This window comes from Oceanisphaera ostreae (assembly GCF_042676125.1).
GTDB lineage: Bacteria > Pseudomonadota > Gammaproteobacteria > Enterobacterales > Aeromonadaceae > Oceanimonas > Oceanimonas ostreae.
The window spans coordinates 1-52,735 of record NZ_JBHTJS010000033.1; the positions used below are offsets into that span (position 1 = coordinate 1).

A 52,735-nucleotide genomic window follows, 5' to 3' on the forward strand; every position below is an offset into this window, starting at 1 on the left:
GGTATTCTGACGCCGTATAAGGATCGGTCAACCGATCGCCAAAATTTCTTAACTGATCGGTGTTAGGCTTGCGCCGGCATTTTTTAACTCAGTTAATCTAAACGCGGTTTAGCGCTTTAGATCGGCTGCGTTTTCAGTCAGATATTTAGCTACACCTTCGGTAGAAGCTTCCATACCTTTTTTGCCTTTTTCCCACTGTGCAGGACATACTTCGCCGTGCTCTTCGTGGTACTGCAGCGCGTCAACCATGCGCAGCATTTCGTCGATGTTACGACCCAGTGGCAGATCGTTTACTACCTGGTGACGTACCTGACCGTTGTTGTCGATCAAGAAAGAACCACGGAAAGCCACACCGGCTTCTGGGTGCTCAACATCGTATGCTTTGCAGATTTCGTGCTTAATGTCAGCTACCAGTGGGTATTTAACCTGGCCAATGCCGCCGTTTTCAACGCTGGTGTTGCGCCATGCGTTGTGGCTGAACTGAGAGTCGATTGACACGCCGATTACTTCTACGCCGCGCTTCTGGAACTCTTCAAAACGATCGTCAAAGGCGATCAGTTCAGAAGGACATACGAAGGTGAAGTCCAATGGGTAGAAGAACAGCACTGCTGCTTTGCCCTTGGTGAACTCTTTTAGGTTGAAGTTTTCAACGATTTCGCCATTGCCCAGTACAGCTGCAGCAGTAAAGTCAGGGGCCTGACGGCCTACCAATACGCTCATGTCTATCTCCTTGGTGATTACACTATATAGGTTTACAAGAAACCACATCGTTCAACCTAATAGTATATGGGCGAGCAATGTGAAACCCAAGGGGCAGCGTGTTATATCAATTCACTTGCTCAAAATAACTACAACTTAACGCAGTAAAGCATGAAAGATTACAACGCCAGACTCCTTATGCCTCATCGAACACGGCTTTGCCTCCCTGCTTGAATTGGCAAAAAAGCTCGACATTCTGCGCTAAACTCGCAGAATACCCACCCTCATCTCTCTTTAATTACAAAATCGTAAGGATACATAATGAATCCTGTTGTTATCGCCGTCTGCCTGATGCTGGTACTGAGTTTACTGCGTATTAACGTGGTGATTGCCATTACCCTCAGCGCCATCGTCGGTGGCATGGTGGGCGGCTTATCACTCACAGAGGCGGCCAATATTTTTGCCGGAGGCTTGAGCGGTGGCGCCACTATCGCACTAAGTTATGCCATGCTGGGGGCCTTTGCCGTGGCTATTGCTCGCTCTGGCATTACCGACTTATTGGCCTTTAAAATCATTAAAGCGCTGGGCCAAAATGCCAGTGCCGGACGCATGGTATGGATTAAGTCCTTGCTGTTGACGAGCATTTTTTTAGTTGCCGTGTCATCGCAAAACTTGGTACCCGTGCACATTGCCTTTATTCCTATTTTGATCCCGCCACTATTACACGTCATGGCCAAGCTTAAGCTTGACCGCCGCGCCGTGGCCTGTGTGCTGACCTTTGGTCTGACTGCTACCTACATGATGCTACCGGTCGGCTTTGGCGGTATCTTTTTGCACACGGTCTTATTGGCGAACATGCTAGAGAATGGCGTTGAAGTAACGCGTTCTATGCTACCGATTGCCATGGGTATTCCGGTGTTTGGTATGTTTTTAGGCTTATTGGTGGCGCTGTTTTTCACCTACCGCAAACCACGCCTGTACGATGAAAGCAAAATTGTCGCGGTAGAGCCCGAGCATATACAAATTCATGTGCCGCATCTTTTCGTAGCGATAATCGCGATTTTATGTGCATTGAGCTTACAGCTATATAGCAACTCCATCATTTTAGGTGCCATGGTCGGCTTTATTATTTTCACTTTTGGTGGTGTTATCAAGTTTAAAGAAAGCCAAGATGCCTTCACCCAAGGGGTGAAAATGATGTCGTTGATTGGCTTTATTATGATTGCCGCCGCCGGTTTTGCCGCCGTTATCAAGGCCACCGATGGTATTGGCTCGCTAGTGCAAGCTGTTGAAATGAGCATGGGTGACAATAAACCACTGGCGGCATTGATGATGCTGATCGTGGGCTTATTAATCACCATGGGCATTGGCTCGTCGTTTTCGACCATTCCTATTATTGCACCTATTTATGCACCTTTATGTCTTGCGCTGGGTTTTTCACCCTTGGCGGCACTGGCTATTATTGGTACTGCCGGCGCCTTGGGTGATGCGGGCTCTCCGGCTTCAGATTCAACCCTTGGCCCCACCTCGGGCCTAAATGCCGATGGTCAGCATGATCATATTTGGGATTCGGTGGTACCGACCTTTATTCATTACAACCTGCCATTAATTGGCTTTGGTTGGTTAGCAGCCATGATATTGTGACGAAAGCCTAACCCCTTCGGGGAGCTATACGCTATAAGCAAAAAATAAACAGCCGCCACCCGCCTTGGGTTGGCGGCTGTTTTATTAGTAATAACATAGCGCCCTGCGCCCAGCATTAGGCGTCCAGCTAAACCAAAACACCGTTCTTTGTTTTCCTTGGTGCTGGGCGCCGGGCGCTATGTTTAGTCCTTCACCCTTAATACCAATTCCATTAAACAATCGATCTATTTGATTGTCATATCAGCTCCGAACAAAGGGCCCGCTCCACCGACCCGCTGCAAGCACATCCTTGTGACGCTCAGCACATGACCTCCCTGTCATGTGATGGTCGGTGGAGCAGATACCCTTTGTCCTCCTTGATGATGCAGAGTCGCCTGTTGGCAGTGTATACGGGCAACTCGGTGTACTAGGAGAGGTAACAGAGATGGCCTCCCACGACCGTGAAATGACAGGGACGTCATTTCCCGAGCCCCCATGGATGGGTTTATGGCGTGTCGTGGGAGGCGGCTGTGTTACCTCTGGCGCTCCGACCCGGCACCTGACCAAATACTTAATGTGATTGGTATTAAAAAGACAAAAAAACTTTCTCGCCACGGAACCCACGGAAAAATTAAGATTTAAATCAAAGTGAAAATTTCTTAGTTGAAACCTTATAAATCTGGCTTTTCGCTTTGGATCTGCTCTTCGTCCGTGGATTCCGTGGCAAAAATGATCTTAGGGTTTTGATACTGTCTCGTCCCCTTCACTCTTTACGCGTCACCCTTAACAATGCTCCGCTCTTCGAACCTCATAATTTAAAAAAATCATAAGATCTAATTGCGAGTTTTCCCCCTTAGAGGCACACTGCGGCCTTGAATTTGAGTTGTTAAAATATGGATGGTTTGGCCCCTTGGTGGAAGCAATGCTTCACCGCTGAAGACTCACTTGATGATAGCCTTCAGGTGCCTTAACGACTCGTCCCCTTTTATCACGTTAAGGAACTGAATATGACCATGGTTAGTGTCGCCGCCACCCAAATGGCCTGCAGCTGGAATAGAGAAGAAAACATCAATCGTGCCGAAAAACTGGTACGTGAAGCCGCCGAAAAAGGCGCGCAAATTATCTTAATTCAAGAGCTGTTTGAAGCACCCTACTTTTGTATTGACCAAAGCCCCGATCATTTTGCATTGGCGCAAGAAGTCGACAACAGCCCGCTTATTCGCCATTTTCAGGCGTTAGCCAAAGAATTGGCCGTAGTGCTGCCGTTAAGCTTTTTTGAGCGTGCGGGTACGGCTTTTTATAACTCGCTGGTCGTCATCGATGCCGATGGCAGCGTGCTCGATTTATATCGTAAAACTCACATTCCTAACGGCCCGGGTTATCAAGAAAAGCAGTTTTTCACCCCAGGCGATACTGGCTATAAAGTATGGCAAACCCGTTATGCCAAAATTGGCGTGGCTATTTGCTGGGATCAATGGTTTCCCGAAACCGCACGCAGCCTAGCACTCTTGGGAGCAGAGCTGATGTTCTTCCCCACCGCCATTGGTAGCGAGCCCCAAGATGCAACCATAGACAGCCAGCCACACTGGACGCGTACCCAGCAAGGTCATGCGGCAGCCAACCTAGTTCCTGTTATTGCGTCTAACCGCATTGGTACCGAACAAAGCAAATACATTGATGGGCTAGAGACTACGTTCTACGGCTCTTCATTTATTACCGACGAGTTTGGTGAGCTGGTACAGCAGGCCGATAAGACGACCGAAGGCGTTTTGGTGCACAGCTTCGACTTAGCAAAAATCGCCATCACCAGAGCCAGCTGGGGGCTATTCCGTGATCGTCGTCCCGCCATGTATAGCACACTGCAAACCTCTGACGGCAAACAACAAGGTGGCTGCTAATGGACGCTCTTAAAGGTTTTTATATGCCCGGCGAATGGGCACCTCAAGACGCGGTGTGGATGATTTGGCCACACCGCCCCGATAACTGGCGCGAATTTGGTAAGCCGGCGCAGGCCACCTTTGCCAACATTGCCGAGGCCATTGCCGTAGCAACCCCCGTGTATATGGCAGTGCCCGAGCAAGAAATGGCTCATGCTAAAGCGATAATGCCGTCTTCGGTCAACCTCGTGGCCATAGACAGTGACGATGCTTGGGCGCGTGATACCGGCCCCACCATGGTTATTAATAATAACGGCGAGCGTGCGGGCATTAGCTGGATATTCAACGCATGGGGCGGCCACGAAGAAGGTCTCTATTACTCTTGGGAAAAAGATCAAGCGATGGCGGGTGCCATGCTCGAGCACCACGCATTCCCCAAGTTTAAAGCCCCTATCGTGTTAGAAGGCGGCTCAATTCATGTGGACGGTGAAGGCACCCTGCTTACCACCGCAGAGTGTTTACTCAATCGCAACCGTAACCCAGATTATACTCAACAAGACATTGAGCAGCAGCTTAAGGACTATTTGGGTGTGACGCATTTCATTTGGCTGCCGCTAGGCGTGTACTTAGATGAAACTGATGGCCACATCGACAACATAGCTTGTTTTGCTCGCCCAGGTGAGGTGATCTTGCATTGGACCGACGATAAAAACGATCCTCAATATGCGCGATCTCAAGCCGCCTTTAAAGTATTAAGCCAAGCACGCGATGCCAAAGGTCGACAGTTGAAAGTTTGGAAGTTGCCACAACCGAATCCTCTGTATATCAGCAAGCAAGAAGCAGCCGGCGTTAAGGCAGGTTCGGGCGTACCACGCCTTGCCGGTGATCGCATGGCCGGCTCGTATGTCAATTTTTTGATTACTAATAATCGATTGATCTTCCCATTACTCGACCCTAAAACCGATGGCCAGGCACAGCAGATATTAGAAACTATCTTCCCTGAACTAGACGTTGTGGGTGTCGAAACGCGAGAAGTATTACTGGGCGGCGGTAACATACATTGCATTACCCAGCAAATACCTGCAACACAGCCGTAAGCTGTACGCTATAAGCCATACGTTAAAGATAAAAAATAACACCGGATCAATAGACCCGGTGTTTTATTTCTTACCGCGTACGGCGTACGGCTTAAAGCGCCCCCAGCCCAGCCAATAAAAAACCCGAGCCTGTAAACAGACTCGGGGTTTTATTTTATTTCACTGACAGCTTAAAGCTTACGGCTTACCGCTCATTACTTAGGTCTAACACTGCCTTTAAGGCCAGTTAACTGCTGCAATGCGCTTAACTGTTGCTCTAAACGGGCTTTATTGTCGGGCCCAATCCATACTCGGTTGATCTCGCCCTGACGCGGAACCGCTGGCGTAGTTTGCGCCCGGTATCCTGCCGCTTGCAGCTTTTTCACTAACGCATTCACGTTGTCTGCATTGCGAAACGCCCCTAGCTGTACGATGTGATCGCCCGACTGGGGTGCCACCGGCTTAATGATTGGCGCTGGCGTGATTACGGGCTTGGCCTTCACCTCTGGCTGAGGTGCAGGTGCAGCCACAACAGCTTGAGCAACAGGCTTAGGCGTGGGTGCCACAGGAGGCGCTTCTTTCGCTTCCTCTATGGTCCAGGTGTCGGGTGCAGCCACAGGTGCACCTTCGCCGTTATCCACCTTAGCCGTTTGCACAGGCGCCACTACCACCGGCCGCACCGGATCAAGCTCGGGACGCAGCGGTATGGTCACCGACTCATCCGGTGCTCGCTGTTGTTTTCCGTCTAATAAATCAGGCAGAAAGATAACGCCCAGCGCCACCAAAATAACGGTACCTACTAATCGTTGCTGAAACTGTGTCGCCAAAGCTTTCTCCCACTTACTGCCGATGATGTTGCCAGCCATATGACCCGTTATGGCGTTCGTTATGCTTTGCTTGCCTGCGCGTGACTTGCTAATACGTCGGCAACGGTAAAAAAAGAACCAAATGCAATGATCACATCGTGCGGTTTGGCATTAGCGTGTGCCGCTGCCAACGCATCCGCCACCGAACTAAAACACGCCCCTTCCTGCCACTGAGATAACTCGTTGGCACTCGCACCTCTTGGCCCATTTAAACTGGCTAAATACCAGTCATCCACAAGGCCATGTAAGGGCGCCAAGCTGGCTGCTATGTCTTTGTCTTTTAACATGCCCACCACCGCTAAGCAGCGGCCTGGGCCTTTAATACTTGGTAAACGGCTCGCCAAATAAGTTGCAGACTCTGGGTTATGCGCTACATCCACCCACAGTTGAGACGTTAATTGCTGCAAACGTCCGATAAGCTGTGCCTGCATTAACCCTGCTTTAATGGCGTTACTATCGGGCATAAATGGCGATAGCGCCAGTGTAGCCACTGCCGTTGCTGCATTCATTACCGGCAATAATGGTAACGGCAGCGTATCCAGCTCTACGCCAAAGCCGCTGAAGGACCACTGTTCTTGGCTCTCTTGTACCTGCCAAAAATAGTCACGCCCCGTGCAATATAAAGGGGTGCCTAATTGCTTGGCATGCGCTAGTAAGCTGGCGGGCGGCTCCGCGTCACCACACACCGCAGGCTTAGCGCCCCGAAAAATACCGGCTTTCTCAAAGCCCACACTTTCACGATCTGAACCCAACCAGTCGGTATGATCCAATGCGATGGTAGTCACTACGGTTTGATCTGATGCCACCACGTTTGTGGCATCTAATCGCCCTCCCAACCCCACTTCAAGCAGCACCACTTGGGGTGCGGCCGCGCGAAATAACCACAGCGCCGCCAGCGTCGTGAACTCAAAGTAGGTTAACGCCACCTCGGGGCTGTTTGCCTGCATTCGGGCCGCGTCAACCGCCGCAAACGCGGCACAAAAATCGGCCGCGGCAGGACTGTCATCATTAACGCGTACCCGCTCGCGATAATCCACTAAATGAGGGGATGAATACACCCCCACACTATGGCCACCCGCACGCAACATTGACTCCATCAGTGCACAGGTGGTGCCCTTGCCGTTGGTGCCGCCCACGGTAATAACATAACTGGGCAAACTCAGCAGCCCCAGTCGCTCTGCAACCAGATTCATGCGAGATAGGCCAAGCTCAATATGCGCCATATTGAGCCCTTCTAGCACCGGTAACCAATCAGCTAAAGTGCGCAGCTTAGGAGCAATGTCGCGGCTCATTACTGCTGGGCCGGCTCTTGGTTCATCGTCTTACCATCGGCAGGCTCTACGTGCAGCGGCTTAGCGTTGGCTGGCTCTTGGTTCATCAACTTGCCGATTAAACCGGCTATCTTGTCGCGCATTTCACGGCGGTCGATGATCATATCAATAGCACCGTGCTCCAGCAAAAACTCACTACGCTGAAAACCATCAGGCAGCTTTTCGCGTACGGTTTGCTCAATAACGCGAGGGCCGGCAAAACCAATTAAGGCTTTTGGCTCACCCACGTTGATGTCACCTAACATCGCCAAGCTGGCCGATACGCCACCCATGGTCGGGTCGGTTAATACCGAAATATACGGCAAGCCTGCTTCTGATAAGCGGTTAAGTGCAGCACTGGTTTTGGCCATTTGCATCAGCGAAAATAACGCTTCTTGCATACGCGCACCGCCAGAGGCAGAAAAACATACCAAGGCACGGTTTTCTTCTATACAAGCGTTAACCGCTTCAATAAAGCGCGCACCCACTACCGAGGCCATAGAACCGCCCATAAAAGAGAATTCAAAGGCACAAACGGCCACGGGAATACCTTTTAGGGTACCAGTCATAGACACCATGGCGTCTTTTTCGTTGCTGGCTTTTTGTGCCGCGCTAATGCGGTCTTTATATTTTTTAGAATCTCTGAATTTAAGCACATCTTGTGGCTCTAATTCCGCACCCAGTTCAACGCGGTTATCCGCATCCAGAAACTTGTCTAAGCGCAGGCGGGCACCAATGCGCATGTGGTGATCGCACTTAGGGCACACGTCTAAATTGCGGTCCAACTCGGCACGGTATAATACCTGCTCGCAACTGGCACACTTGCTCCACACTCCCTCTGGGATACTGTGACGACGAACACCAATGTTCTTATTCTTGGGAAGAATTTTCTCTAACCAACTCATGGAGATCCTTAGCGTAATTGCATCGTTATTGCAGCTTATTTGCTGCGGGTTTCGCAAATATATTGCTTCGAAAACAGACCGGCTGCCAAAAAACTCTCTAAAGAGAGTTTTTTGATAATATGGCAAGCATTAAACCATATATCAGCCTGTTCGTTGATAAAAATTATGGGTTAACCACCCCATCTTCAACCGCGTAAGTTGTCGGGTAACCACAAAGGACCGGGTATGGTGGTTGGCAGTCCAAATGATTCAGGGTAATCCACGGTCACTAAATACAGACCACCGGCCTTGGCAGTAGGGCCTGCTACTCTGCGGTCTCGCGCGGCCAGCACCTCTTTCACCCATCCTACACTCGCCTCGCCCAACCCCACTTTAATAAGAGTACCGGCAATATTGCGCACCATATGATGCACAAAGGCATTCGCTTTAATATCCAGCACCACATAGTGCCCATAGCGCTGCACATTTAAGTGCAATATGTTGCGTTGAGGGCTGTGCGATTGACATTGCATGGCACGAAACGAGGTAAAGTCATGATCGCCCAGCAAGCACTGTCCAGCCTCGTGCATTTTTTGTGCATCAAGTTCGCCCACATAATGGCTCACACCACTGGCATTAATGGCAGGCCGCATACTGTGGTTAAAAATAATGTAACGATAGCGGCGTGCGGTCGCGCTAAAGCGGGCATGAAAATCGTCACTGGTATATTTTACCCAGCGTATGGCGATATCACTGGGCAAATTGGCATTCATGCCCAGTGTCCACGCACCGGGCTGGCGAATAGCCTCGGTATCAAAATGCACCACCTGACCGGTACCGTGCACACCGGCGTCGGTACGTCCGGCACATTGCACCGTAGTGGGATGATTGGCGATTTGTGATACGGCTTTTTCTATCTCAGCTTGCACACTGGGGACTTCTCGTTGTCGTTGCCAGCCAAAATATTGGCTGCCGTCATACTCGATGCCAAGAGCAATGCGCATAAATTTATTCCACGGGGTAAAAAGGACGGCAATTATACTCGTTAGCGAGCTAAATTGAAGAACTGGCCTCATTATGAAGCCAGTTATAATGCCATATAGAGGCTAATGGTTACGTTAGCCGCGTTTATCGAGCCGCTGCAATAGCTTCTGCGCATCACGCTGCTGCGCTTCATTACCACGCTCAATGGCTTCGTTTAGCAGATCGCGGGCGCTATCAACATCATCAATTTCAATGTAGGCACGCGCTAAATCTAGCTGGGCACCAATGCCACCTTCATCGGCATCAATATCAACGCCATCACCTTGGCCAATCACATCCGCATAGTCATCCAGTTCAAGATCTAACTTGCGCTCTCTTTCTGAGACTGAGCCGTCGGCAGCTTCCGCTTCAGCCATTAGCTGGTCAACAGACACATAGTCTTCTTTAGCTAAAGGGATGTCGGCAGGTGCGCTATCCTCTGGCTCGTCGGCAAAAGTATCATCGCCAAGCGGGCTATCAGCAAAGACACTGTTTGCTAATGTTTCAGCAGTATTGTCGTCGGTCGTGACAAAAGTATCATCCGGTTCGTCTATTGAATTAGTGTCTTCTAGTGGGCTAGCGTCTTCAGGCAAAGCCTGCTCGCTGGCCGTATCCGCGAATACATCATCAAGATCGTCATTAGATACGCGATCCCCATCGCTTTCGGTGAGCGGTGTTTCATCCTCAAACAAGGCATCGTCATCAAAATCTATTGGGACTGGCTGCTCCGCCGTTTCTTGTTGGCGCACATTTTCTTGTTCTTCTTGCAGCTGTTGCTCTTCTAAAAAACGCGTAAAAGCATCTTCGTCCACGTCTTGCTCAAGCTGAATATCTTTAAGCTCATCGTCGAGCATAGGATCGGTATCGTCTGCTGCGCCAAACAAGTCTTCAAAATCGTCGCGCTCATCTTCTAGCATAGCGCTGGTTTCTGATAACTCTTGTTCTTGCTCAGCCAAATCGCGCCGCTCTCGATTGCGCCACCACAAGGTAAACAGTGCCAACAACAATAACGCAGGTAAAATCAGGATCAGTGCCAAATTCAAAGGATTGTTAAGCAGCTCACTTAACCAACCTTGCGGCTTCGTTTTTTCTTCCCCCGCCTGAATATCTTCAACTGCAAACCCTGTTGTGCTGCGAGAGGTTTTTAAATCTTCGACTTCAGCCGTTAACTGCGTCAATCGCTGGCGCATAGCCTGATTGTTATCCGCTAATGCCGTTAACTGTTCGTTAGACATCGCGACTTGTTCACGCAACTCATCCATCAGTTGTAACTGTAAGCGAGTGAGAGCGCTATCTTCTACCTGACTTGGGCTAGGCGCACTCATTGGTCTTTCAACCGATGCGGGTGCCGCTTTAGGCTCACTGAGGCCATAGGCCAGCGGCGTCTCTGGTTGAGTCTGACTGATCGTTCCCGGTGGCTGAGCCGCCATGGGGGCTGAGGGCGCTGCAACCGGTGTTGTTTTTTCAGCCACTTGAGCCTGAGGAGCAGGCTTTGCTACTTGAGGAGCAGGAGATGCAGGTACGGCTGGCACTGCAGGCTTGGTCACTTGCGCAATTTGTGTGGTTTTTTCGGCTGAGGGTGCCGTGGCTGCCCGAGTCACTCGACGGCTACCTTGGCGGCTTAAACGGCTAAATTCTATTTGCGCTTCGCCTGCCGAGCGTTGGGTTGCCTGAGTGTCAGTTGGCAGTCGCAACTGAGCACCGCGCTGCAGATAATTAATATTGCCACGTACAAACGCTTGAGCGTTAAGGTGGTATAGCGCCACCATAGTTTGTTGCACTGTAATGGGCGCTCGCGTATTACGTGCCGCTATGGCCCATAAGGTATCGGTGCTACGAATAGGCCCATAGCGCCCTGCGCTAATGGCAGACGGTGCAGCTGCAGTATTTGCTGAAGCGGTAGCCGGCTGTGCAGTCGGTTGATTACCCGCCGCACTATCTGCAGGAGGCTGAGCGCTATTAAGGCGCGTTGCATCAGCCGATTCAGGACCCCGGAGCTCAATATAAAATTCGCCCTGAGCCGCCGCTGTAGCCGAGTAGCCTAGCCATAAAGCCAAGCCAGCACCAAGATAGGGTCTGAGTTGTTTCATCACGTTGTTAGTATCCTTGCCTTGACGCTGTACCTGAGTGTTTAATGCCAAAACGCGCCACCACCCATATTTATATAAACAGTGTATGAAAAAAACGGTGCCGATGGGAACTTATCTATCGGCCACGGGCATTTATATTTTAAACCCCAAGCCGTGTGCGGTACTAGCAGCATTAATAAGCTGTAACGAGCCAAGCTCTCGCCGCTGAGGATAATATTTACGTAACCTGTCAAAAAATCCCGGCTGACCTAATGCTAACCGAAAAGCCGCATCATCGTGTTCAATGTTGTACACCAGCTGCACCAAGCGGGCGATCAATGCTTGCTCAAGCTCGCTGTGCAGATGAACAGCGCCAATGGGTGGCAGCGGTAATAGCTGCTCTGGGGTTAACGACACCTGACGGCCATTAAGCTCGCATAATGCACGATACAAGGCAAAGGTCCCTCTGGCCTTACCCTCGAGGCTATAACCGGCAATATGCGGCGTGGCCAGCAGTGTATGAGGCACTAACGGTGCAAGTAACGCTGGCTCATGTTCCCAAACATCCATCACTAGAGTCAAAGGATCAGTACCCTGTTGGCGCTGTAATAGCGCGGCGTTATCCCACACATCGCCACGACAAGCGTTAATCAGTACCTGTGCACCATTAAGCCCATCAATAATCGACTGATCAAGCAAATGCCACGTTGGGTGTGGTCCTTCGTGGGTCAGTGGTACATGAAAGCTCACGATGTCGGCGGTTAATGCGTGCGCCAATTCGACAAAAGCTGTCGGGTCGTGCTCGCCCTTAAATGGGTCGCATAGCAGCACTGTCATGCCCAGCGCTCGCGCTCGTTGGGCAACCTCGGAACCAGTATTACCCACGCCGACTACCGCTAGGGTTTTGTCTTTAAGTTGCCAATTTTTATGTTCTCCCACCTTTAATAAGGCGGCTAATACATAATCACCCACTGCCACCTTATTGCAGCCAGGTGCGCTGGCAAAGCCAATACCACGGCGCGCTAATAAGTCGGTATCTATGTGGTCGCAGCCAATGGTTGCAGTACCCACAAAGCGTAAGCGGGATGCCTCAGCTAATAAGTCTTCGTTTACCTGAGTGATGGATCGCACCAGCAATACATCCACATCGCGTAATTGTTCTGGGGTCATATTTCGGCCCGCACAGGTCACTATTTCTGCCCAGTCACCAAATAATTCTTGTACATAAGGCATATTTTCATCGGCTAGCAACTTCATCGACAACCTCCTGAAATAACGCGCTATTATACTCCTTGTTGGCGTAAGCTTCAGCTATCATTCGCCCCTTGTTTTGCTAATATCCTCGCATCTTTTGTTATCGGTTTTTTTTGGCGCTCTCTCTATGACATTACGATTATTATTCACAGTGCTGGCATTACTGGTGTTGCCTGTTGCGATTGCCAGCCTAGGTTATCAATGGCAATGGCATTGGTTTCCGTTACTCGATTTAGACGAGACCCCGGCCCTATTGGCTTATGGCCTAACATTAACCATCGGTAAGTTCGGTATCGCGCTCACATTAATTCTATTAAGTGCGCTGGCGTTATTTCGCTGGCGCCGCCGCCCGGGGCAGCTACTGGTGTTTTTCTTTTGCTTAATGGCCGCCCTAGGCAGTGCCTTTGTCACTAAAAGTGTAGCCAAAGAGTATTTTAAAGAGCCCCGCCCGTTTGTACTGTGGCTGGCAGATAAGGGGCGCTTAGCCGACAGCGAACGTTTTTATGCGCAACTACCCACTATACGCGAACGCTGGGTGGCCAAAGGCGTCAGTGATATGTCGGAACAACAAGTGCCCAGTTGGTTAAAGCTGCATTGGCAAGACGAGGTGAGTTATTCTTTTCCGTCTGGCCATTCTATTGCGGCCATGACCATTGCGAGTTTTTATTGTTTGTTGCTGCTATATCGGCGTCGATCACGCTGGTTGATTGGTGGTTTAGCGGTATGGGCGGTCGCGGTGTGTTATTCCCGATTGCTGTTAGGTTTGCACTGGCCGGTCGACATTTTGGCCAGCAGTGTGTTGGGCATCACCTTCGGTACGCTAGGAGCCTGGGCGTTTATCTATTGGGATGAGCGGAAAATGCACAGCCCTAAGTCGTAAGGAAGGCTGGAAGAAATTTAGTGAAGAGGGATGAGCTAAACATACTAAACATAGCGCCGAGCGCCCGGGGCCCAGCGCCAAGAAAAACAAAGAACGGTGTTTTGGTTTAGCTGGGTGGTGGGCGCCGGGCGCTTTCTTTTACTTACCGAAGTAGCGTACAAATTGGGCGGGATCGCGCTCGGGTAACTTGCGCACTTCTACCTGAGCGGTGCCCAGGTACAAGAAGCCGACGATTTGATCGGTATCGCTCAGCCCCAACGCCTGATGCACATTACGGTCGAAGGCAAACCAGCCGGTGCGCCAGATGCCATTAAAGCCCAGCGCTAGGGCTGCCATCTGCATGGCCATTAACGCACAACCGGCAGAGATTTCCTGCTCCAGCTGCGGCACCTTGTCGTGCGGTTTAACCTTGGCCACCACGGTAATGATCATCGGCGCGCGCAAGGGCGCATTACGGGCTATTTCCAAGCGCTCGGGCGCATCGCCTTTTGCCTGTGCCACCTCGGCCAGAATATCGCCCAGCGCATGACGCTGTTCGCCTTCAAATACAATAAATTCCCATGGCGTTAACGCTCCATGATCGGGTGCACGCAGTCCTGCTTTAAAAATAGTGTCTAGCTGTTCACCTGCCGGTGCCGGCTCAATCAAACGTGGGTTAGAGTGGCGATTTAATAATAGTTCCAGTGCATCCATGTGTAACACCCTTAATCTATAAGCAAAATTAATTTCGGGAGATACCATAGCAGCGTCAAGCGCCGAGCGCCAAAAAACGTTAAGAGTGAAGGGGCGGAACGTCAGAGGTAACACAGCCGCCTCTCATTAAGCACCGAGTGGTCAGCTAACCCCACCCTCAGGCGGCTCCGTGGCATAGGGGCGGATAAAGGGTTCTACTCCACCGACCATCACATAACAGGGCCAAAAAGTGCTCCTGCCGTTGTCGACAAGCCACACATGCTATGCGGTATTACTTATCACTATTTCTCCGTGGGTTCCGTGTTGTTCCGTGTTGTTCCGTGTTGTTCCGTGTTGTTCCGTGTTGTTCCGTGGCAAAAAAGGGTTAGGTCGAGGCTTAGGTTGATTATGTAGACCTCTTCACCCTTCACTCTTTCCCCCTCACATCACTTAGATAGAAAGCGCCAGTTCCATGCCTTGGCGAATGGCGCGTTTAGCATCTAACTCGGCGGCCACATCGGCCCCGCCAATTAAATGCACTTTAGCGCCCAGCTCCGTTAGTGCCGCTTGCAAGTCTCGGTTAGGTTGCTGTCCGGCACAAATAATCACGTTATCGACGGCTAAGCACAGCGTCTTGCCATCATGCTCTATGTGCAACCCTTGCTCATCAATACGCTGATAACTCACGCCGCCCCACATATGCACGCCATGCTGTCGTAAGCTAGCTCGGTGGATCCAGCCGGTGGTTTTTCCTAAGCCCTTGCCGGGTTTATCGGCTTTACGCTGTAATAGCCAGACTTGCCGGGTGGCAACTATCGGCTTAGGCGCCATTAACGCGCCCGCAGAGCGATAGTCTTGATCAACCCCCCACTCGGCCAGCCATTGTTCGGTATTTTGATGCCCGCTGGCCACTAAAAACTCGGCCACATCAAAACCAATTCCCCCCGCGCCAATAATGGCAACCTTCTCCCCCACCGTGGCATGACGTGCCAGCACATCAAGGTAACTCAGCACTTTAGGGTGATGAATGCCCTCAATGTTAGGCGTGCGCGGCACAATTCCGCTGGCCAAAACGACCTCGTCGAATGCGTGCAACAGTTCCGCAGTAGCCTCAGTATTTAGCCGCACTTCTACTCCAGATTGCCTTAGGCGGTGGTGAAAATAGCGCACGGTTTCATAAAACTCTTCTTTACCAGGTATTTGCTTGGCGTAATTAAATTGGCCGCCAATGTCACCCGCTTTCTCAAACAGCACCACTTTATGGCCCCGTTCAGCCGCTTGGCAGGCAAAGCTTAATCCGGCCATGCCTGCCCCCACCACCGCTAATTGCTTAGGGTTAGTGCTGGCGGTAATAATGAGCTCGGTTTCGTAACAGGCTCTGGGGTTAACCAAACAAGACGCGCGTTGGCGCTTAAATACATGGTCCAAACACGCCTGATTACAAGCAATACAGGTATTGATAAGCTCCGCTTGCCCGGCCGCAGCTTTATTAACAAAGTCGGCATCGGCCAAAAAGGGCCGCGCCATACACACTAAATCTGCTTGTTCTGAGGCTAATATGTGCTCTGCAACCTCAGGGGTATTAATACGATTAGTGGCCACCACCGGCACCGATAGTGCGTGGCGAACTTTTTCGGTTACCCAACTAAAGGCGGCTCGGGGCACGCTTGTGGCAATGGTGGGTACTCGCGCCTCATGCCAGCCAATACCGGTATTAATAATGGTCACGCCGGCGCGCTCGAGTGCTTGGCCCAAGGCAATGACTTCTGCAAGCGTCGAGCCTTGCTCGACTAAGTCCAGCATCGACAACCGAAAAATAATGATAAAACGCTCCCCCACGGCAGCTCGCACAGCTTGCACTATGGCTAAGGCAAAACGTTGACGGCGCTCACTACAGCCACCCCATTCATCGTCTCTATGATTGGTACGGGCACAAATAAATTGATTAATGAGGTAGCCTTCGGAGCCCATAATCTCTACGCCGTCGTAATCGGCTTGCTGGGCCAATTTGGCTGTATGGGCAAAATCGTTAATGCAGTTGCGAATTTGGCGTGGGCTCATGGCGCTGGGTTTAAAAGGATTAATAGGCGCTGATTTAGCCGACGGAGCCTGAGAAAAAGGATGGTAGGCATAACGGCCAGCATGCAAAATTTGCAGCGCAATTTTACCGCCAGCCTCATGCACCGCGTGGGTCAAGAGTCGATGTCGCGGCACCTGCCAAAAAAAACTCAACTGAGCGGCCATGGGTAATAAGCGACCACGAAAATTAGGCGCTATGCCTCCAGTAATAATCAGGCCCACACCACCACGCGCCCGCTCAGCATAAAAAGCAGCCAGCTTGGCAAAGCCACCTTTTTCTTCTTCTAATCCGGTGTGCATCGACCCCATGATCACGCGATTTTTTAGGGTGGTAAAGCCCAAGTCTAAAGGGGCCAGTAAGTGGGGATAAGGGCTCATAATAGGTTCGCCTAAGCTGTAGGTTTGACCACTTCAAGCTAGTACATCGACATGCAACTTTCAAACGTTTGTTTAATTAATCTACTAGCGCCCGACGCCAAGCACCAAGAGCTCAGCCAAAGATAGGGAATAAATAACTGTACGCTTTACGCCATACGTTGTGAGCAAAAAAAGGGTTTGTCTTTCACTTATGACATACAGCGTAAGGCGTAAGGCCACCCGAAGGGGGTCACGGCTTTGTTTTAGCGTGGCATTGTGCAGTCGCAGCCTTCATAATAGATTGATTCAATAATCATTTCGTTTAAGGCAAAACTATGTGGTCTGCGATCAAGTGGTTCTTTCGTACTCTAGCCCGAGTGCTAAACGCCATTCGCCTGTTAATATCCGCTTTCTTCTTAATAGCTATTATCACCTTTGCGGTGTTGATATTCAGCGGTGAGGACGATACAGGCGTGCTGCCAGCCAAAGCCGCGCTCACTCTCGCCATAGCGGGCCCTATATTGGAGCAAGAAGCACCAGCCAGCCCAAGACGTTTCGCAGAAAAATGGGTTGCCGGTGATACTACCCCGCCATCCATGACGTTAAGCCAAATTAAAGACGCGCTTAATCATGCTCGTAACGATGACCGCATTGGCGCATTGGTACTGCAATTACAAAACATGAGCGAGTCGAGCATTACCAAACTCGATGAAGTGGGTAGTGCTATTGAGCACTTTAAAACCTCTGGCAAGCCGGTGTATGCCATTGGTGATTACTACAGCCAAGGGCAATATTACTTAGCAGCCCATGCCGATGAAATTATGCTTAACCCCGCCGGTGGTGTCACCATTCAAGGGCTGGGAGTCTATCGCCTGCATTATAAGTCGGCCTTCGAGCGTTTTAATATTACGCCCCATGTATTTAGAGTCGGCACTTATAAATCGTTTGTCGAGCCCTATTTACGCGACGACATGTCAGCTGAAAGCCGTGAAGATACGCAATTGTGGTTAGGCCAACTGTGGCAGCACTATCAAGACAACGTCGCCACATTAAGAGACATTCCGGCCGATCATATTAGCCCCACCAAAGAACAACTACTCAGTCGTTTTAGTGCGGCTGGCGGTGATCCGGCGCGCTACGCCCTAGAACAAGGTTTGGTAGACCGCCTTGCCAGTCGTAACGACATGCTGCAAACCGTTGCCGAGCACGTGGGCTGGAATAGCCAAACCAATCAGTACATGAGCTTGGATATTCCAACCTACCTCCGTCACGCCAACACCCCCTCTAATTCGGCTCCTGCGGTAGGCTTAATTACCGCAAGTGGCGCTATTATGTCGGCCGCCACCGCCACGCCCAACAGTATTAATGACGAGCATGTGAGCCAACTTGTCGATGAGGCCAGACTAGATTCCGACATTCAAGCGTTAGTACTGCGCGTAGACAGCCCCGGCGGCAGTGCGTTTGCGGCCGAACAAATTCGTAGTGCTTTATTGCGATTTAAAGAAAGTGGCAAGCCATTGGTGATCTCCATGGGCAGCACCGCCGCTTCGGGTGGGTATTGGATAGCCGCCGACGCCGATAAGATTTATGCCGCTCCCACGACACTGACCGGCTCTATTGGTGTGTTTGGTTTATTTTTGACCTTTGAAGACGCTCTTAAAAAATTAGGTCTCAACACCGATGGTGTGGGCACCACCGATTTTGTGGGGGCGGGGTTAACCACCGGCTTACCCGAGCATGCAAAGCAAATTATTCAAATGAGTGTTGAGCATACTTACGACCAGTTTGTGCGCATTGTCGCCGAAGGCCGTAACATGGAACCAAGCCAAGTTGAGCAAGTAGCACAAGGCCATGTTTGGACCGGTAAAATGGCCAAAGAGCTTGGGTTAGTTGATGCCTTGGGCAACTTAGATGATGCACTAGCGGGCGCCGCAGAATTAGCTAATTTAGGCGAATTTAGCGTTAAGCCAGTGACTCTACCCATGTCGGCTAAAGACAAACTGTTCGCTCTGTTTATGGCGGACTCTAACGTGCTCTCGAGTTGGTTAATGACGGCTTTACCGCACGCATTACGCCCCGCCGGCGAGCAACTGCAGCAAGAAGCCGCCGCGCTAAGTCAGTTTAATGACCTGCAAGGCCGATATGTATTATGCGTCCCCTGTCAGGGATTCTAAGCGTCATGTGCAAAGGGTGAAGAGTGTCGTCCTCTTCACCCTTTAACAGTTTTTATAGCTCTTCTTCCGTGTATTTTGTGGAGAAGCTGTCTTGAGGTAAACGTTTATGGCGAAAAAGAAAATATACATCGCCTATACCGGCGGTACTATTGGCATGCACAAATCCGCCAGAGGCTATGTGCCCTTGGCGGGCTTTATGACGGAGCGCCTGGCCAATACGCCAGAGTTTCACTGTGCCGAGATGCCCAGCTATCATATTCATGAATATGAACCGCTAATTGACTCGGCAGACATGACGCCTGCCGATTGGCAGCGCATTGCCGACGATATTCAGGCCAATTACCAACATTATGACGGCTTTGTGGTATTGCACGGCACCGACACCATGGCATTTACCGCCTCAGCCCTGTCGTTTATGCTGGAAGATCTAGACAAGCCGGTTATTATCACCGGCTCACAAATTCCATTGGCAGAGCTGCGATCCGACGGCCGACCCAATTTGATGAATGCCTTATATGTGGCCGCTCATTACCCGATTAACGAAGTCGGCCTGTTTTTTAATAATCGCCTGTATAGAGGCAATCGCGCCAGCAAAGAGCACGCCGACGGTTTTGAGGCTTTCGATTCCCCCAACTTTCCGCCGCTGCTTAATGCAGGGATCCATATCAGTCTAGAAGCAGGAAAGCTCGGCAAGCCCAGTAGTAAACCGCTCATCGTCAGCCCCATTACTCCCCAGCCCATCGGCGTAGTGACCCTGTATCCGGGTATTAGCGCCGATGTAATAGCCAACCTCCTGCAACAGCCGGTAAAAGCATTGATATTGCTGTCTTATGGGGTGGGAAATGCGCCACAAAACCCGGCGATGTTAACGCTGTTGTCTGACGCATCAGCACGGGGAGTGATCATCATTAACCTCACCCAGTGCCAGCGCGGCAGCGTCAATATGGAAGGTTATGCTCCGGGCAAGGCACTGGCGGCGGCCGGCGTGATTTCCGGCTACGACATGACCACAGAAGCGGCATTAACTAAACTACATTATTTGTTGAGTAAAGATCTCAGCCCCTCACAAGTGCGCGAGAAAATGGGTAAAAACCTGCGCGGAGAGTTAACTAGTTCACAGCCGTAAACTAGTGCTTTTTCGCAACGAAATCCGCGGAACCCACGGAAAAATAGAGATTAAATCTGAAAAATAATATTATTGATAAAACCTAAAGACCAAACTATCTTACTCTGCAGAGCCTGCTGCTAAAGCATCGGGCTCTAGGTCTGTGCTTTAGCTAAACGTTTCGCCTAGCCAAAGGGTTTAGTCTTACCAATAAAATCCCTTTCGCCCTTATCTCAGCTTAATTGTTCCGTGGGTTCCGTGGATTCCGTTGCAGATCTAGGTTAGCCCTCTTGGATTCTAGTGCTGGGCGCTGCACTTAACAGCTGACATTGATTAAGTAGCTCGGCCACGTTGGTGACATTGAGCTTGTTCATGGCCGAGGCTCTATGCACCTCTACGGTGCGCACAGCCACACATAATTGCTCGGCAATGGCCTTATTAGTCAGTCCATCGGCAACCCGGTTCACGACTTCTCGCTCGCGGTTAGAAAGCAAGGTGAAGAGTTGGCGCACCTTTGCCTGTTCGGTCAGCTGCTTTACCCGCACTCGAGCCTGATCCAGCGCGCTGGCGAGGCGCTTGGCATCCACCGGTTTTTCTAAAAAATCCACCGCACCCTGCTTCATGGCCACCACCGCTTGGGGTACATCGCCATGACCGGTCAGCAAGATCACCGCAATAACGCATTGGCGTTTTAACAATGCCTGCTGCACCGCCAGACCATCAAGCTTGGGCATGGCTAAGTCCAGCAACAAAATCGCGGGAGTTTGCTCATCCAGCTCGGCCAAAAATTGCTCGGGATCCGACCAGCCTTGGCTGGCATGCCCCATGGCGTTCAGCAAAAAACGATTAGCAGCCACTACCTGTTGATCGTCATCTAAAATATAAATCCGCATTAACTTTCCTCAGGTAAAAACAAGATGGCACGGGTACCATTTTTGGTATTTTCCAATGTTAACCGACCATTCAGTCGCAGTGCCAACCGATGGCTAACCAAGAGCCCAATGCCCATGCCATGATAATGCGTCGCGGGTAAGTTTTGCTGCAAAGAAGCAATAATACTGGGGTCGACCCCACCCGCATCATCTTCGATAGTGAGCTGCCAACCGCCGTTTACGGGATTGGCCTTCACCATTATATAACCGCCAATTTGGCCTGCAGTGGCCGCCAATCGCCCATGGGCGTTCAGTGCATTGCCCAGCAGGTTATTCAAAATTTGCTCTATCGCTGGGCGTACCGTTAACAGGGTGCCATTATGACACTCGCTAGATAAGGTGACCGAAAGCGCGTCGGCTCGAGACTGCATTCGTTCCACCAACTCTCGACACAGGCAGGCAAAGTCCACGGGCTCGGCACTGGGCAGCGGTTGAGTGGCCCATTGGCGAAATCGGCGAATAATGGCGGCACCGCGCTCGGTTTCCGCCACTATGTGACCGAAGGCCTCTTGCTGTTGTGCGGTCTGGCTAACCAGCTCTCCAGCCTGAGCATAAGCCTGAATGGCCGACAGCGGCTGATTGAGCTCATGAGCCAGCCCGGTGGCCATTTCACCCATAAGAATACGCTGGCGAGCTTGCGCCAACTCCTGCTCTTTATCTTGCATCAGGGTATGCAGTTTATCCCGCTCTAGCGTACGCCTGAGCAGTAGTAGCGTGACCCGGTAGTGATGCAGTAACAAGGCCAGCGCGATGATCATCAAGGCCGCCAAAAAAGGCCAATAGCGGATAATCACCTGGCGCAACAACTGCAAAGGTAATACCGGGGCCACAGTGGGCCCCAATTGCCAGTCTCTTAATAGCTGTTCAACATCATCCAACCGAATAGGGGCGCCCCATAATGGCTTCTGCTGGTATTCAAGAGCCAGCAAAGCACGGCTGATGCTGCGCAGCAGCTTTTCGTCCGTTACCCCCACTGCGGCAAAGCTCCACCCCGGATACAAAGGCGTAGATCGCACACAGTGCGTATCATCTTGCATCATTAAAGCACGAAAATTTGCTAACTCTATCAGCCCTTCTTGCTGCATGTCTTCAAGCAGGCAAGTTGGCAGCATGGCGGCGGTTAAGGCGCCATCGCGCAATAAATATGCGAGGGCATCTACCGGATAACCACTAAATCGTAAGTCGAGATCTTCCGGTAACACACCTTGACGACGTAATTGCTCGGCAACCAGCAAATAGCCGCCAAAAGCGTGATCGTGCACCGCCCCCACCGACTGGCCACGTAACTGACTGGGCTCAACAATGAGGCTATTGGCACGCACCCACAAGGTACCTGCCACACTGGCGCGCGCTTGGCCGTAATAAGGGTCGAGGTAAGATGCCAACCAATTGAGTTTCTGGCTTTGGCTCAACATGAAATGCGCCGGATTGGTCACCACAAAGTCCAGCTGGCCGGCACTTAACTCCTGATCAAGTTGCTCTTGGGTTAGGTAACGTCCCACAAAATGCTGCTCTGGCGTGGCGTTATTTAGCCCAGCAAGCGTCGCCGACCATTCTTCGCGAGCTTGCGCTTCGCCCCTAAACGCTAAAAAACCAACGGTATATTGCTCGGCTGCTGCCGACAGGCTAAGTAAAAACAGCACAAAGCCTGATAAAAACCTGTTCCAGATCAAGTCAAAGTCCCTTATGTGGTAAACCACAATAGAGGTCATGAGTAGAGACTCGAGACAATAGCATTCATTACTTATGAGGAGCCACTTATGGACGTCAGTAAACGACAATTCCTTAGAAATTTAACTGGGCTGACTGCTGGCGCCAGCCTGATCCCGATAACCGAACTGCATGCGGCCCCTGTTAGTGCCGACGGCGACAGCAATAAACGCTATGGCATGATTATCGACTTGCGCAAATGCATTGGTTGCCAAGCCTGTACCGTGAGTTGCAGCATGGAAAACTTGCCACCTATCGGTCAGTTTCGCACCACGGTACAGCAATATGAAGTAGAAGTTGCCGGTCAAGAACAGGTGAGCAATGTGATGTTGCCACGGCTGTGTAACCACTGTGCCAATCCGCCTTGTGTGCCGGTGTGCCCCACTCAAGCTACCTACCAAAGAGCCGACGGCATTGTGGTTGTCGACAACGAACAATGCGTAGGGTGTGCCTACTGCGTACAAGCCTGCCCCTACGATGCGCGTTTCATTAACCACGAAACCCAAACCGCCGATAAATGCACTTTTTGTGTACATCGATTAGAAGTCGGTTTGCTGCCTGCGTGCGTAGAGTCTTGTGTAGGTGGCGCACGAGTGATTGGTGACATGAAAGACCCAAGCAGCCAAATTAGCCAACTGCTACAAGAACATAGCAGTGACATAAAAGTGCTTAAACCAGAACAAGGCACGGCACCGCAAGTGTATTACATCGGCTTGGGTGATGAATTTGTGGACCGCATCGACGGCCAGCCCGGACTTTGGTTTCCGCAACACGCTTAGGAGGCCTTATGCCTGTTATTGAACTGCTTACCACCCATGCAGACGCCCCTTGGCTCCCTTGGGCCGTACAATATTTCTTTTTAATTGGCTTGGCTGCCACCGCCGCCTTGTTGCTGCCGTTCGCGCTAAGAGAAGGCTCTGCACTGGCTCCATGGCGCTGGCGCTTGGCCTTTATTATGGGTATTAGTGCCGTTACCGGTCCGGTGGCATTATTAGCCGACTTACATCAACCGTTTCGTTTTTGGCATTTTTACACCCAACTCACTCCCAGCTCGTGGATGTGGATTGGCGCGCTGATCTTGCCGGTGTTCGTCACACTCGCCTTAGTGGTGTCATTAAGTATGCTAGTGAGATTACTTAAACCCAAGCACCCTTGGCTAAGGTGGTGGTGTGAACTGTCTCTTTGGCCACAGGGCAAAATATTACAGCTGCTGGCGTGGCTCACTGCCTGCTCAGCGGTGGGTATTTTGCTCTACACCGGCATGGAAGTGATGGTAGTGCGCTCCCGTGCACTGTGGGACACCTATTGGTTGCCCGTTAACTTTTTACTAACCGCGCTACTCGCCTTGTTTGGCCTGTTGTTGTTGCTGGATATTTTGTTCCCGCGCGCCTCTACTCAAATATTGCCCTTACGTCGCGCCATGTTGCTCACATTGGGCGCTCTCACTGCGACCATAGTGCTATGGATGGTGTCGGGCATGGTCTTAAACTCACCCTCTTGGTTAGAAGCCGTTCGTATTTTTAGCCACTTTGAATTTTGGCGCGACCTGCTATTAGTGTCACTGACCGCTGGCGCTTTGCTGTGGCTATTGTGTTTAGCGCGGCGCAATCGCCCGCGCAGTCACCTTGACTTTATACCCGCCCTGCTCGCGCTGCTTTGCTCCTGGGGATTTAGATGGGTAGTGCTAATGAACGTACAAACTGTGCCTAAATATGGTGCGGGTCTGTATCACTTAAGCCCCGACTTACTGGGCTCGGCCGGTATTATTGTGGCCGGTACCATTGGTTTATGGTTAGCAATGGCCGCCGCTGTGTGGGCCTTACTGGATAATATGGGAGTCCGTCATGGATAAGAAACGTCGCGCCTTATTACAAGCCGGCATGATTGCTGGCGGCACCGGTGCCTTTGCACTAGGTTATGCCGACCCCGTTAATAAAGCGGTAAAAGGCTTACTTCATGGCACCAGTGGCGTGCCCACCAACGACCGTATTGCCGGTAACGCCCTGCAACCTGAATTTATGATCACCCCCAATAACGAATTGGTTATGGGTGAAAATCAGGTAGTCAGTCCAGTGCAATGTTTTGGTTGTTGGACCCAGTGTGGTTTGCGCGCTCGAGTAGACACCCAAACCAATAAAATTATCCGCATTGCCGGTAACCCCTATCACCCGCTATCTAATACTCATCCGCCAGCTCAAGAAACCTCGGTGCGTGAGGTATTTAAACAGCTGGCCGGTGAGGCGGGGCTAGAAAATCGCTCTACCGCCTGTGCTCGCGGTGCCGCGTTAGGCGAGCAACTGCAAAGCCCCTATCGCTTAACCGAAATAATGAAACGCACCGGTAAACGTGGCGAAGGAAAATGGCAGACTATTAGCTTTGAGCAACTCATTGAAGAGGTGGTAGAAGGCGGCGACTTGTTTGGTGAAGGCCACGTTGAGGGCTTGCGTACCATTCGTGATTTAGAAACCCCCGTGGATGCGAACAATCCAGAATTTGGCCCCAAAGCCAATCAGCTGATGGTGACTAACGCCGGTGACGAAGGCCGTGACAGCTTCTTAAAGCGCTTTATCTTTAACAGCTACGGTACCCGTAACTTTGGTCATCACGGCGGTTATTGCGGCTTTGGCTATCGTGCTGGAGCCGGTGCGGTATTTAACGACTTGCAAAAGTTTAGTCACGGCAAGCCCGACTGGGAAAACGCCCGTTTCGTGCTGTGTATTGGCACCTCACCAGCCCAAGCAGGAAATCCCTTTAAACGCCAAGGCCGCCAATTAGCCGAAGCGCGCAGTGAGGGTAAATTAGATTACGTAGTGGTCGCCCCCACCCTGCCCAACAGCATCAGCCGCCTTAACGAACAACGCGGCCGCTGGGTGCCCATTAAACCGGCCACCGACGATGCGCTGGCCATGGGGCTTATTCGCTGGTTAATTGAAAACGACGGCATTAACTTGGCGTATTTGGCGCAACCCGGCCCTGCAGCCCAAAAGGCCGCCAACCAGCCCAGCCACGCCAATGCTACACATCTGGTATTACAAGCGCCGCACCCTGAAGCCGGTCGCTTTTTAACAGCAGCAGATTTAGGGCTGAACTTAGGCGAGAGTGTAGGCATGAGCAACGCTGACACTAACATGGTGGTAGATGCAGCTAACGGCGAACTAATGGCGCATACCGCAGCGCGCCCCGCCGAACTTTGGGTGACGCGCACCGTGACCATTAACGATGTACCGGTGCAGGTAAAATCGTCATTACAGTGCTTAAAAGAGTCGGCCGAACGTCAGTCTATAGCCCAATACAGCGAGCACTGTGGTGTGCCCGAACACATTATTGCCGGCCTTGGCCAAGAACTTAAGCGCCACGGCACCAAAGCTTCGGTAGATGCCCACGGCGGCATGATGAGCGGTAATGCCTTTTATACTTCGTTTGCGGTCATTACCTTAAATACCCTCTTGGGCAACATTAACGCCAAAGGCGGGTTAGCCGCCGGTGCCGGTGGAGTGGCTGGAGTAGAAGAAGGCCCCCGTTACGACTTGATGAGCTTTGACGGTAAAATTGGTCCTAAAGGGCTGTTTTTATCACGCAACCGCTTTGCTTATGAAAAAAGCAGCGAATATAAACGCAAACTGGCCGCCGGTGAGTCTCCCTACCCAGCGCGCGCGCCTTGGTTCTCGTTTTCGTCCCCCTTACTTACCGAGCATTTAGCGGCGGCGTTTGCCGGTTATCCCTATCGCTTGAAAGCTTGGATCAGCCACATGACTAATCCGTTGTACGGCATTGGCGGCGCTCAAACCTTTTTAGGGGATCAGCTAAAAGACCCGGCGCAATTACCACTGTTTATTGCCATCGACGGTTTTATCAACGAAACCACGGCATTAGCAGATTACATCGTGCCCGATACTCTCACCTACGAGAGCTGGGGCTTTACTAAACCTTGGAGTGGTGTGCCGCAAAAGGCCACTACTGCTCGCTGGCCGGTGGTTACGCCAGCTACGCCTCGGCTTGAAAATGGCGATTATGTGGGATTAGAGTCGTTTATTATTGCCGTTGCCAAAAAGATGGACTTGCCCGGCTACGGCGATAACGCCATTACCGACCATAAAGGCAACCAGCATGGCTTGCATACGTCAGCAGACTTTTATCTGCGTGCCGCCGCTAATTTGGCCTTTGCCAACGGTGACCCAGTGCCCGATGCCAGTGCCGATGACTTACTGCTGACCAATGCGGTGCGCATGATGCCGCTGATAACCGAGACCTTAGCGCCGGATGAGCAGCGAAAAGTAGGTTTTGTGTTGAGCCGCGGCGGCCGCTTTGCGCCCTTTGAAAGTGGCTGGGAAGGCCAGCAGATGAAAAACCGCACTAACAATACGTTATGCATCTGGAACCCCACTATCGGTAGCACAATTCACTCGATGACCGGTGAAAAACTACCCGGCTGTGCCACCGAGTTTGGCCCCCGCTTTGCTGATGGCAGCGCCATGCGTGACCATTACTCAGAACAAGAGTGGCCACTATTGGTGACCTCATATAAGTCACATATTATGAGTTCATCGAGCATTGGTGCCGAGCGGCTGCGGATGATCCACCCGGAAAACCCAATCAGCATCAACCGCAAAGATGCCGAGCGCGCCGGTATCAAGCACGGTCAGGCGATACGGTTAATTACCCCCGGTGGCCAGGTAGAAGGCATTGCTTTGGTACGCGATGGCATTGTGGAAGGTGCCATTGCCATCGAACACGGCTACGGCCACACCGAGCTAGGTGCGCGCGCCCACAAAATTGATGGTAAGCCGATGGCATCTAACCCGCGTCTAGGGGCAGGGGTAAACCAAAACCTGCTGGGGCTTATGGACCCCACCCGCACAGATGTAGCCAATGTATGGCTAGACTGGACCAGCGGCGCCGCCGTACGCCAAGGCCTACCGGCACGGGTTGAAGCGATTTAGACACAGCGGTAAGCCGTACGAAAAACGACAGTGAAACACCGAGCATTGTGCTCGGTGTTTTTATTTGGAGAGGTGTCGTTTTTGTAGGCAACTTGTTTTAGGTTAAGAGAGTGCTTTTGCATTACCCGATTACAACCTAGGCGTAATTTTTAAAAAACCTAAACCTTTTTTGCCACTGAATCCACAGAACCCACGGAAAAATAGGGATCAAATCTGAAAAATCTTGATGATCAGTGCGGCAGAAAAGAGCCCGAACGATATAATACTTGAATGCATTGGTCAGCTTAGCCGCTATTTTAAGCCGCCACCCTGAACTAGTTTCAGGATCTCTAATAGACAGCTATACGCCTTACGTTAAACGCGATACGAAAAACTAAAATAGGTTTCATCTTTAACTTACAGCTTAAAGCGCACAGTCTAAAGACAAACAATGGATTGCCGCGCTACGCTCGCAAAGACCCTAAAAGGGATGCATAAGACATAAGGCATAGAACAGTGTTTACCGCTCTGGCACATCAATCCATTGCGGTGTGTGGCCGGTGTGCTCGGCGAAGTGTGCTAAGTCGCTTTTGCTGAGCAACACTGTGGCCGTATTACGCAGCGGATGGCAATGAAAATCATCGCCCTCACACAAGTCATTATCTAACCACAGCTCTACTGCCTGCGCGCCGTCGTTCACTAGCGCGAGCACTGATACATGGCCCGGCTCTACGCCTAAGTAACGATCTAGGCGTTCACTAGAGGCAAAGCCGATACGTGACCACCCCAACTGCGTCGATAACGCTTTTAAGTCCACTTGTTTGTTGGGTCGGGTTAATAACAGCGCATGGCGGCGGCCATAGTTATCGCGCAAGAATAGGTTTTTTAACCGAGTGCCGGGCCTATCTAGCAATAAACGATCTGCTTCATCGCAGGTGAACAATGGCGGGTGCTCAATGATTGGTGGGCTAATCTGCCAACTCGCTAATTGCGTCATAATATCCATGTATTTATTCTCTTTATAATCAGTAGAACCCTACTTAACACAGCTAGGCATGGCTAAGTGCAGTCAAACATGTTGTTATCTTAACATCGGCTATCACAAAACAAGAGGACATCATGCCATCGTCAATACCAACACCAACGTCTTCCACTCAATCTCTGCTTTCTGGCGTCAAACTATCGATGCTAGATTTGGTGCCCACGCGCATCGGACACAGCACGGCGGATGCCATTCGCGAGTCGGTCGCCGTGGCACGTCATGTAGAGCAGCTGGGCTTCGAGCGCTTTTGGCTGGCCGAACATCATAATATTGAGGGCATCGCCAGTTCGGCCACGGCGGTATTAATTGGCCATATTGCCGGCCACACCCAGCGTATTCGCGTCGGTTCGGGCGGCATTATGTTACCCAACCATCCGCCTTTGGTCGTGGCCGAGCAATTTGGCACTCTGGCTACCATGTATCCAGACCGTATCGACTTAGGATTAGGCCGCGCACCGGGCACCGACCAAACTACTATGCGCGCGCTGCACCGACGCCCAGAAGATGCCGAAGACTTCCCGCAGCAGGTGCAACAGCTGCAGCAACTACTGGGGCCAAACCAGTACGGACAAAAGCTAAAAGCTATTCCCGGCGGTGATACTAACGTGCCGATTTGGTTATTGGGCTCCAGCTTATTTAGCGCACAACTGGCCGCACAAATGGGCTTGCCCTATGCCTTCGCTTCACACTTTGCGCCGCGCATGATGCTTGAGGCTGTGGACCTCTATAAAAAGAACTTTCAGCCCTCAGCCCAATTAGCTGAGCCTTATGTGATCATCGGTGTGCCAGTGATAGTGGCGGATACCGAGCAAGAAGCTAAATTATTAGCCACTTCTGGTCAGCAGAAGATCTTGTCGCTATTTAGAGGCGAGTCCCTCTCTTTAGCGCCGCCGGTAGCCAGCATGGAAGGCCACTGGCTGCCCCACGAACAACAAGGCGTAGAGCAGTTCTTATCGGCCGCCGCCATTGGCGCACCAGAGCAAGTGGCAAATAAGCTAAATGCGCTGTTGGCGCAAACAGGAGCTCACGAGCTAATGGTGGTCACTGACGTCTATGAGCCCAGCGCCCGCCACCACAGCCTAAGCCTGTTGGCCGAGCTGGTTAAAAGATAGCGGGAAGCTATACGCTATAAGCCTTACGTTAAAGAGAAACACCGCCCTTTGCCGTTATCGCGGGAATGACGGCAGAACCACACTGGTTATGCGGCATTACTTATGTCGTTCGCTTCACGTTGTTAGCGCGTTGGATTGACCGATAGTACGTCGGCTTTAATTACTGACTGCTCGGCAATAAGGTCGGTGACGACTGCTCGGCTGGCTTTATAATGCGGGGTGAGCTTATGATCGGCTAAGGCGGCTTCGTCTTGATAAATTTCATATAGCCAAAACAGCTCAGGATCGGTGCGGTCTTGCAGCACATCAAAAGTATGACAGCCAGGTTCGTCACGTACCGACGCTTCGGCGTTGGGCAGCATAGCCGCTAAAAATTCATCTGTTTTGCCGGGCTTTAGCTTGGTTTTGACAATAATTGAATACATTGTAAACTCCGTCTGATTATTAAAACTCAACAAATAGTACACAACTCTTCACACAATAGACAAGCCAAGGAGCTCAGCCATGGAAAGACCTAGTCCCTTTAACGGCATGCGTCATATCGCCTTTACCATGCCCAACCTGGAAGAATGTGAGCAGTTTTATACCGAAATTATGGGTATGCAGCTGCTACGTCGCGCTCATAAAGATTTGGTGTACCTCACCTGTGGCAACGACAACATCTCTTTAGGCCGTGCCGACTTGCCCGCCAGTGGTGTGCAGAGCCTCGATCACTTTGGTTTTATAGTAGACACCAAAGAACAGCTAGAACAGTGGTTTTTATACCTGAAAAGCAAAGGCGTGACCATGCTAGACCAACCCCACGATCATGGCGACGGTGCGCGCAGCTTCCACATTACTGACCCCGCCGGTAACGTTATCCAGCCTATTTATCACCCCGAGATTTCCGGCCAACGCTTCACCAACCCTTGATGATCAAAGCAATATTAACTGCTTAATTTTCAATGTTGAATGAATCACTAAGATGAAATAAAAACACCGAGCTTAAGCTCGGTGTTTTTATTGAGATGGGTATCTGTGTTTTGTAGGGGTTACACGATATATAGTGCGCATGGGCTGAGTGTCTTTGATGTTTTTGTAGCTGCTGCTTTAGCTAGCAGTCCCGTCTCAGCGGGATTCACCAGTCATCCTGCTGCGCAGTGTTTCGCAGCTGAAGAAGCGACTACAGTAGAGGGTATTTATTTTTAACGTAAGGCGTACAGCATACAGCTGTGTATTTAACTGACAGGCAGCATTACGCTGATGCCATCTTGTTCGAGTAGCCGTACCTTCACTTCAAATACCTCGGCAATTAACTCCGGCGTGATCACATTGGGAGCACCGCTGGCGGCTAATCGACCTTGATGTAAACACCACACGCTATCGGCGTATTGGCAGGCCATATTAATATCGTGAATAGACGCCACCACAGCTAAGCCTAAATCCGCGTAGCCTCGTAACAACCGCAAAGTCGCCAACTGATGTTGCCAATCTAGGCCGGCTAACGGCTCATCTAACAACAGCAATTGCGCATCAGGATTAATGGCCGGATCAACCTGCAACAACGTACCGGCAATCAGAAAACGCTGCTGCTCGCCGCCAGATAAGGTATTAAGTTGGCGGTGATACAGCTTTTCTAACCCTAACGGTTTGCCCAATCGGGCCATCGCCAAACAGACGTCTTCGGTTACGCCACCTAAGGGTTCGGCGCCCAGGGCCAGCAATTCGTAGCCACGCAACCCGTGGGGCAACATCGCCTGTTGCGCCAGCATAGCGCGGTGGCGCGCCAGTTCATGCAGACTAAAACCCGATAACGCTTGGCCCGCCAGGCGCACTTCGCCCTCGCCTTCGCTGCTACTTAGCCCCGCAGCCCCGGTTAATAAGCTCGACTTGCCACTGCCATTAGGCCCAATTAACAGCGTTAAGCTGCCTGCGGCAAACTCACCGTGAATAGGCCCAACGCGATCTCGCTGTACAAAGCCGTTAAGCGCCAGCATAGCGACGCACCAATAACCAAATAAACACCGGAGCCCCCAAGGTAGCCGTAACCGCCCCTATGGGCATTTCACCCACAGAGAGCAAAGTGCGCGCCGCCACATCGGCCAGCGTTAACACCACGCCACCCGCGAGTACCGAAGCCGGTAATAAAAAGCGTTGTTTGCCGCCCACTAATAAGCGTAATAAATGCGGCACCACTAAGCCGACAAAGCCAATGGGCCCAGCCATGGCCACACTAAAAGCAGTAAGCAAGCACACCGCCAATACCAGTCGCGGCTGGAGTCGTTTCACATTCAGCCCCAATAATCGGGCCTGACTATCACCTAACGCCAATATGTCTAACGATCGGCCTTGGCGCGTTAACCACACCAGCGTGGCGATGGCAGGTAGCCACCACACAAACGACAATTGCTGGCCATGGCCGAGACTGCCCATCATCCAGAACAAAAAACTGCGCAGCGAAGCATCGTCCGCTAAATACAATAACCATGTCAGCACCGCATTGGCCAAAATGCCCACCGCGACCCCAAATAACAGCAAAGCCCCCGGCCCCAGTCGGCGTCGCGCCAGCGCCAGCAGTAACAAAGTGACCAACAAGGCACCAACAAAAGCCGCTAGCGATAAGCTCCAATAAGGCAGCGTGATGCCTAACGACACCGAGAGCGACAGCGTTAATACCGCCGCCAGACTGGCACCGCTAGAAATACCAATTAAGCCGGGCTCGGCCAAGGGGTTATGCAGTAATACCTGTAATACCGCGCCACACAAGGCAAGACTGGCCCCCACTAATACCGCCAGCAAGGTACGCGGCAACCTAAGCTGCCAGAACACTTGCTCTTCTAGGGCCGACACCGGTTGCCATAGCGCTTCTATGCCCACACCAACGGCACCCAGCTGCAAGCTCAGTAACATGCTGGCCAGCAGCGCTAAGCCCAGCCCACCTAACCAATATCGATATTTGCGTTGCTGTTGTTGAAATAGTATCGCCAACATACGGTTATCTTCTGTTCCTTAAGTTATATCCCACTCAGTGCATGTAAGGGGTAAATAGTGAAGAGGAGAAACTTATACAGCGAACCTTCAGGACAGAGTGTTCTGAGTCGGCTTTGTTTATGTTCCACCCCTTCACTCTTCACATATTGTTCTTATGTTGCTAAACCTAGCCAGCTAAACCAGCTTGGATACTGTTGCCACAATAAGTGCACCGACATCACCATAGACACCGTTACCAGCATCGGTTTAATAATGCGTGTGCCCTTGGTGACCACCATTTTTGAGCCTATTCGCGCACCAATAAATTGCCCCAGCGCCATCGATAAACCGGCCACCCACACTACTTGACCGCCCAAAATAAAAAACAACAGCGAAGCAATATTGGAGGTAAAGTTCAGCAGCTTGGTGTGCGCGGTGGCTTTGGCCATGCTAAAGCCTGCCAAGGCAATAAAGCCCAGCGCAAAAAACGATCCGGTGCCCGGGCCAAAAAAGCCATCATAAAAGCCAATTCCGGTACCAATAAGCAAAGCAAAAGGAAGCATGCTGAGCCGGTGTTGACGGTCTTGATCACCGACGCGGGGGGAGAATAAAAAATACAGCGCAAACGCGGCTAATAAAAAGGGCAGTATTTTTTGTAAAATAGAGGCGTCTACTTTTTGCACCAAAATGGTGCCCAGCATGCTGCCAATAAAAGTACACACCACCGCCCATTTCATGGTGCGCCAGTCTATTAGGCCACGGCGCAAATAATACAAGGTGGCAGAAAACGAGCCAAAGCTACTTTGCAGCTTATTAGTGGCCAGCGCCATGGTAGGAGGCATACCCGTTGCCAGCAGCGCTGGTACGGTAATAAGCCCGCCCCCACCTGCAATAGCGTCAATAAAACCGGCGAGTAATGCCGCCACGGCCAGCAACCCTAAGGTAAGTAATCCTAATTCCAGTTCCATGAGTATTCCGCGTCTTGCATAAATGCGCATAGCCTATCAGGATGGCATGATCAGCAACAGTAAAACTCAACGCTCACAGTATGTTATACCAATTACATTAAAGATCTGATCCGATGTTGGGCCGGAGCGCCAGAGGTAACACAGCCGCCTCCCACGACACGCCATAAACCCATCCATGGGGGCTCAGGAAATGACGTCCCTGTCATTTCACGGTCGTGGGAGGCCATCTCTGTAACCTCTCCTAGTACACCGAGTTGCCAGCAGACACTGCCAATAGGCGACTCTGCATCATCAAGCAGGACAAAGGGATCTGCTCCACCGACCAGCACATGACAGGGATGTCATGTGTTGAAGTTAGAGGGGACGAGCTTGTCTCGCCGTGACGAGCTGTATCAACCTAACGAACATCCAGTGAATGTTCGCAGTAGGCTGATACGGTGAGTGTCATTAGCCCGCAGCGGGTCGGTGGAGCAGGCCCTTTGTTCGGGGCTGATATGACAATCAAATAGATCGATTGTTTAATGGAATTGGTATTACACAAGCTGTAAGCCTGTCTTTTGGTCACAAGTCTATAAAGTATCAAAGTGAGTACGAAGGGGCTGCTCAAGTGCAGAGGGCAAGGTAGGAGTCGTATGAGGTTTATCTAGCGCGGTATTTTACCCACCTTGCATCAAGATCGTTTAGCCTAACGATGAGCTATGTTAACGTACCATTATTGTTATTGAGGAGAAATGTAATGCCAGATTCAGTACTGAGCCTATTACCCAATGATTTTCCTGATGCGAGTGATGGCGACTTTTTAAACCAAGGCGTGCGCCACTTAGTTTTAGCGGGTGGTTGTTTTTGGTGTACCGAGGCCGTATATCGCCAGCTTAATGTGGTGTCCGGTTATGCCGGTGGCAGCGCAGACACCGCCAATTACGATGCGGTATGTAGCGGCACCACCGAACATGCAGAAGCTATTTGTATTGAGTATGACAGCGCCATTATTGGCCCAGGCACCTTACTAAAAGTCTTCTTTGGCATTGCACACGATCCCACCCAGCTAAATCGCCAAGGTAATGACCAAGGTCGTCAATATCGTTCGGCGGTGTTTTATCAAGACGACGCCGAGCAGCAGCTGGTAAGCGACTATGTGGCTTTGCTGGAAAAAAATAACGCGTTCAGAGCGCCCATTGTGACTCGCTTAGAGGCGCTAACTGCATTTTACCCGGCAGAAAGTTCTCATCAGAACTATGCAGCTATTAACCCTAACCAACCTTATATTGCCGCCGTTGCCCAGCCCAAAGTGGCCAAGGTGCAGCACTTCTTTAAACACCGGTTAAAAAAGGACTTGTAACATTATGGCACTCACCCCTACTCCTTATGACTTAAGCCCGCCTAGCAAAGAGCAGAGAGAGCAATTAGCCAGTGCGCTGAGCGAAGAAGAGCGACATGTGTTGCTGAGCCAAGGCACAGAAGCGCCATTTTGTGGTGGCCTGCTCGACAACAAACAAGACGGCAGCTACATCTGCAAACTCTGCGCGCTGCCGTTGTTTTCTTCTGCCTGCAAGTTTGAGTCAGGCACCGGCTGGCCCAGCTTTTTTGCGCCTTATCATACCGATCACATCGTAGAATTATCCGATGTAACCCATGGCATGCGTCGCGTAGAAATTCGCTGCCAACGCTGCGACGGCCACATCGGTCATGTCTTCCCAGATGGCCCCGCCCCTACCGGCCTGCGCTATTGCTTAAACTCCGCCTCTCTGGACTTTTGTGCCAGTGGCGACGAAAAGCCCGATCCCCTACGCCGCGGCGAGCGCGAATGCCTATAACTCGGCCCTACGGGCAGCTTTAAGCCGTAAGCTATAAGCGGTCAGTTAAAGTTAAAGTTAAAGGCAAACACCGTCTTTTGTAGCCGCTGCTTCAGCTGCGAAATTCTGCGGAGCAGAATGGTTTGCCGTTGACTCAACTGGCCGGTGTTCGAAGGACACTGACTTACGCCTGCGGCGTAATGCGAGAACAAGTGTTCGCCTACAGCACGCCAAACTGATAGCCGTGAAAGATAAATGGTGAGGAGCGTAAACACCTCACGCCTCACCATTCACGTCTTACCTGCAATGATTTAGTTGGCTTCAAATCGGCGCACGAAGTCGGCGATAACCATATCGTAGAGTTTGTCTTTAAGAATGACATCCTCTACACCATGATCGATATTAGGGTTATCGTTAACTTCTATTACCGCCACTCGGCCCTTGCCTTCTTTAATGTCGACCCCGTATAAGCCATCGCCAATGGGCTTAACCGCTTTAAGGGCGGCACTGATCACCGCCTTTGGTGCTTCATAAGTTGGCAGGGTCACAAAGCTGCCCGAATCTGCCTCTTTACCCGTCTCGTTGTGACGATAAATCTGCCAGTGGCCTTTCACCATAAAATATTTACAGGCAAAAATGGGCTCGTGATTCAGTACCCCAATACGCCAATCAAATTCAGTAAAAAAGTATTCTTGCGCCAAGACTAACGCCGATGCGTTACGCAACGTGGCTAAGGTTTCAATTAGCGCGCCACGGTCGGCCACTTTATATATCCCCCGCGAGAAAGCACCGTCAGGTATTTTTAACACCAACGGATACCCCAACTCTTGCTCAAGCCATGCTACCGACTCTTTACCTTTGGGGTTCACCATTAAGGTTTTAGGCGTGGGTACGCCGTGTTTAGTAAAACTTTCGGCCAAAAATACTTTATTGGCACAACGCAAAATAGACGTTGGCGAGTCCATCACTACCAAGCCTTCGTGCTCAGCCTTTTGGGCAAACCGAAAAGTATGATGATCGATGGCGGTGGTTTCACGAATGAACAAACCATCATATTCCGCCAGCCGTTGATAATCTTTGCGGGTGATCAGGTCTACATTTACACCGGCTCGCTCCCCCGCTTTTACAAACTTGGTGAGCGCCTTGGCATCCGATGGCGGCAACTCTTCGTCAGGATTAACCAGCATCGCCAAGTCGTAGCGATAGCGCTTTACCGACTTAGGCTTGCGCCAAATAATGCGTGAATACGCCTCTAGCGCCTCGGCAAAGCGGTCTTCTTCCTCTTCTACCAATTCGCGTGGCGATAACGTGGCCAGCCCGGTCAACTCCCAACGGGAGCGCTTTTTAAAAGTCAGCTCCAGCATCGGGCATGGCAGCCGGTCAAACAGCTCTCTGCACAAGGTTTCAAGCTCAGGAATGGGGCTGCGGCCAAAGTAACTTTTTAGCTTAATTAGTTTGGTGTCGTCATCGGGTGCCAGCGCCGCTAAGGCATCGCTGACGCCGTTAAAGCCAAAGGCAAACAGCCCTTTATTGCGCAAGTTATTTAAGGTGGCAACCGAGGGGATCACATGTTGGCCTCGCGCTTCAGCCAATAGCGAGCAGTAATAACCGTTAGAGAGATACTTATTATTTTTACACAGGTTAATTACCCGAGTACGCGATGCATTCTTGGCGGGTGTTTGCTTAAGATAGGTGTCAAAGTCGAGCAAATTTTCACTCGGAAAATACGGTGCCCATGCACTCAGTTCATCAACGACTAAAATAAGTTGCGCCATCACGATAATCCACCCACATTGCCCTAATCAGATGCGTTACTTTATACATAAATAGCGGCTAGCACAGTGAAATTTTCTCGCGGCCAATAGTAAATTATCGTATCTTAAATAACTTACAACACGCCCTTGGTGCCCTATGTCTGCCCCTATTGTTCGCGCCGCCGAAAAGTCTGATCTCAACCAATTAGTGACTCTTGAAGAGCACTGCTTTGCTGGCGACCGGATCAGCAGACGCAGCTTTCAACGTTTTATTGAACATCCTCAAGACAAGCTATTATTGGCCGTGCAAGATAATCAGCTGCTTGGCTATATTTTGGTGTTATTTCGGCGCAATACTCGCCTGGCCCGCGTTTACTCTATAGCAGTATCGCCAGAAGCTCGTGGCCTAGGCCTTGGCAAAGCGTTAATGACCGCAGCTGAACAAGCGGCGCAACAACAAGGTAGCGTGTTTATGCGCTTAGAAGTACGCGCCGATAATATTTGGGCACAAAGCCTTTATCAGGCCTTGGGCTATCGCCAGTTTGGGGTGTACCACAACTATTATGAAGACCAGCAGCTTGCCCTGCGCTACCAAAAGCGCATCCATCATTATCATCCTCATAGCGGCAGCATAACGGTGCCCTATTATCGCCAGACCACCGAATTTACCTGTGGCCCCGCCTCTATGATGATGGCCATTAGTGCACTTTCGCCTCACTACCAGCCAGAAATAGACGAAGAGCTACAGCTGTGGCGTGAAGCCACCACTATTTTTATGACCAGCGGCCACGGTGGCTGCGGCCCCCATGGTTTAGCACTCGCCGCCCACAGACGCGGCTTTAAAGTTGCACTCACGCTTAACCAAACCGGCCCCTTGTTTGTTGGTAGCGTGCGTACTGCCGATAAAAAACACATTTTAGAGCGGGTGCATCAACAGTTTTTAGCGCAAATGGCCGAGGTGGGTATAGAGGCAGAGTACGGACACTTTACACTTGCGCAGTTAGAACATGGGCTGCATAACGGCGGGCTGCCCTTAGTCTTGATCAGCACCTATCATCTGGATGGCCGCAAAGCACCGCACTGGGTATTGGTGTGCGCTATTGATAAAGAGTTTGTGTATATTCACGACCCTGATATTGATGAGGCCGCAGGCGAAAGCTCCGTTGATAAGCAGTATTTACCCATAGAACGTAGCCGATTTGACCGCCTAGCCCGCTACGGGCAGCAAGGGTTGCGTACGCTAGTCTGGGTGTTTAGCGCTGATGCCGCGTGATTTACGGCACCAAAAGGCGGTTGCGGTCAGCTTCTGTCGGTCATAACTGGTCGTCACCGCCACAAAAATACAAAAAACAAATTAAATATCAGCAACTTAAACTCAAATAACAGCAATTTCATTTTTTACGTAAATACTCTAACTCTCTTTCTTTGCTGCGAATACTTTGTATAGTGACATTACGTTAAACAGCCTGAGAGAGACTGTATTATGTTAACAAAACGAATTATCAGCTTTGCTTTATTACCCTTACTGTTAGCCACTACGCCAGTAATGGCGAGTGAAGACTTAAACACTATATTAGGTGGCGGCGCGGGTGGCGCAGCCGGTGCCTTAATTGGTCGACAAATGGGTGGTGACACCGGAGCCCTAGTGGGCGCGGCGTTAGGCGGTGCTGCAGGTGGGGCCGCGAGTGCGAAACGCGGCAATAAAAACGAAGCCGCGTTAGGCGGAGCCGTAGGGGCCATTGGCGGTTCGGCGTTAGGTAAAGAAGTGGGTGGTAACACCGGCCAGTTAATTGGTGCCGGCGTGGGCGGCGGTGCAGGTGCGGCCATTGGTGCCAGAACCGGAGATACCCATAGCCGCGGCTCTGATCATAAGTATGACTCACGTTATGACCATGATTATGATCGTCACTATGACCGAGATTACGACCGCCGTTATAATGACAGTTACAGCAGTAAATATGAAAGAAAGCGCAGAAAAGAAGAGCGTAAACACTTTGAAAAAATGCGCAAAAAAGAAATTAAGCATCATCAAAAAATGCGTAAACAAGCCCATAAGAACTGGGAAAAACGTCATAAAGACAGATGGGATGATTAAAGTTTATTGGGCTAAGTAATGCCGCTTAACAGGTGTGGTTCTGCCGTCATTCCCGAAGGAACGTCATCCTCGCGTAGGCGGGGACGGGAATCCAGGGCCTGTGGCGCAGATTTGTCAGCCTGCGCTTTTCCTGCAAAGGCACTGGACCCCCGCCTTCGCGAGGGTGACGATAAAGAAAAGCTAGCCCCTGAATCCACATAAGTTATGCCGGACTGCTTACCTCCATTAACATCTTGAGTCAAGGATGACTCCTTATTCCCCGGTACGCCCCCTTTTTCCTTCTCATTACCATGACTTTAACGCCCAAACCTAGATTGCCGCGTCGTTACACTCCTCGCAATGACGGGGTATACGCCCTTATCCCGTCATTGCGAGCGTAGCGAAGCAATCCTGCCTACACACGGCGCACTACATCCCCCTGGATTGCCACGTCGCTACGCTCCTCGCAATGACGAGCGTTACAAGGATGCACTCATCTACCAAGGCGCTAATGGCTGACGAGGGCAGAAGCTGAAACATGGCTAAGTTTGACGGGTAATCAGGTGGGGAGCAGGATATTCGAGCCTTCTAGGCATCAGCTGGCTCTGCTGCGGTCAGCTTCTGTCGGTGTGAATCAGTGGCCACACCAGATCAAAGTTAAAATATCACTTATAAATCAAGTTGTTACTAGCATTTAACCTATAATTTATCTTAGTAAGCACTGCTAGTTTCGCTATATTTGCTACATAATCTTTGTATAGTCAGTGCAAGTTAAACAGCCTAAAAGAGACTGTATTATGTTGAAAAAGAAAATGATCAGCTTTGGCTTACTGCCACTGATATTGGCGACTGCGCCGGTATTTGCTGGTGAAGATTTAAATACCATATTAGGCGGCGGTGCCGGTGGCGTCGCCGGTGCCCTGCTGGGCAATCAAATGGGCGGTAATACTGGCGCCCTCGTTGGCGCAGCCCTAGGCGGTGCCGCTGGTGGCGCAGCAACGGCTAATCGTGGCAACAAGAACGAAGCCGCGCTTGGCGGTGCCGTAGGTGCTTTGGGTGGTGCAGCCTTAGGTAACGAAGTGGGCGGCAACACGGGTCGGTTGATTGGTGCTGGCATCGGCGGCGGTGCAGGCTCGGCTCTGGGCGCCAGATCCGGAGACGGCCACCGCAAGCCACAAGAAGTACATCACTATTATCACGGCAAGAAACACAAGCATAAGCACAAGCACAAGCACAAAAAACACCATAAGCATGACTGAGACCATTAAACCCAGCGCTTAATTACGCTTACAGAGCCCACCTTTTGGTGGGCTCTCTGTTATCCGTGGCTCGCTACTACGCCCGCTGTCAAAATTTGCCCCGTTTATCGACTATATTCATCGCCACAGTCACCGTCTTGTCATCTTCTTGTTATTAAAACGCCATGTTTCATCACTACCCTAGCCACAATCTAAACTTAGTTATCACCCCTTAACTTGGTTTTCACCGACATGAGCAAGGATAATTAACGATGAGTCAGTTTGAACTACAGGATGAGCAAAACCACCCTCGGCCTCAGGTACCTGAATTTACCCAAATGGTAGAACGCAGTGTTAGTCGACGCCGTTTTTTAGGGGGCGCTGCCGCCTTAGGTGCCGCGGCCTTTTTTAGTGTGTCACCGCTGTCTCGCGCCGTGGCTGCGGCGACCGGTAGCAGCCCTTTATTGGGTTTTAGTGCCGTGCCCACTAGCACCGCAGACACCTTTGTGGTGCCGCCTGGTTATCAAGCCGAACGCTTAATTTCTTGGGGCGATCCCTTGTTCTCTAATGTGGCGGAATTTATTAATGGTGGGGGCAATAGTGCAGCCGATCAATTAGGTCAGTTTGGCGATAACAATGATGGCATGAGCTTTTTCCCGATCGATGCCAATACCGCCATTCTGGTGGTGAATAATGAATACTGTAATTACGAACTGATGTTTGCACATCAGGGCAAACAAATGACCGGCGAAGATGTTAAAAAGGCCCAAGCATCTCAAGGCGTATCGGTGCTCACCTTAAAGAAGAACGCCAACGGCTGGCAGGTTGAAAAAGACGGCCAATACAACCGTCGCATTCATGCCAATACCCCCATGACCATTAGCGGCCCCGCCAAAGGCCATACCCTGCTGCAAACTCAAGCCGACCCTAACGGTGAGCGCGTGCTGGGCACCTTTAATAACTGTGCCAACGGCATGACGCCATGGGGCACTTATTTAACCTGCGAAGAAAACGTACACGGCTACTTTGGTAGCACCGAGCAAGTCACTATCACACCAGCTCAGGCACGTTACGGCATAGGCCCCGATGATGCAGGCTGGCAGTGGCATCAGTTTGACGAGCGCTTCAATCTGGCTAAGCACCCTAACGAGTGCAACCGTTTTGGTTGGGTAGTAGAAATTGACCCGCAAAACCCCAACTCCACCCCGATAAAGCGCACCGCCTTAGGCCGCTTTAAACACGAAAATGCCGAGTTGGTCATAGACAAAAGCGGCCATGTGGTAGTGTATTTGGGTGACGATGAACGCGGTGAGCATATTTATCGCTTTGTGAGCCTTCATAAATATAACCCCGACAACCCTGCCGCCAACCGCCATTTACTGGATGAAGGCACCTTATATGTGGCGCGCTTTAATAGCGCCAACGACGGTGAGCCATCGGGCACTGGCGAATGGTTACCACTCATTTTTGGCGAAAATGGCCTTACGCCCGAAAACGGCTTTACCAGCCAAGCACAGGTGTTAATTCATGCCCGCCTAGCGGCCACGCAAGTGGGTGCAACCACCATGGACAGACCCGAGTGGGTGGCCGTTCACCCCACCGAGCCGATGGTGTTTTGCACCTTAACGAACAATAAGAATCGCGGCGTAGCAGACAATCAAGCCATCAACGGCCCCAATCCCAGAGCCGAAAATAACTATGGCCAAATTATTCGCTGGCAGCCGACCTCAGGCCACCATACCGACGCCACTTTTAATTGGGACCTGTTCTTACTGGCCGGCAACCCCACGGTACATCAAGATACTGCCTACGCGGGCTCAAGCAACATCAACGCCGACAATATGTTTAATAGTCCAGACGGCATTGGCTTTGATAAGGCGGGGAGACTGTGGATTCAAACCGACGGCAAATATTCTAATGAGGGCGATTTTGCCGGCCAAGGCAATAACCAAATGCTGTGTGCCGACCCCGCAACCGGTGAAGTACGACGCTTTTTAACCGGCCCCATCGCCTGCGAAATTACCGGCTTGGCTTTTACTCCCGATCAAAAAACGGTGTTCGTGGGCGTGCAACACCCAGGAGAAGATTTGGCCGGATCGCACTTTCCACTAGGTGGAGAACATACCCCCCGCTCCAGCGTAATGATGATCACCCGCCAAGACGGCGGCATCATCGGCACCTGATTAAGGTAGCGGTACGTCTTACGCTGTACGCCGCTCTGCGCCCTGTTGTTATGCCCCTTATTCCGTCTTTGCGAGCGTAGCGCGGCAATCCAGCCTACAAACGGCGCGGTACATAACCATGGATTGCCGCGTCGTTGCACTCCTCGCAATGACGAAGGTTAGGGTTTGGCTCTGGCTACAAAAACACCTAGCCCTTGGCGTACGGCTTAAAAACAGTGAGGGAATGCACAAGATGTTAGGTTACCCCCTGCACTCTTCACCCTTCACAGGCACTACTTATTCAGCACCTTCTTGAGTCGCTGTGCCTAACTTGGCTTCGCGAAACGCGGCCAATTTGTCATCAATTAAGCTACGGGTGGCTTCGGCATTGTCTTTAATGCTGCCATCAAACACCTTCAAGCCATCCAATACCTTGGTGGCTTCGCCGTAGCCTTTATCAATCGACTTGGTAATAATCGATAGAAATTTTTCTACCTGTTCATCTTCTGGCATGTTGGAATTTTGTCGCTGAAAGGTGTCAAAAAAACCTAACGCACCCTCCACAATTCGTCCGGCGGTATTTTCTGGTGACCAGTAATCATCCGCCTGTCCCGCCACTTTATCTGGCGTAATCGCGTGCTCTTTACCAAGCTCGGCGTTAATGGTGCTCATGATCTCGCTATAGAGAATATTCATGGCTTTATCATCGCCCTGCTTGCCATTACCAAACATGGCTTGCACTATGTTTTGATTAGAGCGAGCTTTCATCTCGGTGCGAGACGCGCTGAACTCAGCCTGTTGCTCTTTTTGCTCTGACTTGTCATTCGCTTTTACTTGTTGCGAGTCAACACGAGCCGTTAATGCCGTCTGACTGCCTGTAATGGGAGAAACTGCCATAACCCGACTCCTTTATAAATAACCTATGTTCAGTGACCTGTGCTTAGCACGATAGCTGCGCTTATATACGTTATCGGCAGCCAACGGACTTCCTTAACCGAAACCTATTTTTGCCACGGAATACACGGACCTAGAGCAATAAGACAAAGGGAACGGAGAATCGGTGAGGTGCTACACACCATAAAATTAGCTCTTACTCTTAATTTTCCGTGCGTTGCGTGTTCTTCCGTGGAAAAAAGTCTTGGATATCTAAGAGCAAACTTACGGCGAAATCTACATAAATTATGCAACATTACTTAGCAATAAGGACTCATTATGCAATACCGACCGCTGGGCCAAACCGACATCAAGGTCAGCTTAATCGGCCTAGGCACCATGACCTGGGGCGAGCAAAACACCGAAGCTGACGCCCACGCTCAGCTCGACATGGCCGTCGATCATGGCATTAATCTCATTGATACTGCCGAGATGTACCCGATCCCGCCGCGCGAGCACACCCAAGGCGCCACCGAAAGTATGATCGGTCGCTGGCTGCACGCCCGCGGCAAACGCGAACAATTGATTATTGCCACCAAGGCCGTAGGGCCGTCACGCAATGCGGTACGCCCCTCTTATTTTCGTAATGGCCAAGCCAAACTCGACCGCACTAACCTTATTCAAGCGGTAGACGACAGCCTGCAACGCCTGCAAACCGATTACATCGACTTGTATCAGCTGCACTGGCCCGATCGCAGCGCCAACTACTTTGGCAAACTCGGCTTAGATCAGCTAGAACAAGAAGAAACCGTGCCCATTGAAGAGACCCTGCGCGCGCTAGAAGAATTAGTGAACAGCGGCAAAATTCGCCACATTGGTGTGTCTAACGAAACCCCGTGGGGCCTGCACCAATATTTGAAGCTCGCAGAACAAGCTAACTTGCCGCGCATCGTCAGCATTCAAAACCCCTATAACCTACTCAATCGCAGCTTTGAAGTGGGATTATCGGAATTTAGCTTACGCGAACAAGTGGGGCTACTCGCCTACTCGCCGCTGGCGTTTGGCATGCTTACCGGAAAATACCAAGATGGTGCTCGACCCGCTGGCGCTCGCTTAAGCTTATATAGCCGCTTTAAGCGCTACCTAAACCCGCAGGCACAAAAAGCCAGCGCCGCTTACGTCGCCTTGGCCCAAGAGCACAACCTGACCCCAGCACAACTGGCACAGGCGTTTGTAAACACCCGCCCGTTTGTAGCCAGTAACTTAATTGGCGCCACAACGCTTGAACAACTCAAAGAAAACATCGACAGCGTCGATATCACGCTCAGCACAGAATTAAGAACAGCCATAGAAGAATTACACCAAGCCATACCCAATCCGGCGGTGTGACCAAACAAAGCGTAAAGCCGTCAGCTTGAAGCTGTCAGTTAAAGAGCAACACACTCAACCTAACACCGCGCATCGCACGGTTCGCTCCCTATCGTGAAAACAAAAAAGCTCTGAAATTTCAGAGCTTTTTTGCAGTTAATAACCTTGAGCACCGGGAACGGGTATTTATAAGAACTACTTAATATGGGTGGCTTGTTAGTCGTATTGCGCAATCCGATAACAGACCGACAAACAATGCTCCGCACCCGCAGCAATGCTGACTCGATCCTCGGCAATGTTGCCGGTTTCAATACACAGCATGTTCAAATAACCGCCCTCCCCCATATCACCCAGCCGGGCTGATTTATCAATCCAGGGGTTCCAAACCACGGTTGAGCGGCTGTTGTTGGTTTCAATGTTGATACGACGCTGCCAGCCTTTGTCTTCGAGTGAACAGACGGGCTTGGTATTTTGATAAATGCGGTCAATTTCGGCATCAATGCAAATCGGCGTGATTTCGACTTTACGCTGCCAATCATCCAGGGCATCAATGAACTGGCAGCCTTCCAGACCTTTAACCGCCACATTATTGATATCACTCACGGCAAAATAACTGTGTAACGCCTGACTGATGGTGACGGTTTCTGACCCATGATTGCGCGTGATCAAGTTCAGCTCAAGGGTTGCGCCGACGCTAACGTGTAGCTCTAGCTCGGTGTTGTGTGACCATAAGGCTGGGGGCACTTGCGTTTGCGGCAGGCGAAATACTATGTTCGTTTGCCCGGCAGCCGTCGTGCTGGTTTCGGTCACGTCCCAAACGACGGCTCTGACAAAACCATGGGCGGGGCGATTATCAGGGTAGCCCTCACGATCAGGATGCGCGCCAAACCAGGGCCAACACACTGGAATGCCGCCGCGAATGGTTTTACCCGCGATAAACGTCGCTTCGTCTGAAAGCCAGATCAGCGGTTGCTGCTCGTCGGCACCTCTTTCGGCACTCCCTTTAGCTGCTCTTTTAGCAGCCCAAGACAGCACCTGCGCGCCCTGCAGGGCAATGCTTGCCGTCGCGTGCTGGTTAGTGATGTCAGCCACAATCAAATCGCCAGTCGCGTTGAATTGCAGCTGCCCTTCTATTGCGAACTGCTCGTTGAGTGTGGCAAGTTTTTGCTGGTCGGGCATTTGTTTGAAACCTGTATTTAGCCAAGGAGTTTATGCTGCTCTACCGGTGTGCCTGCGCGTAGTCGATGCCCGCACACACAGCGGCAACCTGTGCGGCATTGCATTGGTCGGGCGTGGCACCAGCGCTGTCGGGATACACTTCGGTGGTGGTCTTGTAGCGCGCGTGGGTCATGCCGGCGCACAGGCCCAGCTGGCTAAGCGGATACTGAATCACCCCCCGAGCGACCAATCGTGAGCCGATGATTTCGCCGTTATCATCAGCGGGAGCGATATGAGTTACCTTTTCCACCGCTTCAATCACCGCCTGCTGAAATTCGGGTTGCGGGCGCGCGCTGTCATCAACCAGATAGAAGCCATCGGGGATTCCGTCCGGTGCAAACGGCTTGCCGTCGCGGGCCGTCAGCGCCGGGCGAAACTCGGTTTCGTCGGTGTCGGTAGTCTCGTGCAGATCGATATGCATTAATACCCGATCGCGTACGGACGCGACCAGTTGCATAAGGGCCGCAGATTCCTGCGCCGGGCTGTTCGGGTAAAACGAGCGGTTTGGATCCACCGCATTCGGGTTCCAGCGATGAATGCGTTCATAAGCCCAAGGGCTGACACAAGGCGCAACTAGCACATTAACGCGGCCCGCGTAATTCATTGCTTGCTGCTCAACAAACTGCAACGCGCCGTATACCCCGCTAGTTTCGTAGCCATGCACCCCGCCCGTAACCAGCACCACCGGCAGATCATCACACCAGTCGCGGTTACGAATCGCCATCAGTGGATAACTATCAGTACCATAATCCAGATGGCCATACTGCTCTATGTTAAAATGCGGGCGCAGACGCTCGATGGCACTCAACACATCCGTCTCATAGCTGCGTTGACGACGCTGTTGCGACAACCACTCGGCGCGCTCCGTCTCGCCCCAAGGTTCGCCAGGTGTACCGATTGGATAGCTGCTCATATTTTTCTCCGATAATGACCAATGCTGGCGGGCATTCTAGCATTAGCGCCCTAGCTCGCAACCAAAGCTAATTACCCCCTTTAACCGAATCTAGGCCACCCATGTTAAACAGTATTACCAACAGCCTCTCCAAAAATCGACCATCGTCATTGATTGTCCTCATGAACAAAAAGAGTGCTCGGCACCACACAAAAACGCCCTTCTCACCGTGCGACTAACGCAGTGATAAAAGGACGTCGTGTAACAGGCGTATCTTCCAAGCTTGCTTGATTCGAGCGTGGTCTAGGCATAAGAACCTTTTCAATACAGCAAACTCGAATCTTTTAAGTTTAGATGCCTCAAGAAAAGCTTCAAGAAAAGCTAACCACTTAACATGGGTGTCTTGTTAGCCTTTAGCCTTATCTTGTTAGCCTTAGCCTGTGTGGCGGTGAACGAAGGCACGGCCAATAAGCGGAATAGAGCGAATTTCTAAGCCGCCTGTGTGGCGGTGAACTTGTTCTTTTACTGATCTGTTCGGGTTCGCTCTTTCTAAGCCGCCTGTGTGGCGGTGAACGGGTATTATCGAGTCTAAGACCTACCCTGACGTTTCTAAGCCGCCTGTGTGGCGGTGAACACGAGATTGGCGGCACAGGCTGCGAGCTCATATTTCTAAGCCGCCTGTGTGGCGGTGAACAGTCTGGCATAGAAGGAGCAAGCGCGTTATCTTTTCTAAGCCGCCTGTGTGGCGGTGAACCCGTCACTGCGTTTACGGGGTATTCGTATTTATTTCTAAGCCGCCTGTGTGGCGGTGAACTCACTAGGCTGGGGATCGCATCCCGCGCAAAATTTCTAAGCCGCCTGTGTGGCGGTGAACTAATCAAAAAAGCAGTGGCGGCAGGGCGGAGATTTCTAAGCCGCCTGTGTGGCGGTGAACTCGCCCTCTTTGGCTTGGTTGGTTTAATGAAGTTTCTAAGCCGCCTGTGTGGCGGTGAACGCCTATTTGAATCTCGGCCTGCTGCGTCACGGTTTCTAAGCCGCCTGTGTGGCGGTGAACCGTGTAGTCGTCGGTTGCGTTGTCGCCTGACTTTTCTAAGCCGCCTGTGTGGCGGTGAACCATGTTGCGCGGGAAAATGCTCACACCATGAATTTCTAAGCCGCCTGTGTGGCGGTGAACCCGCCGCCGGTTGCGATAATCCGGCACATATCTTTCTAAGCCGCCTGTGTGGCGGTGAACGTTAGCATATGTTATCACCAGCTCCATAATAGTTTCTAAGCCGCCTGTGTGGCGGTGAACGCAAGCACCCCATTAACCAAGCCGCCAGCATATTTCTAAGCCGCCTGTGTGGCGGTGAACGGACTAGAGGAGCTTGAGCACGGCCATTACATTTTCTAAGCCGCCTGTGTGGCGGTGAACTTAAAAGCCAGCTAAGTGAGCTGCAGCAACAATTTCTAAGCCGCCTGTGTGGCGGTGAACCGCCAAGAGATGTTTGAGCTGCGCGGTGTAGATTTCTAAGCCGCCTGTGTGGCGGTGAACTACCACTTGATGCAACTGGACAAAATCGGCATTTTCTAAGCCGCCTGTGTGGCGGTGAACATGCTGCTCTGCTGCCTCAAGTATGGGGTTATTTTCTAAGCCGCCTGTGTGGCGGTGAACGCAAGGGCGGAAACCCCGCCAGCTTTAATGTCTTTCTAAGCCGCCTGTGTGGCGGTGAACGTTGATGGATAATGCTGGCACTGGTGCGTCGCCTTTCTAAGCCGCCTGTGTGGCGGTGAACCTTAGCCGTAATAAACCTTTGCCATTCGATATTTTCTAAGCCGCCTGTGTGGCGGTGAACGCGCCTCAGGTGTTAGCTCATCGTAGTTGATTTTTCTAAGCCGCCTGTGTGGCGGTGAACTGTCACTTAGCGCCGAAGGGTTCAGTTTTCAATTTCTAAGCCGCCTGTGTGGCGGTGAACTCATAGCGCGGTGTCGAAGGTGTTTTTTGTTATTTCTAAGCCGCCTGTGTGGCGGTGAACCGCGTTAAGGCTTGAGATTGGTGACTCGGCACTTTCTAAGCCGCCTGTGTGGCGGTGAACTGCTCACAGAACCAGAAAGGGCAAGCGTTACCTTTCTAAGCCGCCTGTGTGGCGGTGAACAAGCACGGCACATGGGCTAGGTCTGTGGAGCTTTTCTAAGCCGCCTGTGTGGCGGTGAACCCGGTCACGCTGCAATGCTTGAGCGGCAAGTTTTTCTAAGCCGCCTGTGTGGCGGTGAACTGCAAAGGCAATGGCTGCGCTCGGACCTTGGTTTTCTAAGCCGCCTGTGTGGCGGTGAACTAGTGCTGCGTTAGTCAAAGGCGCTTATGCTTTTTCTAAGCCGCCTGTGTGGCGGTGAACATCCCGGCTGAGCAGGTGGAAAAGTCGACTATTTTCTAAGCCGCCTGTGTGGCGGTGAACGTCAGATAGATGAGTTAGTAAGGTGCAGGGAGTTTCTAAGCCGCCTGTGTGGCGGTGAACTTGTAGCCTAAAGCGGCCATCGCCATCGCCCATTTCTAAGCCGCCTGTGTGGCGGTGAACGCCAGCGCTTCCGCAGAGGCGCATACCCCGAATTTCTAAGCCGCCTGTGTGGCGGTGAACCCTAAGCTAGTCATTAAGCCCGAAGGCTTGCCTTTCTAAGCCGCCTGTGTGGCGGTGAACAGAGCTAGCAGGCTTGTAACCGCCGAAAGATATTTCTAAGCCGCCTGTGTGGCGGTGAACGCGGCCTTCAAGAAAGCTCGGGGAATATGAGTTTTCTAAGCCGCCTGTGTGGCGGTGAACAAAGTAGAGCCGCAGCACGTGCGAGCCTATATTTTCTAAGCCGCCTGTGTGGCGGTGAACTAAATAACCATTGCTCGCTGGTGTACCGGTTATTTCTAAGCCGCCTGTGTGGCGGTGAACAGCAAGCACCCCATTAACCAAGCCGCCAGCATTTTCTAAGCCGCCTGTGTGGCGGTGAACTTCGGAGGAATCAAGCATTTACACTCGCACTATTTCTAAGCCGCCTGTGTGGCGGTGAACAATATCAATACTTGATTATAATTTTACCTTGGTTTCTAAGCCGCCTGTGTGGCGGTGAACTGGCTCTAGATAGTAGTTTCAAGGATATGGTATTTCTAAGCCGCCTGTGTGGCGGTGAACATGCAAGGGATGGTAGCCCACGTTTTAATGTATTTCTAAGCCGCCTGTGTGGCGGTGAACGCAGCGCCCGGCCAAAACGAAGTGGATCTACATTTCTAAGCCGCCTGTGTGGCGGTGAACATTTCAAAGCAGCGCGGCGTTAGTCACTGATATTTCTAAGCCGCCTGTGTGGCGGTGAACCTAATCAAACTATTTAGTTGACGGCGGCAAATTTTCTAAGCCGCCTGTGTGGCGGTGAACATGCAGAGCTAGACAGGTAACTGGTCTAGGGCTTTCTAAGCCGCCTGTGTGGCGGTGAACCATTTGGTGCTAACTCAATTCCCGCCAGTGCTTTTCTAAGCCGCCTGTGTGGCGGTGAACTCTCACAATAAATACCGTCCCCGTCTTGGTAATTTCTAAGCCGCCTGTGTGGCGGTGAACGAATATTTCGGCGGCCAACAGCGCGACGGTTATTTCTAAGCCGCCTGTGTGGCGGTGAACATCAAGTGTCGGCGGGTCTCTGGTGGGGAGGGTTTCTAAGCCGCCTGTGTGGCGGTGAACCCCATGTTGGAAACTCTCAGGCAAGTTCCGCATTTCTAAGCCGCCTGTGTGGCGGTGAACGTTGCCTGCTCTTATCCCGAGTGATGCACTATTTTCTAAGCCGCCTGTGTGGCGGTGAACTTCCGTGCACAACTTATACACGGTCTTACTAATTTCTAAGCCGCCTGTGTGGCGGTGAACGTGTTTTATTAGCTGCATTAGGAGATGCTGATTTTCTAAGCCGCCTGTGTGGCGGTGAACAGTAGAAAATTAACACAAAAAATAGTTACAACAAAGGCTTAGATAAGAATATGAAGAAATACCCTTATTTTTACCCATATTGTAACCATCTGTTTTTAATGCATATTTTTAAAGAGCCAATTTTTAGGTCAAAAGTGTGGTATCGAAGCGACTTGCTCGCCTCGTGCTGCACTTAAGCCATAGCAGTTTAAAAGTCCTTCGTTTGCCCCTTGCAGTTCTATCCGTTCAATAAAAAGCGGAAATTTGGCGGAACTTGAGGGTGTTCGCGTTTTGGTCTCTTGGCTTTCCATCCAGATAAAGGGCAATTTAGATCCGGCTTTCGGTTTGCTTCCCTCCAATTTTTGCAAGCAAACTTCAAGACTTTGGCCAGACTTTTTTGACCAGAGCTGAGCTTTAGCTGCCATATCTTTTTCGATACGGGTCTGGCCTTTTACCTGCTGGCGAACGAAAGCTATATGGGTTGTAAACACAGGCACCGGCTGAATCGATTTCAAATGAGTGTAATCTTCAAACCGGCTGAGGAACCCAGCCAAGTTCAGCTTTTCCAACTGTGCTTGCTCTTTAGCCAACACCCGCAGCTTATTACCCAGCGGAAAGCCATTACAGTCATAATCGGGAAAGCTCACGGCTATAGCACTGTGCTGATCGTCCACCTTTTGCTCGACCAGTGCGATATGAACCTGTTGGTAGATCTTCTGCCAGAGAAAACCCAAGGCAATATCTGCATCCGGAAGCAAGGTGATGTCTTGGTAGTAATTCATGGTCTACCTCTACTTATCACTCTCGCCAAAGACACCACCGCGCACCAAAATCGCCATGACATAATGCTCGTCCTCTACGCGTGACAATGCCTCGCCCCGAGCCCACTTGTCGAAGTGGCTATAAAAGTCTTGCTTGTCTTTGGGGGTACGAAAAGCGGTGCCTAGATTAGTAACAGCGCCATAGGGCTCAATGGCGATAGGGCCAGCTGATTTTTCTGCATCAGCAAAGACTGGATACCAGGTATCGATGGAGCGTAGGGCGTTACCGATTTTTTGTGAGTGCATGGCGGCGTGACCCTGCACTTGATACAACACCTTGCTCTTTTTACTTTTGCCTTTGTCTAACACCAACTCTTCAGACGGATAAACTTCTTGCGCCTTACCCAGCTGAGAGAAGGTGGCAATTTCCAGCAGCAAACTACTGTCACCACCAGAAAGAGCTTGGGCAATGTTGTCGGCTAATTCTGTTATCTGCTTATCGCCATAATCAAAGTGACGAGTGCTGTACTGAGTAGCATCAAAGGTCCAGCTTTGTGTCTGACCTTTATTTAACACCTTTACTTGCACTTCAATCTGCTCAACACCCACCCGGTTGCGCCACAAGAAGCGAGCATTGGCGATATTAATCGCGTAACGACGTGCCAGCTCGGTAAAGCCCTCTTTTTCGATATAGGCCTTGGCGGCCTGCTGGTAGCTGGCTTTAAAGGCGGCATTATTACAAGCCGAGGGAGTTTCAACGCCACCCAGCACTTTTAGAGTGAAGTAATGCTTTAACGTATCTTGCTCGGTACCCAAGGCGCAGGCATCAACGGTTTGCAGGTTCGGTTTTTCGACTTCAGCATCCAGTTTGGCTGGATCATTTTTTACTGCCGCTTTTAAGCGGTTGGAGATGGTGCCGCGTACCGACTTTTCCTGTAACGCAAGCGGGGTCACATGGTCTTTATTATCCCAAGATGTGCCATAAAAAAAGCCATCGGAAGGAACCAGCTTTTTTTCAAATGCCAGTACGGATGCAATATCTTGTAACTATTCAGCTTCCGACTTGGTGTAAAAAATGCTCGGAAGCTGATCGTTGAATAATAACGTC

At 51.2% G+C, this 52,735-nt stretch carries 39 protein-coding genes, 1 pseudogene and 1 CRISPR repeat array; of the genes and pseudogenes, 18 read left to right on the forward strand and 22 right to left on the reverse strand.

Going from position 1 to position 52,735, the window contains the following annotated elements:
• Positions 1-108: 108 nt before the first annotated feature.
• Positions 109-720, reverse strand: a complete 612-nt coding sequence (locus ACFQ1C_RS08170; RefSeq protein ID WP_379558117.1) for a peroxiredoxin C — start codon at positions 718-720, stop codon at positions 109-111.
• Between the two features lie 300 nt (positions 721-1,020).
• Between ACFQ1C_RS08170 and ACFQ1C_RS08175 the strand changes: the two genes are divergently transcribed.
• From ACFQ1C_RS08175 to aguA, 3 genes are all read left to right on the forward strand, one after another.
• Positions 1,021-2,343, forward strand: a complete 1,323-nt coding sequence (locus ACFQ1C_RS08175; protein WP_379558118.1) for a Na+/H+ antiporter family protein — start codon at positions 1,021-1,023, stop codon at positions 2,341-2,343.
• Positions 2,344-3,329: 986 nt separating this feature from the next.
• On the forward strand, positions 3,330-4,220 hold the full coding sequence (aguB, locus tag ACFQ1C_RS08180) for an N-carbamoylputrescine amidase (protein ID WP_379558119.1): 891 nt from the start codon (positions 3,330-3,332) through the stop codon (positions 4,218-4,220).
• Positions 4,220-5,296, forward strand: a complete 1,077-nt coding sequence (gene aguA / locus ACFQ1C_RS08185; RefSeq protein ID WP_379558120.1) for an agmatine deiminase — start codon at positions 4,220-4,222, stop codon at positions 5,294-5,296. The genes aguB and aguA overlap by 1 nt, the downstream gene beginning before the upstream one ends.
• 194 nt (positions 5,297-5,490) lie before the next feature.
• Here the strand turns inward: aguA and dedD are convergent, their stop codons facing one another.
• From dedD to ACFQ1C_RS08215, 6 genes are all read right to left on the reverse strand, one after another.
• A complete protein-coding gene (dedD, locus tag ACFQ1C_RS08190) occupies positions 5,491-6,102 on the reverse strand; it encodes a cell division protein DedD (RefSeq protein ID WP_379558121.1) in 612 nt (203 codons plus the stop codon).
• A gap of 59 nt (positions 6,103-6,161) precedes the next feature.
• Positions 6,162-7,433 carry a bifunctional tetrahydrofolate synthase/dihydrofolate synthase gene (folC, locus tag ACFQ1C_RS08195; RefSeq protein ID WP_379558122.1) on the reverse strand — a complete coding sequence of 424 codons (1,272 nt, stop codon included), beginning with the start codon at positions 7,431-7,433 and terminating at the stop codon, positions 6,162-6,164.
• Positions 7,433-8,356, reverse strand: a complete 924-nt coding sequence (gene accD / locus ACFQ1C_RS08200) for an acetyl-CoA carboxylase, carboxyltransferase subunit beta (RefSeq protein WP_379558123.1) — start codon at positions 8,354-8,356, stop codon at positions 7,433-7,435. The genes folC and accD overlap by 1 nt, the downstream gene beginning before the upstream one ends.
• Positions 8,357-8,541: 185 nt before the next feature.
• A complete protein-coding gene (gene truA, locus ACFQ1C_RS08205; RefSeq protein WP_379558124.1) occupies positions 8,542-9,339 on the reverse strand; it encodes a tRNA pseudouridine(38-40) synthase TruA in 798 nt (265 codons plus the stop codon).
• A 114-nt stretch (positions 9,340-9,453) separates the two neighbouring features.
• Positions 9,454-11,448 (reverse strand): FimV/HubP family polar landmark protein, encoded by a 1,995-nt coding sequence (locus ACFQ1C_RS08210; RefSeq protein WP_379558125.1) that lies wholly within the window; start codon positions 11,446-11,448, stop codon positions 9,454-9,456.
• Between the two features lie 132 nt (positions 11,449-11,580).
• Entirely contained in the window at positions 11,581-12,684 is a 1,104-nt protein-coding gene (locus tag ACFQ1C_RS08215) for a 4-phosphoerythronate dehydrogenase (protein WP_379558126.1), read from the reverse strand.
• 124 nt (positions 12,685-12,808) lie between these two features.
• Here ACFQ1C_RS08215 and ACFQ1C_RS08220 point away from each other — a divergent pair, with 124 nt between their 5' ends.
• Entirely contained in the window at positions 12,809-13,561 is a 753-nt protein-coding gene (locus ACFQ1C_RS08220) for a phosphatase PAP2 family protein (RefSeq protein ID WP_379558127.1), read from the forward strand.
• Between the two features lie 138 nt (positions 13,562-13,699).
• On the opposite strand, the gene ACFQ1C_RS08225 is transcribed toward ACFQ1C_RS08220, so the two are convergent.
• A complete protein-coding gene (locus ACFQ1C_RS08225; RefSeq protein WP_379558128.1) occupies positions 13,700-14,254 on the reverse strand; it encodes an NAD(P)H nitroreductase in 555 nt (184 codons plus the stop codon).
• 429 nt (positions 14,255-14,683) lie between these two features.
• On the reverse strand, positions 14,684-16,690 hold the full coding sequence (locus tag ACFQ1C_RS08230; protein ID WP_379558129.1) for an FAD-dependent oxidoreductase: 2,007 nt from the start codon (positions 16,688-16,690) through the stop codon (positions 14,684-14,686).
• A gap of 314 nt (positions 16,691-17,004) precedes the next feature.
• Between ACFQ1C_RS08230 and sppA the strand changes: the two genes are divergently transcribed.
• Together sppA and ansA are read left to right on the forward strand one after the other, a co-directional pair.
• Positions 17,005-18,843, forward strand: a complete 1,839-nt coding sequence (sppA, locus tag ACFQ1C_RS08235; RefSeq protein WP_379558130.1) for a signal peptide peptidase SppA — start codon at positions 17,005-17,007, stop codon at positions 18,841-18,843.
• A 106-nt stretch (positions 18,844-18,949) separates the two neighbouring features.
• Positions 18,950-19,969 carry an asparaginase gene (gene ansA, locus ACFQ1C_RS08240; protein WP_379558131.1) on the forward strand — a complete coding sequence of 340 codons (1,020 nt, stop codon included), beginning with the start codon at positions 18,950-18,952 and terminating at the stop codon, positions 19,967-19,969.
• A gap of 260 nt (positions 19,970-20,229) precedes the next feature.
• Here the strand turns inward: ansA and ACFQ1C_RS08245 are convergent, their stop codons facing one another.
• The gene (locus tag ACFQ1C_RS08245; protein ID WP_379558132.1) at positions 20,230-20,841 is read right to left on the reverse strand and encodes a response regulator transcription factor; all 612 of its coding nucleotides are present in this window, start codon (positions 20,839-20,841) and stop codon (positions 20,230-20,232) included.
• Positions 20,841-22,553 carry a PhnD/SsuA/transferrin family substrate-binding protein gene (locus ACFQ1C_RS08250; protein ID WP_379558133.1) on the reverse strand — a complete coding sequence of 571 codons (1,713 nt, stop codon included), beginning with the start codon at positions 22,551-22,553 and terminating at the stop codon, positions 20,841-20,843. The genes ACFQ1C_RS08245 and ACFQ1C_RS08250 overlap by 1 nt, the downstream gene beginning before the upstream one ends.
• Before the next feature lie 87 nt (positions 22,554-22,640).
• On the opposite strand from ACFQ1C_RS08250, the gene ttrB reads away from it, so the two are divergent.
• Genes ttrB through ACFQ1C_RS08265 form a run of 3 tightly spaced genes read left to right on the forward strand, consistent with a single transcriptional unit; the run spans position 22,641 to position 27,530 of the window.
• A complete protein-coding gene (gene ttrB, locus ACFQ1C_RS08255; protein ID WP_379558134.1) occupies positions 22,641-23,369 on the forward strand; it encodes a tetrathionate reductase subunit TtrB in 729 nt (242 codons plus the stop codon).
• Between the two features lie 8 nt (positions 23,370-23,377).
• Entirely contained in the window at positions 23,378-24,442 is a 1,065-nt protein-coding gene (nrfD, locus tag ACFQ1C_RS08260) for an NrfD/PsrC family molybdoenzyme membrane anchor subunit (protein ID WP_379558135.1), read from the forward strand.
• Positions 24,435-27,530 carry a molybdopterin dinucleotide binding domain-containing protein gene (locus ACFQ1C_RS08265; protein ID WP_379558136.1) on the forward strand — a complete coding sequence of 1,032 codons (3,096 nt, stop codon included), beginning with the start codon at positions 24,435-24,437 and terminating at the stop codon, positions 27,528-27,530. Before nrfD ends, ACFQ1C_RS08265 begins: the two co-directional genes overlap by 8 nt.
• A 499-nt stretch (positions 27,531-28,029) precedes the next feature.
• Here the strand turns inward: ACFQ1C_RS08265 and ACFQ1C_RS08270 are convergent, their stop codons facing one another.
• Positions 28,030-28,515 carry a prolyl-tRNA synthetase associated domain-containing protein gene (locus ACFQ1C_RS08270; protein ID WP_379558137.1) on the reverse strand — a complete coding sequence of 162 codons (486 nt, stop codon included), beginning with the start codon at positions 28,513-28,515 and terminating at the stop codon, positions 28,030-28,032.
• Positions 28,516-28,628: 113 nt separating this feature from the next.
• Here ACFQ1C_RS08270 and ACFQ1C_RS08275 point away from each other — a divergent pair, with 113 nt between their 5' ends.
• Entirely contained in the window at positions 28,629-29,663 is a 1,035-nt protein-coding gene (locus tag ACFQ1C_RS08275; protein WP_379558138.1) for an LLM class flavin-dependent oxidoreductase, read from the forward strand.
• A 122-nt stretch (positions 29,664-29,785) separates the two neighbouring features.
• Here ACFQ1C_RS08275 and ACFQ1C_RS08280 read toward each other — a convergent pair whose 3' ends face one another.
• Positions 29,786-30,088 (reverse strand): putative quinol monooxygenase, encoded by a 303-nt coding sequence (locus tag ACFQ1C_RS08280; protein ID WP_379558139.1) that lies wholly within the window; start codon positions 30,086-30,088, stop codon positions 29,786-29,788.
• 79 nt (positions 30,089-30,167) lie between these two features.
• Here ACFQ1C_RS08280 and ACFQ1C_RS08285 point away from each other — a divergent pair, with 79 nt between their 5' ends.
• Complete coding sequence (locus tag ACFQ1C_RS08285; RefSeq protein ID WP_379558140.1) at positions 30,168-30,575, forward strand: VOC family protein; 408 nt, start codon at positions 30,168-30,170, stop codon at positions 30,573-30,575.
• Between the two features lie 305 nt (positions 30,576-30,880).
• Here ACFQ1C_RS08285 and ACFQ1C_RS08290 read toward each other — a convergent pair whose 3' ends face one another.
• From ACFQ1C_RS08290 to ACFQ1C_RS08300, 3 genes are all read right to left on the reverse strand, one after another.
• On the reverse strand, positions 30,881-31,639 hold the full coding sequence (locus tag ACFQ1C_RS08290; RefSeq protein ID WP_449290066.1) for a vitamin B12 ABC transporter ATP-binding protein BtuD: 759 nt from the start codon (positions 31,637-31,639) through the stop codon (positions 30,881-30,883).
• Positions 31,626-32,633, reverse strand: coding sequence for a vitamin B12 ABC transporter permease BtuC (gene btuC, locus ACFQ1C_RS08295; RefSeq protein WP_379558141.1), 1,008 nt, complete (start codon positions 32,631-32,633; stop codon positions 31,626-31,628). Before btuC ends, ACFQ1C_RS08290 begins: the two co-directional genes overlap by 14 nt.
• Before the next feature lie 152 nt (positions 32,634-32,785).
• Entirely contained in the window at positions 32,786-33,574 is a 789-nt protein-coding gene (locus ACFQ1C_RS08300) for a TSUP family transporter (RefSeq protein ID WP_379558153.1), read from the reverse strand.
• Positions 33,575-34,316: 742 nt separating this feature from the next.
• On the opposite strand from ACFQ1C_RS08300, the gene msrA reads away from it, so the two are divergent.
• Together msrA and msrB are read left to right on the forward strand one after the other, a co-directional pair.
• The gene (gene msrA / locus ACFQ1C_RS08305; protein WP_379558142.1) at positions 34,317-34,919 is read left to right on the forward strand and encodes a peptide-methionine (S)-S-oxide reductase MsrA; all 603 of its coding nucleotides are present in this window, start codon (positions 34,317-34,319) and stop codon (positions 34,917-34,919) included.
• 4 nt (positions 34,920-34,923) lie between these two features.
• Positions 34,924-35,394, forward strand: a complete 471-nt coding sequence (gene msrB / locus ACFQ1C_RS08310) for a peptide-methionine (R)-S-oxide reductase MsrB (protein WP_379558143.1) — start codon at positions 34,924-34,926, stop codon at positions 35,392-35,394.
• A 290-nt stretch (positions 35,395-35,684) separates the two neighbouring features.
• Here msrB and ACFQ1C_RS08315 read toward each other — a convergent pair whose 3' ends face one another.
• Positions 35,685-37,148 carry a RimK family protein gene (locus tag ACFQ1C_RS08315; RefSeq protein ID WP_379558144.1) on the reverse strand — a complete coding sequence of 488 codons (1,464 nt, stop codon included), beginning with the start codon at positions 37,146-37,148 and terminating at the stop codon, positions 35,685-35,687.
• 136 nt (positions 37,149-37,284) lie between these two features.
• Between ACFQ1C_RS08315 and rimI the strand changes: the two genes are divergently transcribed.
• The 4 genes and pseudogenes from rimI to ACFQ1C_RS08335 all read left to right on the forward strand — a co-directional run bounded on the left by rimI (position 37,285) and on the right by ACFQ1C_RS08335 (position 42,622).
• On the forward strand, positions 37,285-38,400 hold the full coding sequence (gene rimI / locus ACFQ1C_RS08320; RefSeq protein WP_379558145.1) for a ribosomal protein S18-alanine N-acetyltransferase: 1,116 nt from the start codon (positions 37,285-37,287) through the stop codon (positions 38,398-38,400).
• Between the two features lie 273 nt (positions 38,401-38,673).
• Positions 38,674-38,979, forward strand: a pseudogene (locus tag ACFQ1C_RS08325) (glycine zipper domain-containing protein); the annotation flags it as partial.
• A gap of 1,019 nt (positions 38,980-39,998) precedes the next feature.
• Positions 39,999-40,460: a hypothetical protein gene (locus tag ACFQ1C_RS08330; protein WP_379558146.1), complete on the forward strand. Its 462-nt coding sequence runs from the start codon at positions 39,999-40,001 to the stop codon at positions 40,458-40,460.
• A gap of 251 nt (positions 40,461-40,711) precedes the next feature.
• Positions 40,712-42,622, forward strand: coding sequence for a PhoX family protein (locus ACFQ1C_RS08335; RefSeq protein WP_379558147.1), 1,911 nt, complete (start codon positions 40,712-40,714; stop codon positions 42,620-42,622).
• Positions 42,623-42,898: 276 nt separating this feature from the next.
• Here the strand turns inward: ACFQ1C_RS08335 and ACFQ1C_RS08340 are convergent, their stop codons facing one another.
• Complete coding sequence (locus tag ACFQ1C_RS08340; protein WP_379558148.1) at positions 42,899-43,498, reverse strand: DUF5610 domain-containing protein; 600 nt, start codon at positions 43,496-43,498, stop codon at positions 42,899-42,901.
• 315 nt (positions 43,499-43,813) lie between these two features.
• Here ACFQ1C_RS08340 and ACFQ1C_RS08345 point away from each other — a divergent pair, with 315 nt between their 5' ends.
• Complete coding sequence (locus ACFQ1C_RS08345) at positions 43,814-44,863, forward strand: NADP(H)-dependent aldo-keto reductase (RefSeq protein ID WP_379558149.1); 1,050 nt, start codon at positions 43,814-43,816, stop codon at positions 44,861-44,863.
• 195 nt (positions 44,864-45,058) lie between these two features.
• On the opposite strand, the gene ACFQ1C_RS08350 is transcribed toward ACFQ1C_RS08345, so the two are convergent.
• The 4 genes from ACFQ1C_RS08350 to csy3 all read right to left on the reverse strand — a co-directional run bounded on the left by ACFQ1C_RS08350 (position 45,059) and on the right by csy3 (position 52,665).
• Positions 45,059-46,021, reverse strand: a complete 963-nt coding sequence (locus tag ACFQ1C_RS08350) for a D-hexose-6-phosphate mutarotase (protein ID WP_379558150.1) — start codon at positions 46,019-46,021, stop codon at positions 45,059-45,061.
• A gap of 40 nt (positions 46,022-46,061) precedes the next feature.
• Positions 46,062-46,973: a M14 family metallopeptidase gene (locus tag ACFQ1C_RS08355; RefSeq protein ID WP_379558151.1), complete on the reverse strand. Its 912-nt coding sequence runs from the start codon at positions 46,971-46,973 to the stop codon at positions 46,062-46,064.
• 465 nt (positions 46,974-47,438) lie between these two features.
• Positions 47,439-50,887: a CRISPR direct-repeat array (repeat unit 28 nt; unit sequence TTTCTAAGCCGCCTGTGTGGCGGTGAAC).
• Between the two features lie 128 nt (positions 50,888-51,015).
• Complete coding sequence (gene cas6f / locus ACFQ1C_RS08360; RefSeq protein ID WP_379558152.1) at positions 51,016-51,648, reverse strand: type I-F CRISPR-associated endoribonuclease Cas6/Csy4; 633 nt, start codon at positions 51,646-51,648, stop codon at positions 51,016-51,018.
• 9 nt (positions 51,649-51,657) lie between these two features.
• Positions 51,658-52,665 (reverse strand): type I-F CRISPR-associated protein Csy3, encoded by a 1,008-nt coding sequence (csy3, locus tag ACFQ1C_RS08365; protein WP_379558154.1) that lies wholly within the window; start codon positions 52,663-52,665, stop codon positions 51,658-51,660.
• Positions 52,666-52,735 lie beyond the last annotated feature (70 nt).

Bases quoted from the DNA above. Each gene is read 5' to 3' on its own strand.
- ACFQ1C_RS08170 (WP_379558117.1), bottom strand. From the start codon at position 720: ATGAGCGTATTGGTAGGCCGTCAGGCCCCTGACTTTACTGCTGCAGCT.
- ACFQ1C_RS08175 (WP_379558118.1), top strand. From the start codon at position 1,021: ATGAATCCTGTTGTTATCGCCGTCTGCCTGATGCTGGTACTGAGTTTA.
- aguB (WP_379558119.1), top strand. From the start codon at position 3,330: ATGACCATGGTTAGTGTCGCCGCCACCCAAATGGCCTGCAGCTGGAAT.
- aguA (WP_379558120.1), top strand. From the start codon at position 4,220: ATGGACGCTCTTAAAGGTTTTTATATGCCCGGCGAATGGGCACCTCAA.
- folC (WP_379558122.1), bottom strand. From the start codon at position 7,433: ATGAGCCGCGACATTGCTCCTAAGCTGCGCACTTTAGCTGATTGGTTA.
- accD (WP_379558123.1), bottom strand. From the start codon at position 8,356: ATGAGTTGGTTAGAGAAAATTCTTCCCAAGAATAAGAACATTGGTGTT.
- truA (WP_379558124.1), bottom strand. From the start codon at position 9,339: ATGCGCATTGCTCTTGGCATCGAGTATGACGGCAGCCAATATTTTGGC.
- ACFQ1C_RS08210 (WP_379558125.1), bottom strand. From the start codon at position 11,448: ATGAAACAACTCAGACCCTATCTTGGTGCTGGCTTGGCTTTATGGCTA.
- ACFQ1C_RS08215 (WP_379558126.1), bottom strand. From the start codon at position 12,684: ATGAAGTTGCTAGCCGATGAAAATATGCCTTATGTACAAGAATTATTT.
- ACFQ1C_RS08220 (WP_379558127.1), top strand. From the start codon at position 12,809: ATGACATTACGATTATTATTCACAGTGCTGGCATTACTGGTGTTGCCT.
- ACFQ1C_RS08225 (WP_379558128.1), bottom strand. From the start codon at position 14,254: ATGGATGCACTGGAACTATTATTAAATCGCCACTCTAACCCACGTTTG.
- ACFQ1C_RS08230 (WP_379558129.1), bottom strand. From the start codon at position 16,690: ATGAGCCCTTATCCCCACTTACTGGCCCCTTTAGACTTGGGCTTTACC.
- sppA (WP_379558130.1), top strand. From the start codon at position 17,005: ATGTGGTCTGCGATCAAGTGGTTCTTTCGTACTCTAGCCCGAGTGCTA.
- ansA (WP_379558131.1), top strand. From the start codon at position 18,950: ATGGCGAAAAAGAAAATATACATCGCCTATACCGGCGGTACTATTGGC.
- ACFQ1C_RS08245 (WP_379558132.1), bottom strand. From the start codon at position 20,841: ATGCGGATTTATATTTTAGATGACGATCAACAGGTAGTGGCTGCTAAT.
- ttrB (WP_379558134.1), top strand. From the start codon at position 22,641: ATGGACGTCAGTAAACGACAATTCCTTAGAAATTTAACTGGGCTGACT.
- nrfD (WP_379558135.1), top strand. From the start codon at position 23,378: ATGCCTGTTATTGAACTGCTTACCACCCATGCAGACGCCCCTTGGCTC.
- ACFQ1C_RS08265 (WP_379558136.1), top strand. From the start codon at position 24,435: ATGGATAAGAAACGTCGCGCCTTATTACAAGCCGGCATGATTGCTGGC.
- ACFQ1C_RS08270 (WP_379558137.1), bottom strand. From the start codon at position 28,515: ATGGATATTATGACGCAATTAGCGAGTTGGCAGATTAGCCCACCAATC.
- ACFQ1C_RS08275 (WP_379558138.1), top strand. From the start codon at position 28,629: ATGCCATCGTCAATACCAACACCAACGTCTTCCACTCAATCTCTGCTT.
- ACFQ1C_RS08280 (WP_379558139.1), bottom strand. From the start codon at position 30,088: ATGTATTCAATTATTGTCAAAACCAAGCTAAAGCCCGGCAAAACAGAT.
- ACFQ1C_RS08285 (WP_379558140.1), top strand. From the start codon at position 30,168: ATGGAAAGACCTAGTCCCTTTAACGGCATGCGTCATATCGCCTTTACC.
- ACFQ1C_RS08290 (WP_449290066.1), bottom strand. From the start codon at position 31,639: ATGCTGGCGCTTAACGGCTTTGTACAGCGAGATCGCGTTGGGCCTATT.
- btuC (WP_379558141.1), bottom strand. From the start codon at position 32,633: ATGTTGGCGATACTATTTCAACAACAGCAACGCAAATATCGATATTGG.
- msrA (WP_379558142.1), top strand. From the start codon at position 34,317: ATGCCAGATTCAGTACTGAGCCTATTACCCAATGATTTTCCTGATGCG.
- msrB (WP_379558143.1), top strand. From the start codon at position 34,924: ATGGCACTCACCCCTACTCCTTATGACTTAAGCCCGCCTAGCAAAGAG.
- ACFQ1C_RS08315 (WP_379558144.1), bottom strand. From the start codon at position 37,148: ATGGCGCAACTTATTTTAGTCGTTGATGAACTGAGTGCATGGGCACCG.
- rimI (WP_379558145.1), top strand. From the start codon at position 37,285: ATGTCTGCCCCTATTGTTCGCGCCGCCGAAAAGTCTGATCTCAACCAA.
- ACFQ1C_RS08330 (WP_379558146.1), top strand. From the start codon at position 39,999: ATGTTGAAAAAGAAAATGATCAGCTTTGGCTTACTGCCACTGATATTG.
- ACFQ1C_RS08335 (WP_379558147.1), top strand. From the start codon at position 40,712: ATGAGTCAGTTTGAACTACAGGATGAGCAAAACCACCCTCGGCCTCAG.
- ACFQ1C_RS08340 (WP_379558148.1), bottom strand. From the start codon at position 43,498: ATGGCAGTTTCTCCCATTACAGGCAGTCAGACGGCATTAACGGCTCGT.
- ACFQ1C_RS08345 (WP_379558149.1), top strand. From the start codon at position 43,814: ATGCAATACCGACCGCTGGGCCAAACCGACATCAAGGTCAGCTTAATC.
- ACFQ1C_RS08350 (WP_379558150.1), bottom strand. From the start codon at position 46,021: ATGCCCGACCAGCAAAAACTTGCCACACTCAACGAGCAGTTCGCAATA.
- ACFQ1C_RS08355 (WP_379558151.1), bottom strand. From the start codon at position 46,973: ATGAGCAGCTATCCAATCGGTACACCTGGCGAACCTTGGGGCGAGACG.
- cas6f (WP_379558152.1), bottom strand. From the start codon at position 51,648: ATGAATTACTACCAAGACATCACCTTGCTTCCGGATGCAGATATTGCC.